We start from the raw sequence: 55,290 nt of genomic DNA, 5'->3' as shown, positions 1-55,290 counted from the left end.
GGCGGGACGGCCGACGGAGGAGTCCAACAATTGGGCCATCAGTTGCCGCGCGGCCTGCGGGGATGGCAGCCGGGCGGCGGCTCGTTCAGGATCGCCCAGAAACTTCCGATGTCGCGGATCGCGTCGAAGAACTCCTTGAACCCGACCGGCTTGACCACGAAGGCATTCACCCCGAGCCGATAGCTGCGGACGAGATCCTGCTCCTCCTTGGAGGAGGTCAGCATGACGACGGGAATCGCCCGGGTGCTGTCATTGGCCTTGATCCGCTGCAGCACCTCGATCCCATCCACCTTCGGCAGCTTGATGTCGAGGATGATGACGGCCGGATATTTCGGATCGGACGGCTTGGAAACCGCCTGCCCGTCCTCGCGAAACAGGTAGGACAGTGCCTCCGCCCCGTCGCGGGCGACGACGATGTCGTTGGCGAGCTGCGCCTCGGCGAAGGCCTCCAGCGTCAGTTCCAGGTCCTTCGGATTGTCCTCGACCAGCAGGATCGGTTTCAGCGCGGCCATGGGGCTACCTCGATTCGGCGGCTGAGGACCGCGGCAGGGAGAAATGGAAGGTGGCGCCTTGATCCAGCCTGCCTTCCGCCCAGACCCGCCCGCCGTGGCGCTCCACGATGCGGCGGACATTGGCGAGGCCGATGCCGATTCCCTCGAACTCTTCCTCGCGGTGCAGGCGATGGAAGACACCGAAGAGCTTGCCGGCATAGGCCATATCGAATCCACGACCATTGTCGCGCACGAAGAACTCATGCGCGTCGGCCGTGGTCCGGCACCCGACCTCGATCTCGGATCGGGCGCGGTCACGCGTGTATTTGATGGCGTTGGACAGCAGATTCTGCACCACCAGCCGCAGCATGGTCGGATCGCCGTTGACGCTGGGCAGCGGATGCAGGGTCCAGCGGATGTCGCGGTCCCGCAGATCCGGCTCCAGCAGGTGGCGCACCTCCTCCACCAGCTGGCCGACATCGACATCGACGCGTGCCAAAGCGGTACGGCCCAGCTGCGAGAAGTGCAGCAATCCATCGACCAGCCGGCCGGCCGAACTCGCGGCCTCGATGATGCTGTCCAGGTAATGGCGCTCCCGGTCGTTCAGCTTGTCGGCGGCGCGGGACCGCAGAAGCTCGGCATAGCTGGTGACGTGGCGGAAGGGGGCCCGCAGGTCGTGCGAGACCGAATAGGAGAAGGCGGCAAGCTCGCCGTTGCTGCGGCGAAGCTCATCGTTGAGGGCGGCCATCTCCTCCGCCTTGCGCAGCACGATCCCGACGATCGCGTTGCGGAAGTCGCCGGCCGCCTCGACCTCGCCGTGGCGCCAGGGCAGGGACTGGCCGATCACCGTCTCCTTCCAGGCCTCGAAGGAACTGCGCGGAGAGAGCTGGCCGCTGGCGTCGCGCGGTTTCTTGGGATCGCCGGCCCAGTCGATCGACTGCACGATCTCGGGCCGGAACCACAACAGATAGCTGGGGTGCAGCTGGGAGATCGAGATCGCCAGCAGGCCGCTGGCAGTCCTTTCCATTCCGGCGGCGGCGGGCATCTCGACCGGAAGACGGTGACTGGCGAACAGGTCCTTGATGCCCTGGCCGGCCAGTTCGGCGGCGATGGCTTCGATGATCTCCTGCGGCGGGGTGCGGCCGATCAGCCGGCAGTCGCCGTCGAACAGGATCGCGGCGCCGTCGGCATTGACCAGCCCCAGCAGATCCTCGCGGTCCTCCAGCAGCCCGTCGATGAAATGCTCCGCTGCGGCCATATGGGCGAGCAGCCGGGCCTGGATGCTCTTGGAACGGATGCGGTGGTCGGCGTCCAGCGCCCGCTCCAGCGCGATCATCTGGCTGGACAGCACCTGTCCCAGCAGGTCGCAGGCGGTGCGCACGGCGAAGGAGACCTGCCGCGGCTCGGCATGGTGGCAGGAGATCAGGCCCCAGAGCCTGTCGCCATCCATCACCGAGATCGACATGGAGGCGGGCGTGCCCATGTTCCGCATATATTCCAGATGGACCGGCGATACGCTGCGCAACACGGAAAAACTGAGATCCAGAGCCTGCGCATCCCGTCCATCGGACAGGAGGGGGACCGGCTGGTAGCGCGCGTCGGCGATCAGCCGCAGACGATTCAACGCATAGAGCCGCCGGGCCTGTTGCGGGACGTCGGAGGCTGGAAAACGCAATCCCCGGTAGGAGGGCAGGCGGCCATTGCCGTCCTCGGCGATGACGGTGCCGTTCCACTGTTCGTCGAAGCGATAGACCAGCACGCGGTCGAACCCGGTCAACGCCCGCACCTCTTCCGCGGTGCAGGCCAGCAGGGCGTCGAAATCATGGGCGGCCTGCATGCGCCGGATGCCCTCGCGCATCTGCGGATACAGTGCTTCCAACGTGCCGGCACCGGTGGCGGGCAGTTCCTCCAGCTCCAGGATCACCAAATCGCCGGTGCGGTGTACGATCGCCTGATAATCGCCGCCGCTGCGCAGATGAAGGATGTCGAGCTGCACCGGTTCGGCCGGAGCGGCGCGCAGGCCGCGCAGCAGCGAGGGCAGGGCACCGGCGTCGATCAACTGGTCGACCGGCAGACCGAAGGCGTCGACCGGAGAGCGGTTCAGCACCACTCCGGCTTCCGCACTGGCACAGACGAGACGCAGGCTGTCCGCTTCCATCGCCAGAAGGTGGCCGTGCGGCTGGATGCTGCCGGGGAAATGGATCGGCTCGCGCGCGCAGGCGTCGAGGTCGAGCGTGCCCGCCATGGTCTGTGGCCACGGTTCCGGTCTGGTTGCAGGCGTCACGGTCGTCCTTTGCTCGTCTCGATCACAAACCCTGCGGGCCGTTCCCGAAACGAGCCCACGTCAATCAGGAGCTGCCAACATATGCCGCTGGGCTTGACGGTGTTCAGCACAGTTTGCAGCATAAAGACTCTGTTTCCGCCGCGCGCACCGCGTTGAGGTGAACGAAGCGACAGAATGTCTTGTTAGACTCTATACTTTCATTATCATAGGTTAAGATCTCTGCCTGTGCTTAAGTTTTCTCAAGGCCTTCTCTTTGGTAATATGGCTAAATTCATATCGCCGATTCAGTCTTGAGAGCATTTATGAAGGTGCTTTTCTTGAACAGTTTATGGTTGCCCCAGACGAACAGCATAGATGGGATGCCGACACCATGAAAGCCGACGTGGCGCGCCCGCCCGGCATCGACCGGCCGGTCGCACAGGGCGGTCGATGCCGGGCGACAGACCGGAAGAGTTGGCCACTGGGAGAAGGGCCGGGAGCAGGGCCGCAATCATACCCTGCGCAACACCGCCCGAGTATTCAAGGCCGGGGTATGGCCCCGCAGCGCGGCTTGGCTACCCCGCAGTCCGATGCTGTCCGGGCGGGCGTGGTTTCCGCCGGCATGGCGAGCGGCCTGATCGACGACATCCGGACCTGCGATGACCTGATCCGCCGGAAGGCTGCCGGTTGCCGCACCCACCTGCGCCTCAAGTCGGTACTGGCGGAGGGATAAGCGGGCGGGCACACCGATCGGAAGGGGTCAGAAAATCAGCTTCAGGATGCCGGTGACGACCAGAAGGCCGATGATGAAGATGATCAGGATGGCCCAGCCGAAAATCTTGAGCATGGTGTCGGTCCTTCTCTCGCCTCGTTCGCGACGTCGCCGCCAGCCGGTGACGCCACGTTCATGCTTGGATCAACCCGTCCGGCGGGCAGCGGTTCCCGTCAAAGGCACATCGGCGGTCGCCTTGCCTCATACCGGTGGTCGGCGCATGGGGAAACGGTCGTAAATGGCACGATACTCCAGCGAAGTTCGGCCGCCGGATCCGTGCCGCATCCGATAGCCGCCGGCACACGGACGGAGAAGCAACGACGTCCTTCGGGGCACGACGCCTGCCTTTGCCGTCCCGCAGGTGAGCGGGCGTAGGATCCGCCCCCGACCACCTCCGCGAGTCATCTTTTCCAAGCAAGAGAGGGAGAACGTCATGACGCAAAAGGATCTGACGTGGCTACGGACCCTCTACGACCGTTATGGCGTCGGCGAGGTCCAGGCGGTGTTCGATCACCTGTCTCCCGACGTCGAATGGGTGTCCAACCGGGAATCGCCGGTTTTCGCCTCATTTTCCGGCACCTTCCACGGGGTGGACGGCGTCCGGCGCTACTTCGACGGACTGACGCAGGATTGGAGCATCGACCGGCACGACCTGCTGGACATGACGGTCGAAGGCGACGATGTCCGGGTGAGGAACCTGGTCGGCGCCACCTACCGGAAGACCGGCAGGCGGGTCGAGACGGTGACCCACCATCGGCTGCGGGTGCGTGACGGCCGCATCGAACGCTTCGAGGAGCAGCTCGACGACGCGGTCGTCGCTATGGCTTGCGAAGCCGGGTGCGATGCGGGAACGGGAGCCGCCGGCAAGCCCGTGGCTTGAGGCGGCATCCCGCCCCGAAGCCGGCGGTTCTTGAGACGACAAGAAGACCCGGTCAGGTGAACCAGTAGCGCGTGAGGTGGAAGAACAGCGGTGCCGAGAACACGACGGAGTCGAGGCGGTCGAGGACACCGCCATGCCCCTCGATCATGGTGCCCCAGTCCTTGACCCCAAGGTCGCGCTTCATCGCCGACAGCACGAAGCCGCCGAAGAAGCCGGCCGTCACGATGACCAGCGACATGCCCGCCGCCTGGAGCGGCGAGAAGGGCGTGATGACGTGCAGGCCGGTGCCGATGGCGATGGCGGACAGCCCACCGCCGACCAGCCCCTCCACCGTCTTGGACGGGCTGATGCCGGGCGACAGCCGGGTCTTGCCCCACAGCTTGCCGAACACGTACTGGAATACGTCGCTCAGCTGCGCCACCGTCATCAGGTAGAGCAGCAGCAGGGCGCCGGGCAGGCTGTAGCCGGGAATGTCGAGCCACAGCAGCGCCGGCGCATGGCTGGTGCAGTAGACCGCCAGCATCACCCCCCACTGCGCCTTGGCGGTGCGGGTGAGGAAATCGGTGGTGTCGGCACCCAGCACCGACAGCGAGGGCAGCGCCATGAAGACGTAGACCGGGATGAAGATCGAGAACAGCCCGTACCAGCCGGTCCCGACCAGCCAGTATTGCAGCGGCACGACCACGAAGAAGGACAGGAACAGCCCGGCATGGTCGCCGCGCCGGGTCGGCGTCAGGGTGATGAACTCGCGCAGCGCCAGATAGGACAGCAGGGCGAACAGCACCAGCGTCACGACGCTGCCCAGCAGCATCGCCGCGGCGAACAGCGCCACCATCACCCACCAGGACCGGATGCGGGCGTTCAAGTTACGCACGGTGTCGCGCCCGGCCGGCGTCCGCACCCGGTAGGCGAGGACGGCCCCGATCAGGGTGGCGACGACCAGCAGGCCCAGGGCACCGCCCGACAGCCAGAGGAACAGCGGGTCGGTGGTGGTGAAGAAATTCGTCACTGTGGTCATCACGCTGCTCATCGGGCGGTCCGTTGGCCAGTGGATTTGGAATCGGATTGGGAATCGGGCTGGGTGCCGGATTGGGTTTGGGGTCGGGACAGCGATACCAGCGCGTCGCGGGCCCGCTCCAGGAACGCCGCCTTGTCCTCGTCCTCGACCACGTCCAGCGGGGCGCCGAAGCGCATGGTGCAGATCAGCGGCACCAGCAGCGGCATGCCCTTCGGCATCACGCGGTGCAGATTCTCGATGGAGACGGGCACCAGTTCGGCGGCCGGGACCCGCTGGGCCAAATGATAGAGGCCGCTCTTGAACGGAGCCACGGTACCGTCGCCGCGCGTGCCCTCGGGGAAGAGGATCAGCGACTGGCCGCTTTCGAGCACTGCCGCCATGGCGTCCATCACCTCCGCCGTCGCCTTTCCGGTCCGGTCGACCAGCAGGGCGTTGAGGCAGCCCACCGCCACCAGGCGCCGCAGGGCCGAGCCGCCCCAGTAGTCGAGCGCCGCGACCGGATGCGTCCGCGCCCGCAGCGCCGGCGGCAGGGCCGCCATGACCGCCAGCGTATCGAGATGGCTGGTGTGGTTGGCGAAGTAGATGCGCGGGACGTCGGCGGGAGCACTGCCTTCCCAGCTCGCGCGGGCGCCGACCAGCAGGCGGGTGAGCCCCAGCAGACCATGGCGCAGCGCCGGTTGAAGAAGAGGGATCATGACCGGGTCTCCGGATGATGGGCTTCCAGGTGTTGGGCGTTCAGGCGACGGGCGATGCCGTGCGTGCGCGTCGCGACGGTGAGCAGGCTGCCGGCCATGATGATCCAGGCCGCCGCCAGCAGGCTGAACCTCGTCCCCCACAGCGCATGCTCCACCGCCTGGACGAGCAGGGCCACGGTGAGGGTGGCCATGCGGCGCTGCTTGGCCATCACGCCGCCGAAATCCTGGGGCAGCCCCAGCGCGCCGCCGGAGACCCGGACATAGGCGGTCATCATGGCCGCCAGCGCCGCCGCCCAGCCGAGCCAGGGCAGGCCGGCGGCATAGCCCAGCGGCACCAGGAAGGCGGTGTCGGCGACGCGGTCGGGGAACTCGTTATAGAGCGCGCCGACGGGTGAGCCCTTGCCGCCCTCCACCGCGACCATGCCGTCGAGCAGGTTGCACACGAGGCGCAGCTGGACGCAGAGCGCGGCGCCGATCCAGGCCAGGACGCCGCCTTGGAGCAGCAGCGCCCCGCCGATCCCCGCCCACACCGCCGACAGCAGCGAGATCTGGTTCGGCGTCACCGGCGTCGTGGTCAGCCACGCCGCCAGCCTCTGGGCCCAGCGGGCCGAACGGGTGGCGATCGGACGCCGGTCCCCGGTGCTGGTGGTGGTCGCGGTCGTCGTCTCCATCATGCGGGCTCCTTGGCGGCGGCCGCGGCGGCGAAGCGCGTGACGGCCGGATAGTCGGTCTTGCCGGTGCCCAGCAGCGGGACGGCGTCGATGTGCAGGATGTCGCGCGGAATGGCGATCTCGGGCGATCCCTTGGCCCGCGCGGCGGCGACCAGCGCGTCACGGGTCAGCGCGCTGCCGGTCGTCACCAGCACGATCCGCTCGCCGCGCTTGGCGTCGGGCAGGGCGACGGCGGCATGCCCGGCGTCCGGATCGGCGAGGCCCGCCAGCTCTTCCACGAGGCCGAGCGGGATCATCTCGCCGGCGACCTTGGCGAAGCGCTTGACCCGGCCGACGATGCGGATGAAGCCCTCGGCGTCGATGTCGACGATGTCGCCGGTGTCGTGCCAGCCCTCGTCCGGCGGCTGGATCACCCCGGGCCGGTCGGCGTGCAGATAGCCCTTCATCACGTTCGGCCCGCGCACGCGCAGCCGCCCGCCGATGTCCACGCCGGGCACCGGCACCAGCTCGGTCTCGATGCCGGGCAGCGCCTGGCCGACGCTGCCGGCGCGGAAGCGGGCGGGGGTGTTGACGGCGATCACCGGCGCGGTCTCGGTGGTGCCGTAGCCCTCCAGCAGATGGACGCGCAGCCGCTCGGTGTAGACGCGCCGCGTCTCGTCCTGGAGCCGTTCGGCACCGGCGAAGACGAGGCGCAGCGACCGGTAGTCGTAGGGGTCGGCCGACCGGGCCCAGGCGTTCAGGAAGAAGTCGGTGCCGAACAGGACGGTGGCGTTGGTCTGGTAGACCAGTTCCGGGATCAGGCGGACGTGGCGCGGGTTGGGATAGAGCACCGTCTTCACCCCGTTCAGGATCGGCAGCAGCATGCCGCCCGTCAGGCCGAAGGAGTGGAAGGTGGGCAGGCAGTTGAACACCACGTCCTGCCGGTTGAAATCCACCACCGACGCCACCTGGGCCATGTTGGCCAGCAGATTGCCGTGGCTGAGGGCCACGCCCTTGGGCGGCCCTTCCGACCCGGAGGTGAAGAGGATGGCGGCGATGTCGTCGCCGCTCCCCTGCGGCGGCAGCAGCCGCTCCGGCATGGCCAGCGCCGCCAGGGCGCGCAGCTTGTCGCCCAGCCGCAACCCGCGCTTGACGTCTTCCAGCCGGACGATGGCGTGGTCGGCGGCCAGCGCCTCGACCAACGTCCCGAGCCGGGCCTTTTCGACGAACTGGGTGGAGGTGACGATCCGGCGCACCCCGGCGGCGCGGCAGGCGGCCTTCACCGCGTCCGGGCCGGCGGTGAAGTTCAGCATGGCGGCCGGCCGGCCATGGGCGGCGAGGCCGAAGAACACCGCCGCGGTCGGCGACGCCGTCGGCAGCAGCACCCCCACCGGCTCGTCCCGCTCCGTGCCGCGCGTCAGGATGCGGCCGAGCACCAGGGCTCGCGCCGCCAAGGCGCGGTAGGACAGGGTGGAGAAGTCGCCGTCCTGCACGGCTTCCTCCCGCGCGCCGGCCTTGCGGCGGGCGTCGAGCAGGGCCAGCATCAGCGTCTCCGGCCGCGGGCGGGCGACGAAGACGCTCTCCGTCATCACCCGCGACAGCCAGGATTTCAGGGCGGCGCGCCGCTTCTTGCCGACCAGACCGCCGACCTCCGGGGTCGTCACCGGCGGCAGCACGGTGATGGTGATGCGCGGGAACAGGCCGAGCCGCAGCCGGCCCTGCATGCGCGACAGGATCGAGCGCTGGGCGCCCTCGATGCAGACCGGCACCACCGGGCAGCGCGCCTTGTCGGCCAGCATGCCGGGACCGCCGTTGATCTTCATCAGCGACCCGGTGACGGTGATCCGCCCCTCCGGGAAGACGCAGACCTTGTCGCCGTCGGCGAGCGCGCGGGCGAGGATTCGGGTGCCGAGCGGGTTGGTCGGGTCGATGGTGACATGGTCGGCGATCGCCAGGAAGGGCCTGACCAGGGGGTGCCTGGCGATGTGGGTGTCGACCGCGAAGCGCATGCCCGGCAGGAAGGCGGCGAGCAGCGCGCCGTCCAGGAAGGACTGGTGGTTCGGGGTCACCACGGCGGCGCCGTCGAGACCGGCCAGATGCTCGGCGCCGCGGACCTCCACCCGGAAGGCCAGCCGGAAGACGGCACGGAAGACCGCCCGCATCAGGGCCTGCGCATCGACGGCGAGCGCCATGACGACGGCGACCAGCATGCTCGCCCCGCCCCAAGCGGCGACCGCCAGCGGCGACAGGCCAAGCGCCAGCATCGCGGCGGCCGCGGCCGAGCCGGCCACCATGTAGAGCGCGTTGACCACGTTGGCGGCGGCGATGACGCGGGCGCGGGTTCCCACCGCCGCCCGGTGCTGGATCAGCGCATAGAGCGGCACGGCGAAGGCGCCGCCGGCCGCCGCGACGACGAAGAGGTCGGCCAGCAGCGGCAATGCCCAGGGCTCGGCCAGCAGCGCCAGCGGCGTCAGCGGTTCGGCGGCGGGAACCGCCGGCGTCAGCAGCGGCAGGGCGGCGCCGGCCAGGGCGGCGACCAGCCCGGCCAGGGCGGCGCGGCCGGCGTCGGCGGTGGACGGCGTGCGGTGGCTGAGGCCGGCGAGAACCGAACCGACAGCCACGCCGACGGCGAACACCGCCAGCAGCAGGGTGGCGCCGCCGCTGTCGGTGCCCAGCGTCTCGCGGGCGATGGAGGGGAACTGCGCCATCACCACGGCGCCGACGCCCCAGAACACCGAGATGCCGTGGATTGCCCGCATCGACGGCTTGTCCCCGGCGACGGAGCGCAGCACCCGCGCCGTCACCGACACCGGGTTCAGCCCGACGCGCACCGCCGGGTCGGCGTTGCCGGCCCGCGGGATGAACAGCGAGGCGGCCAGCCCGAGCACCGCCGAGGCGCCGAGCATCCCCGGCACCGCCCAGGGATGGAGCAGGGCCAGCGAGCCGCCGGCGATGGTCCCCAGCAGGATGGCGACGAAGGTCCCGGCTTCGACCAGGCCGTTGCCGGCGGTCAGCTCGGACGGGGCGAGCAGGTCGGGCAGCAGGCCGTATTTGACCGGCCCGAACATCGTCGAATGGGCACCCATGCCGACCAGCGCGATGATCAGGACGGGCAGGTCGGCGGCGACGACGCCCCAGGAGGCGACGGCCATCAGGCCGATCTCCGCCAGCTTGACGGCGCGGGCGACCAGCGTGCGGTCGAACCGGTCGGCGAGCTGGCCGGCGGTGGCCGAGAGCAGCAGGAAGGGCAGGGTGAAGGCGCCCGCCGCCAGCGTCGAGATCATCGCTCCGTTCAGGGCGCCGGCCCCGGACATGCCGTACACCGCCAGCACCGCGATGGCGCCGCGCAGGACGTTGTCGCCGAAGGCGCCGAGGAACTGGGTCAGGAACAGCGGCAGGAAGCGCCGGGAGGCGAGAAGGGCGGGAGTGCTCATTGTCCGGCTCCGGTCCTGGAGGTGTCGGCGGGTGTCGCGATGCCGGTGAGGATCGCGTCGGCGATGAGGCCGGCGAGGGTGGAGAGCGGTGCCGTCTGCCGTCCGTAGACATGCGACTGCACGGTCATGACGATGGCGCCGATGACGATGTGGGACAGCGCATCCCGATCGGCCGGGACGATGCTGCCCTCGGCGATGCCGTCGGCGACGATGCCGCAGATCACGTCCACCGGCGTCTCCTGGTCCTTGGGCACCAGCGGCAGCGATTCGTGCTGCGACAGCAGCAGGAAGCGGGTGCGGTCGGGGGCGGCCTCCGCCAGATGGAAGGCATGGCCGATGACCCGCCGCAGCCGCTCGGGCGCCGGACCAGCGCCGGCCGCGTCCCGCAGGCTCTGCGACATGGCCGTGTATTCCGCCGCGAACAGATCGGCCGCCAACTCCTCCTTGCTCGGCCAGTGGCGGTAGAGCGCACCCTCCGACACCCCGGCGGACCGGGCGATGTCGCGGACCGTCGTCGCCTTCACCCCCTTCTGCGCGAACAGGGCAATGGCGGCGTCCCGGACCTTGTGGCGGACATCGGTGGACATGACGCGCCCCTCCCTCCGATAGATCAGTTTGTGAATGAATGTTCACTCACAAATTGATCAAGCCATTTCCCGAACGCAATGGCAAAAAAGGATAGGTGGAATTTTCGACACGGCCGGCAAAACCGGCGGCCGCCGTGGTCCGATCGCGAACCATGGCCGCCGAGGCTTGCCGAGTACCCGCAAACGATGCAACGCTGGGGACGGGTAACGCAACGTCGGATGATCGCATGGCGTCGGTTCTACAGTCCCTGACAACCCTTCCGTCCTATCTGCTCTTCGCGGCGGTGATGCTGGGCTTCCTGCTGCTGTTCATCGTGGCCTACACCGCCGTCACGCCGTACCGCGATCTGGCCCTGGTCCGCCAGGGCAACTCGACCGCGGCGCTCACCCTGGGCGGCGCCATGATCGGCTTCGCCCTGCCGTTGATGAGCGTCGCGTCCCACACCACCAGCATCGTCGATCTGGCGGTCTGGGGCGTGATCGCGCTGGTGTCCCAGCTCCTGGCCTACGCCATCGGTTCACGCGTGCTGCTGCCGGATTTCCGCGCCGGCGTCGAAGCCGACCGCACCGCCTACGGCATCCTGCTGGGCAGCCTGTCCATCGCCGTCGGGCTGTTGAACTATGGCTCGCTGACCTACTGACCGCGGGAAGGAATTCCGATGAAACGCTCGCGCACCGTGGCGGCCCTGCTGCTTGGCGGCATCAGCCCGATCCTGTTCGCCTGCGGCGAGGACAACCCTGAAGAAACGACCGTCTACCCCTCCGTCGAGGCCTGCAGCGCCGAGATGCCGGCAAGCGACTGCGCCACGGCCTTCACCGCCGCGCGCGAGGAGCACCGGTCGAGTGCCCCCCGCTTCGCCAGCCGCGAGGCCTGCGAGGCGGAGATGGGCGATGGCGCCTGCACCCCCGCGAACGAGGGGGCGAACGAAGGAAGTGGAAGCAGCGTGGGGAACGTCTTCGTCCCGGCGCTCGTCGGCTTCATGATCGGCCGCAGCCTGAGCGGCGGCAACCATGCCCAGCCGGTCTATTTCGACCGCCAGGGCTACGCCCGCAGTGGCAACACCCAGATCAGCCAGACGCCGCTGCCGCCGCAGCGCCGGGACGAGGTCCGGCAGGGCTCCGGCGGCGTGTCCTCCAGCTCCGGCTCCTATTACCGGCCGGGCTCGGGCAGCGCAGCCAAGTCCTTCACGGTCACCACGAGCGGGCGCAGCGCCGGATTCGGTTCGACCGGCTCGTCCCACGGCTTTTCGGGAAGCTGAAACCATGGAACGCGTCCGGACATCCCCCCGCCCGCACTGGCAGGCCAAGCTCGAAGAGATCGGCTTTCCGTTCCATACCGAGGCCGACGGCACGGCCTATTGGGACGAAAGCGCCCATTGGCGCTTCTCCCACGCCGAGATCGAGACGCTGGAGGCGGCGGCCGAGGAGGTCTACCGCCTGTGCGAGGAGGCGGTCGGCCACGTCGTGACGCGGGGACTGTACGAGGCGGTCGGCATCCCCCGCTGGGCCGCGCCGGCCATCGAGGCGAGCTGGGCGGAACGCGACGGACGGGACATGGCGCTCTACGCCCGCTTCGACTTCGCCTGGGACGGCAAGGGCGGGACGCCGAAAGCCCTGGAGCTGAACGCGGAAACCCCGACCTCGCTCTACGAGACCGCGGTCGCGCAATGGTGCTGGCTGCAGGACACCCATCCACAGGCCGACCAGTTCAACAGCCTGGAGGAGGCGCTGGTCGAACGCTGGCAGGCCCGGAAGCAGGCCTTTCCTGCGCTCGTCTCGCAGGAGGAGGCGGTTCATTTCGCCTGCCTGATGCCGCACCCGGAGGACGAGGCGACCATCGCCTATCTCCAGACCCTGGCGCTGCGCGCGGGCATGACCACCAAGGCGATGCCGATCCAGGCGATCCGTTACGACGATGCCTCCCAGCGCTTCCTGGACGATGCCGGCCTGCCGATCCGGCATCTGATGAAGCTGTATCCGTGGGACTGGATGATCCGGGAGACGACCGGCCGCGAGCTGGTGGCCGCCGCCGCTCAAGGGCGGATCCGGATGATCGAGCCGGCCTGGAAGATGGTGATGGCATCGAAAGGCCTGTTCGCCCTGCTGTGGGAGCTGAATCCCGGCCATCCCAACCTGCTGCACACCGCGCTCGACCGCACCGGTTTCCCGGCCGGCAGCATGGTGGTGGCGAAGCCGCTGCTCGGCCGCGAAGGCAGCAACGTCAGCATCGCCACCCTCGACGCCGCCGGCTTTCCGGTCGGGCAGCCGATCGCCCAGACCGAGGGTCCCTATGTCGATGAGGGCTGGGTCTACCAAGCCTTCACGCCACTGGCGGAAGCCGACGGCAACCATGCCGTCTTCGGGGTCTGGATGGCCGGCGACAAGGCCTGCGGAATGGGGATCCGCGAGGACCGCGCGCTCATCACCGGCAACACCAGCCGTTTCGTCCCGCACATGATCGCGCCTGGCTGACGGCGCTGAAGGTCACGGCGCCTGGAGGATAAGCTCGTCGGCGATGACCGCACCGCTCGCCTGCATCAGATACAACCCCATATGGTGGGCAACCATCTGCGGGTGGGCGGCGGTATCGGGCAGGCCGATGCTGCGGGCCGTGGCGAGCGGCAGATCGTAGGTGGCGCATCCCGGCTCATGCACGACGATCTCGCGCAGCGGTCCGGTCATGCCATGGTTGCGCGCCGACAGCAGGGCCTGGACGGCCTGAAGCACGCAAATGTCGGTGCAGATTCCGTCCACGACCAACGTCTCGATGCCGTTGCCGGCGATCCAGTCGAACAGGCGGTTCCGGCCGGTCGCGAGGTCGGTCGTCCCGACCACGCCGTTGATGCAGTCCTTGCGCATCAGCGTGACGCCGGGGGCGCCATCCAGCCAGGACAGTTCCTCGACCAGATTCTCCTCGCCGGTGCCGGCCTCGCAGTGCGGCGGGTAGGGGTACTCGGGCTTGCCCAGCTCGTGGGTGTCGAGGAACACCGCGATGGGATATCCGGCCGAGAGGAACAGCCGGTTGGTACGGTCGATCTCGGCGATCATACGGGTGACCTGGGCGTTCGCCACCGGCGGCGCCAGATTGCCGCCGCCAATGGCGGCGAACCCGTTCACCGGATCGACGTCGAGCTTTCCAACCCTCTTGCCCGCCAGGCTGTGGCTGGTCCTGCGCACGGGCAGGGCGGCGGCGATGGCCTCCAGCGCGGCGGCCGGGGTGATGGCGGGGGTGACGATGGTCTCGGCCATGATGCTTCTCCTCCGGTTCAGACCAGCACCGGGACGTTCGCGACGCCCTCGGTGCCGAAGATGGCGCGGTAGCGGGCGACCTCGGAGGCCGCCCCGGTCGCCTTCTCGTAATTGTCGCTGAGCTTGACCGCCTCCTTCCAGGCGCCATCCACCTCGACCGCCGTCACCTTGCAGACCAGGCTCAGCGGATCGAGCCCCTGGCCATTGCGCGGATGGCAGCCCCGGAAATCGGAGGTCAGCAGGGTTCCCCAGCCGTAGCCGTCGCGGATGCGGCCGGCGAAGGTCCGGTGAAGCTTCACGATGTCCTCGACATCCAGTCCGTCGCTGAACAGCACGCGCTTTTCGCGGGGATCGCGGCCGTGGCGCTCCAGCCAGGCGATGTACTCCTCGCCCGCAGTCACCGGCTCCTTGCTGTCCACCCGCATGCCGGTCCAGTCCGCCACCCAGTCCGGCGCGTTCTTCAGGAACTGGCTCGATCCGAAGGTGTCGGGCAGGAACACCAGCATCGCGCCGCCATAGGTTTCCTGCCACAGTCGCAGGACGTCGTATTGCGCCCTGCCCAACTCATCGTCGCTCCGCGCCAGCGCCGCGACCGTCGTCGGCAGCTCGTGCGCGTTGGTGCCGATGGCCTCCAGGTCGTGCTTCATGGCGAGGTGGGTGTTGGAGGTGCCGATGAAGCGCGGGCCGAGCTCGGCCGCCATCGTCTCCACGACATATTCCTGCCAGAGGAAGCTGTGCCGCCGCCGCGTGCCGAAATCGGAGAGGCTGAGGTCGGTGAGCGGGCGCAACCGCTCGATCTTGGCCCAGAGCCGGACCTTGGCGCGGGCGTAGAGGATGTCGAGCTCGGTCTCCGTCATGCTCGCCAGGGCCGCACGGGTCTTGAGTTCGTTGATGACGCTGAGGGCGTAGATCTCCCACATCGTCGTCATCGCCCAGGACCCTTCGAAATCCAGGCGCCACTGGCCGTCCTCCTCCGACAGCCGGTAGTCGGGCAGGGCGAAATCCTCGGCGAGCCAGGCGACGAACTCGGGCCGGAAAATCCCGCGCTGTCCATAGAAGGTGTTGCCCTGCAGCCAGACCGCCTCGGACCGCTTCAGGCGCAGCGAGCGCACATTGTCGAGCTGGCGGCGCAGTTCGGCCTCGTCGATGATCCGGGCCAGCTTCACCGACCGGCTGCGGTTGATCAGGCTGAAGCGGACCTTCACGTCGCGGAAATGCCGCCAGATGAACTGCAGCATCGCCAGCTTGTACCAATCGGTGTCCAGCAGCGACCGGACGATGAAATCGGTGGCGAAATTATGGTTGTGGGCGCGGCTGCTGAAATTGACGAGCATGGCTGAAACCTCCTGTTCTCGCTGACCGGGTCACAGCCCGTAGTGGTTGGTGACCGGCAGACGCCAGCCCGGCCCATAGGTCCGTTCGGTGACGACGACGCCCGGCGGGCTCTGGTCGCGCTTGTACTGCGCGCGTGCCGTCAGCCGGCCGATGCGCTCGGCATAGGCGGTGGAAATCGGCTGGCCGACGGCGATGCTCGCCAGTTCGGCGGCGCGGTCCGCGCCGGTCAGTCCCTCGACCATGGTGCCGAGCACCGCGTCCAGATGCTCGTAGGCGCCCAGGGCCTGCTCATCGGTCTGCCCCTCGCGCAGTTCGGCGCTCGGCGGCTTGGCGATGATGCGGTCGGGCATCACCGCGCCTTGCGGACCAAGAAGACCGGATGGCCAGTGCGCGTTGCGCCAGCGTGCCAGACGGAAGACGACCGTCTTGTAGACGTCCTTCAGCACCGAATAGCCGCCGCACATGTCGCCGTAAAGGGTCGCATAGCCGACGCTCATCTCGCTCTTGTTGCCGGTGCTCAGCACCATCAGCCCGAGCCGGTTGGAAAGCGCCATCAAGGTCATGCCGCGCGCCCTCGCCTGGATATTCTCGAAGGTCGTGTCGTCGGCCGGTCCCGGCCGGTCTTCGAGGACGGGGGCGAGCATGGCGTCGAAGGCCTCCATCGCGGGGGCGATCGGCACGGTCAGCAGACGGGTGCCGAGCAGGGCCGAGGCCTGTTCGGCATCCTCCATGCTCTCCGCCGAGGTGTAGGGCGACGGCATGCGCACCAGCAGCACGCGGTCTGCGCCCAGCGCGTCCACCGCGACGGCGGCCGACAGGGCGCTGTCGATGCCGCCCGACATGCCGAGAACCACGCCGGGGAAGCCGTTCTTGTCCACATAGTCGCGCAAGCCCAGCACGAGCGCCCAGTACATCGCCTCCGGCTCGTCGGGATAGCCGTTCGGCGTCACGCCGAACACGTCGCCACGGCACAGATCGACGACCCCATCCTCGCCGCGCTCCAGCGTGATGTCGAAGGCGGCCTCGCGGAAGCCGGCCTGGGCGATCACCAGCCCGGCGCGGTCCATCACGTAGCTGCCGCCGTCGAACACCAGGCTGTCCTGCCCCCCGACCTGGTTGACGTAGAGGACCGGCAGACCGGTGGCCTTGACCGTGCGGCGGCCGATGGCGAGCCGGACCGCCTGCTTTCCGGCCCTGAAATGCGAGCCGTTCGGCACGATCAGCACCTCGGCGCCTTCCGCCGCCAGGGCTTGGGCGATTTTGCCGTGCCAGAAATCCTCGCAGATGGCGATGCCCAGGCGGAAACCGCGGAAATCGACGGGTGACGGCAGCGGTCCGGGGGCGAAGACCCGCTTCTCGTCATAGACCTCGTCGTTGGGCAGGGTGTGCTTGAGCACGACCTTCATCGACCCGTCGGTTTCGATGAGAAAGGCGGCGTTGTAGGGCAGGGCGGCGCCGTCGAGCGGCCCGCCGACCAGCACCGCCGGCCCGCCGTCGCCCCGCATCTCGCTGGCCAGCGTATCGAGCGCGCTGCGGAAGTCGCGCCGGAAGCCCGGGCGCAGCACGAGATCCTGAAGCGGATAACCCGTGCCGAAGCATTCGCTGAACACCAGCAGGTCGGCCTTGCCGCGATACTGCTCGCGGTGGCGACGGACGATGTCGAAATTGTCCTGGAGCGCGCCGACCGTTGGATTGGCCTGGACGCAGACGATGCGCAGAGTGGTCGACATGGCAAAGCTCCTTTGCCGAATGCCGCCGGTCTGTCCGGCGGGCTTGGTCGTCATGGTGAAACGCGACTCTGTCCAGGTAAACGGGAAGGAACCACATCGGACGGGCATCGCGTTCAGGTGCTGGACTGGGCGATCAATGTCTGGATGATGTGGAAATGATCCTCGAACATCTGTTCGGGATCGATTTCCGCGATCGGCATCCAGCGGGCCGACTTTGCATCGTCACCGCCGCGCACCTTGGGAAACCCGTCCTCGGTCGCCTTGAGCTGGATGAGGAACGCCTGTGTCACCGTGCGCCCGCGCGACGAGCGGTAGGGATGATCGAAGATCTGGCTGGCGCGGATGCCGCCTTCCAGGAAGCCTGTGGGCACCTTCAGCCTGGTCTCCTCCCGCAATTCCCGGATCATGGCGTCCTTAATCCGCTCGTGCTGGCCGACGAACCCGCCGGGCAGCGCCAGCAGGCCGCGTCCGGGCAGGCCCCGGCGCTCGACCAGCAGGACATGACCGGACAGGACGACCACGGCATCGGCGGTGAGAAAGGTCGGAGGGTAGGGCGCGTCGGCCCATCCCGCCTTGTACTTGGCGATGTAGGCGCTTTCCTCCGCCAGCCGCCTGTACTCCGGGGTGAGCGCGAACTCCGCCATGAAGGCGGCGACATTCGCGGGCAGCGCTTCCTTCCACGTTTCCAGCGCCGCCGCCGCATCGGCGAAATAGGCATCGCGGATGGGCGTGGCCGAGATCCCCCGGCAATTCGCGCATTCCACGGCGCCCCATTGCGGGAACATGCGGAGATAATAGCTGCTGTGGTCCTTGGAATGGCCGATCAGACCGACCACCGGTGCCGAACCGTCGGCAGGCCGATGGTGCTGGACGACGACGCCATGCACGGCGGCCTGGACGTCGCGGATCCATTCCAGGTCGTTGTAGCGGTCGATCAGGGGAAGCACGGTGATGCGTTCGCGCTCGTCCGCCGAAAAGGCGCCCAATATGCAGGAGCGCACCTCTTCGAAACGGAAGGGATTGCGATGGCTGCGCGCCTGACGCGACGACCCGACCAGCAGGACAAGGTGCCGCCCCAGCGACAGGGCGCGCCGCATCACCGTCAGATGGCCAAGGTGAAAGGGGCGGAAGCGCCCGACGAAGACCATGAAATCATAGGCCGAAGCGCTTGGCGCACTGGAGGCCGCGTTCGTCTTCGACAAGGACAGGGTGCCGGACTCACGCCCGGTGCCAGTGGTAGAACTCATGCTCAGCAAGCTCCTTGCTGAAAGAACGCTGCAGTCTATCTGCGGCTCAGAGAAGATATAGTCATAGCGAGCATTTCTCAAGCCCTTGGCGCATGAACTTTCGGAGCAATACGTTCGGTGGCGCAGTGGGAGGCTTGCCCCAACGGAGCCAGAAAAACACATAATCTATCTTATGGAAAATTAATCTCCAATTTGTCTTTAAAAACGGTGCTTGCCGATTTGGTGGAATCTCCGCTCCGCCTTCGCTGAATTTTGCCGGACAGCGCGCAGGACATCGGCTCCCGACTGCGTATAAATTTCCAACAGCAACCGGGAGCGGACGGAAGACGGCGTGGAGCCTACCGACGAGGTGACCGACGAGGCGTTGATGGCGGACGCTGCCGCCGGTGACCGGAAAGCGTTTGGAACGCTCACGCGCCGGCATCTGCGCCGCAGCATCGCCTTGGCCCAACGGGTGGTCGGGAACGCTGCCGATGCCGAGGAGATCGCGCAGGACGCCTTCCTGCAGATCTGGGCCAACGCCGGCCGCTGGCGCGGCGACGGAACCCGGTTCACCACCTGGCTGTACAGGATCGTGGTGAACCGCGCCATCGACTACAAGAGACGGCGCAGCTTCTCCCCCCTGGATGCCGCCGACGAGATCGCCGATCCGGGCTGGAGCGCCGAGACGGTGATCGACGGCATCCGGATCGGCGCGGCGGTGGACGCCGCGATCGCCGCCCTGCCAGACCGGCAACGGGCGGCGCTCAGCCTCTGCTACCACGAGGAGATGAGCTGCGCTGAAGCTTCGGAAATCATGCAAGTCTCTGTTTCGGCTATGGAAAGCCTGCTGGTTCGGGCACGCCGCGTCGTGCGCGCCCGGCTTCACCCCCTGATCCGTCAGAAGGACGGTGCACGGTCATGACACTCAAAGAGTTCCAACGCTATGCCGCAGCCTATGGTGCCGACCTGGACCGCTGGCCGCGTTCCGCCAGGCTGGACGCGCTGACCCTTCTGGACGGCAGTGCCGAAGCCCGCGACCTGCTGGCCGATGCCGCCGTCACCGACGCGTTTCTGGACGCCGCCACGACCCCGCTGGTTTCCGCCCGGCGAGAGGCGCAGGTCTACGACCGCATCGCCCATTGCCTGGCTCAGCGGGCCGTGCCCGATTTCGTTCCGTGGTTCCTGTCCCGTCCGCCCTTCCGCCCTGCCCCGCTTGCCGGATTCATGGCCTGCATGGCGCTGATCGGGTTCCTCTGCTACAGCGAGGGCCTGATTTCCTTCGAAACGGCGAGCAGTCCCAGCCTGACCGGCGTGATGATCGTCAGCTATCTGGGAGACACGCGATGACGCCGTCGGTCCGGCGCCGCTGGCCCTGGTTCCTTCTCGTCGCGTCCCTGGCGCTGAACATGCTGGCCGGCGGTTTCGTGGTTGCCCGCGCCTTCCTGCCGCCGCCTCCCCCGCCGCCCGGACCGGAGCATATGCTGGAACGTGTCGTCGACGAGGTTTCCCGCCGGCTGTCGCCGGCCGACGCGGCCATCCTGCGCAAGGCGCTCGACGATGCACGCCCGCTGTTCGTGCGGATGCGTGCGAGCCGCGAAGAGTTCGCGCCGCGCCTGCGCATGGAATTGATGGCAAATCCTTTCGACGCCGTCCGCATGAAGGCCATGTTCGACAGCGTCCACACCAGGGACGCGACGCTGCGCGACGAACTCGAAACGCGCCTGGTCGACACACTCTCCCGCTTGTCCCCGGAAGGCCGCCTGCGTCTCGCCGAAAGCCGCCTTCCCTGATCCTTTCGGTTTCGACCGGTGGCAGTTACTTCCGGGGTAAGGCCGGGGCGGCATGTCCGTCCCGGCCCTTTTTTCATCGTGAAGCGGCCCCTCTACGACGGCAGGACGCGGAAAAAGAAAAGGCGGCCCTGGCACTATCGCCGGGCCGCCCTGAGTTGGTTCGGGAGGAAACGCAACCAAGTTGCACGTAGAGGTATATGGCCTCTATGGTTAACGGCCGGTGAACGGCAGGGAGAAAACATCCCCTACCACCTTTTTGCGAAATCGGGCCGCCTGCCCTTCCGCTTCAGGTTGGCCTTTTCCACCCCTCTGCCGAAAGGCCGGGGTGGCGTCCCCCCGCCCCGACGCGCTATGACAGACGCCCTTTCTTGTCGTCACCAGTCCGCAGGGTCCCTGCCTCATGCTGTCCATCAGCCAGCGTATCGCCGACGAACTGTCGGTCCGCGAGTCCCAGGTCGCTTCCGCCGTCGCCATGCTCGACGAGGGCTCGACCGTTCCCTTCATCGCGCGCTATCGCAAGGAGGCGACAGGCGGCCTGGACGACACCCAGCTCCGCACCCTGGAGGAGCGGCTGGGCTACCTGCGCGAGCTGGAAGACCGCCGCGCCAGCATCCTGTCGACCATCCGGGACCAAGGCAAGCTGACGCCCGAACTGGAACGCCAGATCAGCCAGGCCGATACCAAGACCCGGCTGGAGGATCTCTATCTCCCCTACAAGCAGAAGCGCCGTACCAAGGCCCAGATCGCCCGCGAGGCCGGGCTGGAGCCGCTGGCCGACGCGCTGCTGACGAATCCCGGCAAGCAGCCCGACGCCGAGGCCATCGCCTTCGTCGACGCCGGCAAGGGGGTCGCCGACGTCAAGGCGGCGCTGGACGGCGCGCGGCACATCCTGGTGGAGCGCTTCGGCGAGGATGCCGAACTGGTCGGCCGCCTGCGCACCGCCATGGCGGACAAGGGCGTCGTCACCTCCCGGGTGATCGAAGAGAAGAAGGCGGAGGGCGCCAAGTTCTCCGATTATTTCGATTTTTCGGAGAACTGGTCGAAGCTGCCGTCGCACCGGGCGCTGGCCCTGTTCCGTGGCCGGGCGCAGGGCGTGCTGGACATCCGCCTGGATCTGCCGGTCGAGGAGGGCCAACCTCATCCGGCCGAAGGCACCATCGCCGTCCACACCGGCATCCGCGACCAGGGCCGTCCGGCCGACAAGTGGCTGTCCGATGTGGTGCGCTGGACCTGGAAGCTGAAGATCGGCCCGCATATCGAGACCGACCTGATGGGGGCCTTGCGCGACCGGGCGGAGGACGAGGCGATCCGCGTCTTCGCCCGCAACCTGCACGACCTGCTGCTGGCCGCTCCGGCCGGTCCGCGCACGACCATCGGGCTCGACCCCGGCATCCGTACCGGGGTGAAGGTGGCGGTGGTCGATGCCACCGGCAAGCTGGTGGAAACGACGACCGTCTATCCGCATCCGCCGCGCAACGACTGGGACGGCTCCATCGCCGTGCTGGCGGCGCTGGCGGCGCGGCACAAGGCGGAGCTGATCTCCATCGGCAACGGCACCGCGTCCCGCGAGACGGACAAGCTGGCCGCCGAGCTGATGAAGCGCCATCCGGAGCTGCCCCTGACCAAGCTGGTGGTCAGCGAGGCTGGCGCCTCGGTCTATTCCGCGTCCGAAACCGCGGCGCACGAATTCCCCAACCTGGACGTCAGCCTGCGCGGCGCCGTCTCCATCGCCCGGCGCCTGCAGGACCCGCTGGCGGAGCTGGTGAAGATCGAGCCGAAGTCGATCGGCGTCGGCCAGTACCAGCATGACGTCGCCGGCGGCAAGCTGGCGCGGTCTCTGGACGCCGTGGTCGAGGACTGCGTGAACGCGGTCGGCGTCGACCTCAATACCGCCTCGATCCCGCTGCTGACCCGCGTTTCGGGCCTGAACGAGACCATCGCCCGCAACATCGTCGAACATCGCGACCGCAATGGTGCCTTCCGCTCACGCAAGCAGCTGCTCGACGTGGCGCGGCTGGGCCCTAAGACCTTCGAGCAGGCCGCCGGCTTCCTGCGCATCCGCGACGGCGAGAATCCGCTCGACGGCTCCGCCGTCCATCCGGAAGCCTACCCGGTGGTTCAGCGCATCGTGAAGACCACCGGCCGCGACCTCGGCAGCGTCATCGGCGATGCCCGCTTCCTGCGCGGCCTGAATGCCGAGGAATTCACCGACGAGCGGTTCGGCGTGCCCACCATCGAGGACATCATCAAGGAACTGGAGAAGCCCGGCCGCGACCCGCGTCCGGAATTCAAGACGGCCACCTTCAAGGAGGGCGTCGAGGAGCTGAAGCATCTCCAGCCGGGCATGATGCTGGAGGGCGTGGTGACCAACGTCACCGCCTTCGGCGCCTTCGTCGACATTGGCGTCCATCAGGACGGACTGGTTCATATCTCCCAGCTCGCCAACAGCTTCGTGAAGGACCCTCACACGGTGGTGAAGGCCGGCGATGTGGTGAAGGTGAAGGTGCTGGAGGTCGACATCCCCCGCAAGCGCATCGCGCTCACCATGCGCATGGGCGAGGAAGCGCCGCGTCCGGCCCGGCGCGAAGAGCGCCGCGACGACAGGGGGCCGGCGCGTCAGCCGCAGCAGCAGGATCGCCGCCCGGCGACGCCCGCGGCCAAGGCCGCGCCGAAGCCGGCCAAGGCGCCGGAGCCGCTCAACAGCGCCTTTGCCGAGGCGTTCGCCAGGGCACAGTCGGGCAAGAAGAAGTAAGGGTCAGGGAGGGGGCAGAGCGTCCGACATCAGGCGGACGCCGAGGCCGCCGATGGCCGCGGCGGCAACCCGGTCGACCCGACGCTTGGACCGCAGGTAGGCGGCGCGCGGCCGACCGGCCGAAAAAGCCACGGCGACGATCGCGTACCAGCCGGCTTCGATCAGGAAGATCGCCGGCGGCAGGAAGACGAACAGCCAGAGTGGCGGTTCGACCGGCATCAGCGCAGCGAAGATGCTGCCGTAGACGAGCGCCGTCTTCGGGTTGCTCAACTGTGTCAGCAGCCCGAACAGCAACGGCCGCATCAGCCCGGCGGGTGCGGTCCGCCCCTCGTCCGCCACCACCAGCGCCTCGGCGGCTCCGCGCCAGATTCTGACCGCGAGGTAAAGCAGATAGGCCCCGCCCACCAGCTTCAGCCCCGCATAGAGCCAGCCGACCTGCGACAGCAGGGCATGCAGCCCCAGCAGGGCCAGGGACGCGAAGCACACGCCGCCGGTCCCCATGCCGATGGCGGTGGCCAAGCCGGCGCGGCGGGATACGGCGATGGAGGTGCGGGCGACCAGCACGAAGCTCGGTCCCGGACTGGCGGCGCCGACCGCAATGGCCCCGGCAATGCTGACGAAGGCAAGTACCGGGTCCATGACCACGCCCCTTCCGCTTTCAAGCGGAGATGATAGCACAACCGCGGCAACCTGCCGCCCGCACAAAAAAGTCCCCTCGTCCGCGGGGGGAACGAGGGGACGAAGGCCGATGGCTTGGCCGTTACGGGGATGTCATTCGGCGGCCATCAGCACCGGAGCCTCGTCGCGCAGCCGGTTCACCGCCACATAGCGGTCGAGCGCGTCGAGGCATTCGCTGAGGGTTCCGGAACCGACCGCGCGGCAATCCTCGAAGGCGTGCGGCTCGGGGCGGAACCAATGGGTGATGTAGCATTCCTCGCGCCCGTCCAGGCTGAGGGTGAGGGCGAAGCGGCCCTCACGCCCGATGCGGGCTTGAGCGGCGCGCAGACGCGCCTGGACCTCTTCTATCGTCATGGGATGATTTCCTTCCCTTGATGCCACCTGCGGTCAGGCGGCGTGGGCGAATCTGCCGTCTTCCGATTCCGAATCTTCCAACCGGCGAGCCCAGTCGATGTCACGCGCCAGCGAGTCGACGAGGACGCGGGCCGCCCCTGCAGTTTCCGCCGGGGTGTCGGACCGCAGCAGTCCCGACAGCCGCATCGCCAGGGTCTCGGCTTCCGCCTCCACCCAGCGGGCATAGTGGCGGCGGCGCTGGTCGCGGTTCCAGTACCAGCGCGGCATCTGGGCATTGGCACGCTCGAACTCGCCTTCCCAGGCGCTCATGCGGAAAAGACCGCTGGGCGACCGGTCGACGGTGCTGTGGGTCGTCTGGGTGGTCGTCTGAATCATGGGGCGTTGTCAGGCGGCTTCCCGCCCGTCCTCTTCCTCGCGCTTCAGGATCTCGGCCTTCTTCTGGGCGAACAGGCCGGTGATGCGGTGCTGGGCGGCCCGGTCGACGGCGCCGATCTCGCGCAGGCGGGTACCGACGCCGGACCGCCAGACCTCTTCGAGGTCATCGAGGTCCAGGCAGATCCCCAACCGGCGCTTCACCTCCGCCTCGAAGGCCTCGACGGCGGCGGGCTGCAGGTCCGGGTTGGATTTGGCGGCATAGAAGGCCTCCGACTCCTCCCGGTACTTGCTGTCGTCGAACTGTCCCATGTAGACGTCGGCGGCCAGACCGATCTGCAGCAGGCATTTGCCGACCGCATCGGTCATCGACATCTTGAAGCACTCGTCGTCCGGCATCTCCATCCCGTTGCGGCGGCGGACCATCTCGGTCCCGCCCCACTGCGGGCCGGTGAAGCACTTCTCCCTGGTCTCCGGATCGAGGTACCAGACGCGGGCGCAGATGAAGATCATCCGTTCCGCGATGGTCCAGTCCACCTGCTCATAGCCCCAGCCCTTGCCGATCGGACCGAACACCTCGGTCATCATCTGGAAGCGCCAGGTCGGGTCGATCTGCGTGCCGCGGAAGCCGCCGGAGCGGGTGAAGGGCTTGGTCGCCTTCGGATCGGTGCGCTTCAGCCGGTTCCACAGGAACATGGTGTCGATTCGCTGCGGATCCTCCGCCCTGTTGCCGGCGGCGGCCCCCTTGGACCCCTGGGAGCCGCGGCCGGCACCGGACTTCGGTTCGACCGGGGCGGCCTCCGTCACGCTGGACTCGGTTACACCTGACTCCATCACGCTCGACTCGGCCATGCTCGACTCGGCGGTCTCGATATCGGCAACGACACCCTGATCGGTCTTGCTCATGCGTCCCATGATTTGGGTCCTTCTTGTCCAAACGTTTCGGCTCTCCCCTCACCCCAGCCGGCGGTCAGCACTGCATCCAGGCTGAGCTCCACCGCGTTCGGGTCAGCGGAGGGCATCCAATTCTGCGCATCGGCCAAGGCACGGCGCGGCGGTGCGCCGTAGCGCAGGCTGAGCCGGCCTTCGCGGTCGCGCGCGAGATAGAGGCCGCCGGACCGGCCTTCCGGCCGGCCGTCAGCTTGATCGATGGCAACGAAGGCGACGCGGGCATCCTCGGGCATCAGCGCCTTCAGGGCGGCCTCCGCCTCCTTCACCTCCAGCGCCGCCGCCCGGTTGGCGATCAGCCGGTCGGCCAGCGCCCGGAAGCGGTTGTGCCGCCCCATGTCGAAGACGCGGCCGTTCTCATAGGACGGGCCGTCCATCGGCAGCGGGTCCGACGGCTCGACGTCGTTGATCACATGCCACCAGAAGGCCTCCAGCGTCTCCACCAGCCGCTCGACATCGTCCGGCCGCCGGTCCACGTCCACCAGGCTGTGGCCGGTGGGCCGCAGGATCGACAGCAACGCATGGTCCATACCGACCACCTCCAGTTGGTGCTGGATCTGCCAGTGATAGCGGCGGGCAAGCTCGGCGTCGCTTTGGAAGCCGCTGTTGAACTTCGCCTCCACGATGGTGTCGAGCGCGCCGCCGGCGACGCTGCTGGTCAGGAAATCGGGGTGGGCGATCATCCAATCATGTGCGGCGTGCCGGTAGGTGTCGGGCGCCGCCACACAGGCGCGGCCGACGGCATGGGCGACGAAGCGCGGGTGCAGATGTTCGGTCGCGATGCCGATCTGCACGGCGGCGACGAGATCGAGAGCCTCGGGCTCGGCCCTCCCGGTCTTCTCGCGCCACAGCGACAGCCAGTCGCCCGCCATCACCCGCGTCGCATCCGACGACCCGATCCGCCCCGCCCGAAAATCCCGCTGCGCCTGAGTGATCGCCATGCTGCCCCGACATCTCCGGTTCCTGGCCCTTCCGAGCCATCGTTCCGGCTTCGAAGCGCGACCGTTGCTGCGACTTCGCAGCATGATTTTCGGACCGCCTCACCGGACCCTGAATATGGGATGCGAACATGCAGCTTTCAAGAACAAAACGTGAACCTTTGGCTTGGCCATAGACCAGCCCAAAGTCCTAAAAAGACGCTATATTTGGTGTCTTCTAAGCAGACTCATCACAAGACAAAACGGAGGGAGTAGGAACGTCCGTTTTTGTGAGTCATGGGGAACGCGCACACCCATGACGACTCACGCCGCCAAGGTGATTTACATGCGAAGCGCTCGCACCACGTGGACCGCGACTCCGGCCACATGGGCGCGGTCGAAGGCGGTCGGCCGGCATTCCGGATCGGTCGAAACCGGCATCAGGTGTGGTGGGAAGAAGCGGTATCCGCAGATCGTCCCTTCCCCGACCGTCACGACCACGTCGCCTGCCTGCGGCGTCAGCACATCCAGCGGTTCCAGCACCACGCAATCGCGCGGCAGCACGCCTGCGGCGTCCAGGCTCTTGGACAGGATGCGCAGCGCGAAGGCCCGGCGGGAGGTGCGGCCGTCCATGGCGACGGAGGCGGAACCATCCTTCAGCGCCCCGGCCAGGAACGCTTCCCCCGCCCTGCGGCCGAGATCGAGGAAGATATGCGCCTGCTCCAGTGACAGGACGGGAACGCGGGAGACCGGAGCATAGGCGTGGTCGTCGAGGAAGCGCGGCTCCGATCCGGCGACACGGGCCAGGCGGGCCAGCGTGTCGGCGCTGGGGACGCTGCCCATGACGGGATCGCGCAGGAAGCGGGTGAGGTTCGTTGCGGTGACGCCGGCCAGACGGGCCCAGCCGCCGGCACTCCAGCTCTTCGCCTCCATGACGCCGGTCATCCAGCGCAGGATGGCTCGCCGCGTATCGTCCATCGGTTTCCCCTCGCCTGCCCCTTCGCCCCCCGGCGACCCTCACCTGTCCTACACGGTCCGGACGGGGTGGGGGAAGGCGCGATGGACTCACGGCCGCTGCGATTTCGCAGTGCCGCCTTGGACTCGGCCATGGCGCCCCCATCTGTGCGGCATCGAAGTCACCACACGGGAGATGCCACCATGATCGTCACCAGCACCGATTCCATCGAAGGCCGCCAGATCACACAGTATCTCGGCATCGTCGCCGGCGAGGCGATCATGGGCGTCAACGTGTTCCGGGATCTGTTCTCCTCCGTTCGCGACATCGTCGGCGGCCGGGCCGGCGGCTATCAGGCGGCACTGCGCGACGCCCGCGAGGCGGCCTTCGCCGACCTGGAGGAATCCGCCCGCGCGCTGGGCGCCGATGCGGTGGTGGGCGTGGACGTCGATTACGAAGTGCTGGGAAAGGAGAACGGCATGCTGATGGTATCGGTCAACGGCACTGCCGTTCGTCTGCGCTGATTTCCCGTTCCCCTTCAACGCAACCCTAACCGTAAGCGTCGGCGAAGGCGTCTGGACAGGCCGGACCGTATGGGTAGACTGCCCGTCCAGCAAACAATCGGAGGGGGATTCATATGCGTGGGGTTGTCCGCGGTTCCATCCGGTCAGGCTGCATCGGCGGCCTCGCCATGGCGGCGTGCCTGTTCGGCGCCCTGCCCGCTCTGGCGCTCGACGCCATCGTCGAGAAGAAGGTCTTCGAGATGCCGTCCTACACCACCACCGGTGGCGGGACGATCAAGAATGTCCGCATCGGCTGGGAAAGCTACGGCAAGCTGAACGACGCCAAGGACAACGTCATCCTCATCACCCATTTCTTCAGCGGCAACAGCCATGCCGCCGGGAAATACAAGGCCGATGATGCCGCTCCCGGCTATTGGGACAGCATCATCGGTCCCGGCAAGCCGCTGGACACCGACAAATACTTCATCATCGCCTCCGACACGCTGGTGAACCTGTCACCCAAGGATCCCAACGTCGTCACCACCGGCCCGGCCAGCATCAATCCGGACACCGGCAAACCCTATGGCATGAGCTTCCCCATCGTCACCATCCAGGACTTCGTCAATGTCCAGAAGGCGCTGGTCGACAGCCTGGGCATCAAGACGCTGCAGGCGGTGATGGGCGGATCGATGGGGTCGCTCCAGGCCTTCGAATGGGGGGCCGACCATCCAGAGATGGTCAAGCGCGTCATCGCCGCCATCGGCGGGCCGGAGGCCGACCCCTTCCTGATCGGCTGGCTGAACCTGTGGGCGGCACCGATCAGGCTCGACCCCAACTGGAACAACGGCGACTATTACGGCAAGGCGGAGCCGAAGGCCGGCCTGACCGAAGCGCTGAAACTGGTCACCCTTCAGGCCCGCCACTGGAAATGGGCCGATGCCGCTTTCGGCCGCAAATGGGCGGAGGAGGGCAAGGACCCGAAGGCCGCGATGGGCAACCAATACGCCATCGAAGCCTGGCTGGACAAGGCGGCATCGGGCCGTGCCGCGGTCAGCGACGCCAACCATTTCCTTTATCTGGTGAAGGCCAACCAGACCTTCGTCACCGGCAACGGTCCGTCACTGGAAGATGGTCTGGCGAAGATCAAGGCTCCGGTCCTGCTGATCCCGTCGGCCGACGATCTCGTCTTCCCGCCCGACCGCAACATGCGCCCGCTGAAGGACCGGCTTGAGAAGCAGGGCAACAGCGTCGAATACACCGAGTCGATCACCTCGACCCTCGGCCATCTCGACGGCGTGGTGAACATCGGCAAGGCGGGCGATATGATCGCGCAGTTCCTGGCGAAGTGACGGACCAGGGGTGAGGGCGCCGAAGCCGGCGCCCTACTCGCCCGAAACCGGCGCCCCGCGGAAGTTCAGCAGGCTCGGCGCCTTGTCGATGATCTCTTCCAGGATCAGCGATGCGGTCTCCAGGTCACGATCCAGCTCCGGTCCGAGCTTGCCGGCGTAACTCGGGCGCTTCAGCTTTTCCGCGGCATCGTGCAGGCTGCGCAGCTCCGCGACGAAGATCTCGCGGGCTCCCATCGGCAGGATCGGGTTGGCCGACAGCACGAAGAAGAAGCGCATGCTGGCCCGCACCAGCAGCGCCAGCATCACGGTGTCGAGTTTCTCGAACTGGTCGCGCAGGTCGTCGGACCGGGCGTCGACCAGATTGCGCAGGCGCTGCTCGATCAGGATGACCAGTGCCTGGAACTCGCCCACCTTGTCGCGGAAATCGCGATAGGCGCCGAAGCTGTGCTTGCTGGCCTCATGCTCGGCCAGTTGGGCCAGCTTCGACGCTTCGCGGCACTGGCGCTCCAGCGCCCCCAGAAGTTCCTTGACCTCGGCTCGGGTGTATTGGCGCTTGCTCATGGGACTCGGCAGGGTTCAGACGGGCGTTCGGACGGTCCGTCAAGCTATAGCACAACCCGCGGGCGGCGACCTATCCCGCTCGCAACCCATTTCGCCCGCAATGCACCTGTTCAATGATCCGCCTTCACCGGCCCGCCTGGACGGCGCACCAGCGGCATGAACAGCAACGCCCCGAAGAACACCGCCGACATCAGCAGCATGGCGTCGTTGAAGGTCAGGATCAGCGCCTCGCGCTGGACCAGCCCGACCAGCCGGGACATTGCGGCGGCGGTCGGATCCGCCACCAGCCCGTCGAAACGCTGGCTCAGATTGTCGACCATCTGCTGCACCTCAGGCCGGGCGAGGTTGACGTTGTCGCCAAGCCGGTTCAGGTGCAGCGCGTTGCGGTCGGTCAGCACCGTGTTGATCGCGGCCAGACCGATGGCGCCGCCCAAGTTGCGCATCAGGTTGTAGAGGCCGGACGCGTTCTTCAGCTTGTCCGGCGGCAGGGTGCCGAGAGCCACGCTGTTGATGGGAATGAAGCACAGCATCAGCGACATGCCGCGCACCGCCTGCGGCAGGAACAACTCCCAGAAGCCGGTCTCGGCGGTGAAGTGGCTGTTCATCCAGACGCCGCTCCCGAACAGGATCAGCCCCAGCGCCAGCATGGCGCGCAAATCCATCCGCTTCGACAGGGCGCCGGCGATCGGAGCCGACATGAACTGGAAGGCGCCGGTCACGAACATGATGGTGCCGATCTGCAGGCTGTTGAAGCCACGCACCCGGGCCAGGAACAGCGGCTGCAGATAGACCGACCCGTAGAGGCCGATGCCGAGGATGAAGCTGTAGAGCGACCCGATGGCGAAGTTGCGGTCGGCGAAGGCGCGCAGCTCCACGATCGGGTTGCGGTAGGACAGGACCCGCCAGAAGAAGCCGATGCCGGAGACGGCCGCCACCACGGCCAGCGTGAAGATCGCCTCGTCGTCGAACCAGTCGTTCCGCGGCCCCTCCTCCACCACATATTCCAGGCTGCCCAGGAAGGACGCCATCAGCGCCAGGCCGACGAAATCGAAGCCCTTGCGCAGTTCCGGATTCGGCCGGTCGACATCGACCAGGAACCAGACCAGCGAAGTCACCAGGATGCCGGGGATGACGTTGGCCAGGAACAGCCAGTGCCACGACATGTGCTGCGTCAGGTAACCGCCCAGCGTCGGGCCGATGGTCGGCGCCATGGTGGCGACCAGCCCCATCATCACGGATACGCCCGCCCGCTTTTCCGGCGGAAAGATCATGAAGCTGGTGGCGAACACCGTCGGGATCATGGCACCGCCGATGAAGCCCTGCAGCGCGCGCCAGACGATCATCGATTCGATGCCGCCGGAGAAGGCGCAGGCGACGCTGGTCAGGGTGAAGCCGGCAGCCGCCATGGTGAACAGCACGCGGGTCGACAGGATGCGCGACAGGATGCCCGACAGCGGGATCATCACGACCTCCGCGATCAGGTAGGAGGTCTGCACCCACGAGATCTCGTCGGCGCTGGCCGCGAGGCCCGCCTGGATTTCCGATAGCGAACTGGAGACGATCTGGATGTCCAGGATCGCCATGAACATGCCGACGACCATCGCGAAGAAGCCGGCGATGTCGCGGGGGGTGAGCGGGCGCATGCCCTGGGCCGGTGTCGCCATGGAACCGCTGCCTTCCGTCGCGGCCGAACGCAATCCGCCCCGGGGCGGCTCCGGCCGAAATCTCGCTGGAACAGAAGACGGGGACGCCGCTCCCGAAGGGGGAGAAGGGGCGACGTCCCCGCCGGACCGTGACCGCCGTCTACTTGGCGGCCACCGCCTGCTTGTCGGTCAGCACGCCGAACACGCCGCCACCCGCCACATGGGGCTGGGTGTCGGCACCGCGGGTGTCGACCTCCGCCTCCACCGACAGGCCCGGACGCAGCAGGCCGGCCAGCGCGTTGTCGTGCGGCAAGGCGATGCGGACGGGCACGCGCTGCACGATCTTGGTAAAGTTGCCGGTCGCATTCTCCGGCGGCAGCAGCGAGAACTTGGAACCCGACGCCGGCGCGAAGCTCTCCACCGTACCCACCAGGTGGCGGTCCGGGAAGGCGTCGACGGAGATGCTGACGCGCTGGCCCGGGCGCATGCGGGAAAGCTGGGTTTCCTTGAAGTTGGCGACCACATACACGTCGGGCAGCGGCACCAGCGACAGGAGCTGCACGCCGGGCCGGGCATATTGTCCCACCTGGACGCCGCGATTGCCGACCACGCCGTCGACCGGCGCGCGAACCACGGTGTTGTCCAAATCGTTGCGCGCGGTCTGCAACGTCGCCTGGGACTGGGCCAGATGGGCTTCCGTCTCGGTCCGGGTGGCGCGCAGGACGTTGATCTGCTCGTTCTCCGACGCCAGCGCCGCCCGCGACTTCGCCACCTGGGCCACCGCCTTGCGCAGGTCGGCATCGGCGGTTTCCAGCTTCTGCCGGCTGGTCCAGCTGTCGTTGGCCAGCGACCGGTTGCGTTCGTAATCCTGCTGCGCCCGGCGCTGTTCCGCCTCGGCGCTCGCCAGGCTGGCGGCGGCCTGGTCGATCACCGTCCGCTGCAGTTCCAGCTTGCTGTCCAGCGTGCCGAGCGCCGCCCTCTGCGCGGTCACCGCGGCCTCCGCCTCAGCCACCTTGGCACGGAAGTCCTGCTCGTCCAGGATCGCCAGCACGTCGCCCGTGCGCACCAGCTGGTTTTCCGCCACCTTCACGTCACGGACATAGGCGGAAATCTTCGGGCTGACGACGGTGATGTCGCTCTGCACATAGGCATTGTCGGTCGATTCCAGGAACCGGCCTTCCGTCCACCAACGTTCGCCGGCGACGGCGCCGCCCGCCAAAACGGCCAGCGCGACACCCGACAGCACGATCTTCCGCACGCCATTCGCCATGGTCTCTATCCCCAATCCACTGCGGTCCGTTCCGCATTTCCGCCGGCCGCTCTTGTCGGCGCCGGCACGGAAAAGAAACTGAACCGTTCAGTTTAGTCTTGCCGGAAGATGGCGGACGGCCTATCTCTTGTCAAGACCGAACTGAACGGTTTAGTTTTTGGCAATTGGTGTCAGGGGGCTTGTCGGGCGATGCGGAACGCGGTAGGGGCCAGGAACATGGACCAAGGCGAGGCGCGCATGACCACATTGGTTGCCCCCACTCCCGAAGCGGGATCGAAGCCGGCCCAGATCATGGAAGCGGCCGGCACCCTGTTCCTGGAGCATGGCTACAGCGCCGTCAGCATGGATGCGGTCGCCAAGAAGGCGAATGTGTCCAAGGCGACGCTGTACGCCCATTTCGGCAGCAAGGAGGAACTGTTCCGGGCGATGGTCGCCTGCGAATGCGCGTACTCCGTCCTGGCCGGCGTCTGGGACGAGGCGATGCACCTGCCGGCGGCGGACGGGCTGCGCCTGATCGGCCGGACTTTCGTCCGCTTCATCGCGTCGCCCAAGGCGCTGGGTCTCTACCGCATGGTTCTGGGCGAGGTGCTGCGCCAGCCCCAGCTCGCCCAGGCCTTCTATGAAAGCGGCCCGGCCGAAACCTTCGAGCGCGGCCGCCAGTTCATGGCCCACATGACGGATAGGGGCGAACTGGCGATCGCCGACTGCGACCTCGCCACCCACCAGTATTTCGGGCTGCTGAAGGCCAACATGCACATGAAGCTGCTGCTGTGCCTGAGCGAGCGGCCGGGCGACGAGGAGCTGGAGCGCTTCGTCGATGCCGCCGTCGACCTGTTCGTCAAAGGTTATGCGCCGGAAAAGGATTGACGCTATAAAATTGGTGTCAGCGGCAATTGAAACAGAGTAGCCGGAAATCCCTCTGCAGAGTTCGCCGCTTCGGCTTGTCACCGCCAAAGGCTTCGTATAGCGTGCCGATGACATACCGGCGTAATGGCGCGTGGCGGGTTTGCGGATGGATTTCGAGACGACCTTCATTGCGCAGGTCATCACCGTCATAGGCTTTGCGGTCGGTCTGTCCATCGTCGTAGCCTCGGGCCGTTATCCCCGCCATATCCGCGAATCCCTGCGCGCCTACTCCTACGGGAAATTCCTGGTGGGTTCAGCCTTCCTCATCGCGGGGCTGCGTGCCGGTCAGATGCCTGAACTGCTGATCCCGCTCGCCAACGGGATGGGTCTGGCCGGCTTGACGATGAACTACACCAGCGTCCGTCATCTTCAACGCCGGCCGGCTTGGCCTTTCGGACCTGCGGTGGTCGGGGTGACGGTGGGCCTATCCTGCCTCCTGCTGCTGCTCGCCGATGGCGGGATCGCCTGGGTCCGCATCCTGGTCAGCTTCGCAACGTCCGCGGTGCTGCTGTTCATCGCCTTCGCAGTGCTTGTACGCTACGAGGGCCGCGGCATTCCCCACTATGTCACCGGGCTGCTGTGCACCGCACTTGCCCTGGTCTATCTCGTCCGCATGGCGGCCGGCCTCGCCCAGGAAGCGCCCCCGGCCACCTATATGCTGGACGACCGTGTGGAGCGGGTCACCTTCCTGCTGACGTTGCTGGGGACGGTGGTGGGGGCGATCAACTATGTCCTGATGGCCAGCGACGAATTCAACCGCGAACTGGCCAAGCTTGCCCATACCGATGGGCTGACGGGAGCCCTGAACCGCCGTCGCCTGTTCGAACTCGGGGAAGTCGAGTTCCGTCGGGCTCGCCGCCATGACCGGGATCTGACCTTTCTGGTGCTGGATATCGACCGCTTCAAATCGATCAACGACTGCGCCGGCCATCCCTTCGGCGACCGGGTGATCCAGGCGGTGGTCGACTGCTGCGCCGGCCAGCTCCGGCGCGAGGATGCCCTGGGCCGGATCGGCGGGGAGGAGTTCGCCATCCTGCTGCCTGAAACCGGGGTGGAGGCCGGCCGCCTGCTGGCCGAGCGGTTGCGCGGCACCATCGAACGGCAGTTGGTCCAGCTCGGCGCCGAAGGCGGGGTGACGGTAACCTGCAGCATCGGCGGCGTCAGCCTGACGAAGGAGCATAGCGAATTCTCGGATCTGGTCGCCCAATCCGACAGCGCGCTTTACGACGCGAAGCACGCCGGGCGCAATCAAGTGCGTTTCTTCTCCGAAACCTTGCAGGTGGAAGCGCTACCTGCCTGATCGGCAGGATTCGGGAACCGGGTTCGGCAACTGGATTCGGCAAGCGGAGCCGGTTAGAAAATGCGGCCGCCGCACGGCCGCCTTTACCGGACGGAAGGCTTGCCGCATTATCCGCGCCGGCTCCCCTCCGGCCGGTTCACCCCGGTCGGTTCGCCCGGGTCCACTCTGCCAAATCCAATCCGCCAGATCCGATCCGCCCGGTCCGATCCGGCTCCATCCCTTCCGGCAACATCGGCGCAAGGTCGTGGTTCTTTCCAATATCGGCTCCGGCGGCCTGGAGCCGCAGCGGTCGCAGCTGACGCTCGGCGCTAAATTCAGGCTCATCAACTGGGGACTGGTCCTGCTGGTCTGCACGATCACCGGGGTCGGCGTCGGGCTGCTCTACTCCGCGGCCGGCGGCCATTGGAAACCCTGGGCCCAACCGCAGCTGGTCCGCGCCATCCCCGGCCTGGTCCTGATGCTGGGCATCGCGCTGGTCGACATCCGCCACCTGATGAAGTCGGCCTACGCCATCTTCTTCGTCGTGCTCTGCCTGCTGATCGCGGTGGAGCTGATGGGCCGCATCGGCATGGGCGCCCAGCGCTGGATCGACCTCGGTTTCTTCCAGCTTCAGCCCTCCGAGCTGATGAAGCCGGCGCTGACGCTGGCGCTCGCCCGCTATTTCCATGGGGTGACCCTGGACCAGATCGGGCGGCCGCTGCTGCTGATCCCTCCCCTGCTGCTGGTCTTCACGCCCGTCGCCTTCGTGCTGATGCAGCCGAACCTCGGCACCTCGCTGCTGCTGATCATGGGAAGCGGCGCCATCTTCTTCGCCGCCGGCGTCCGGGTGTGGAAGTTCCTGCTGGTGATCGGCGGCGGCCTCAGCGCCATTCCCGTCGCCTGGGAGTTCCTGCACGACTACCAGAAGCAGCGCGTCTACACCTTCCTCGACCCGGAAACCGATCCGCTCGGTGCCGGCTACAACATATTGCAATCGAAGATCGCGCTCGGCTCCGGCGGGCTGTTCGGCAAAGGCTTCATGTCGGGCTCGCAGAGCCAATTGATGTTCCTGCCGGAAAAGCATACCGATTTCATCTTCGTCGTCCTGGCGGAAGAGTTCGGCATGGTCGGTGCCGCCATTCTGCTGGCACTCTACGTCCTGCTGTTCATCTATGGCTGGGTGATCGCGCTGAACAGCCGCAGCCAGTTCGGTCGGCTGGTCGCGGTCGGCATGACCGCGCAGTTCTTCCTCTACGTCTTCGTCAATGTCGCGATGGTGATGGGGCTGATCCCCGTCGTCGGCATCCCGCTGCCGCTGGTATCCTATGGCGGATCGGCGATGATGACGCTGATGATCGGCGTCGGCCTTCTGCTGAGCATGTCGGTCCACCGCGACGTCCGCATCCCGAAAAGCGGCGTCACCGACGTCTGATCTCCTCGCAGCGTCTTCGGTTATCGAGCGAGGTACACCGGCAGGTTGCGGGCACACCCCGCCCGCGCCGTTGCAGCACCGGGCCATTGCCGCGATATCGGGGTGGTGGCCGACCGAAATCGCGGATCGGCCCGAATGCAGCGGGAGGAACGGCGATGCGCGGAAACGTCACGGAACATGGCAGGCGGACGACGGCCGCCCTGCTCGGTGCGGGCCTCGCGGCCCTTCTGGCCGGCCCGCTTCTCACCGGCAGCGGACCGGCGTCGGCAGAATCGCTGTTCAGCCATGTCGGCGGCAGCTTCAGCGAAACCTCCGGAGCCTTCGAAGCCTCGCGCTGGCAGCGGTCGGACGGCTGGAAAGCCGGCGGGCACATGAACTGCAGTTGGAGCCGTGCCAACGTCACCAGCGAGAAGGGCCATCTCGCCTTGTCGGTGAGCGACCGCGTCACCGGCAGCGACCGCTATTCCTGCGGCGAGTATTCGACCCACCGCTTCTACGGCTACGGCGCCTATACGGTCTCGCTGAAGGCCGTGAAGGCCGACGGGGTGATGACCTCGGTTTCCCACTACACCGGCCCCCCCTTCGGCGATCCCTGGGACGAGATCACGCTGGGCATCGCCGGCAAGGATACCACCAAGCTGGAGATCAGCTACGTCGTCAACGGCACCGGGCACCGCGACGTCGTGGTCGATCTGGGCTTCGACGCGGCCAAGGGGGTCCACAGCTACGGCTTCGACTGGAAGCCCAACGGCATCGTCTGGACCGTCGACGGCAAACCGGTGCATCGGATATCCGGCAAGCCGGAGGAACTGCCGCGCATGCCCGGCCGGCTGATGCTGCGCTTCTGGAGCGCATCCGGCGACACCGAGTGGCTGCGCCGCTTCAGCTACCCGGGCCATCCCCTGACGGCCGAGATCGCCTCCGTCACTTTCCGCGAGGACCCGGCGAACCTCAGCAACTGACCGGCCCTCGTCAGTCCAGCGCTTCGGCGCCCAGGTAGGATTCGACGACGCGGGGGTCGGCGACGACCTCCGCCGGGGCGCCGTCGGCGATCTTCTCGCCGTGATCGAGCACCACCACGCGGTCCGACAGCGCCATCACCGCGCGCATGACATGCTCGATCATCAGGATGGTCAACCCTTCGCGCCGGTTCAGGTCGCGCAAGACCTCGACCATGCGGTCGACCTCCGTCGGCCGAAGCCCTGCCAGCACCTCGTCCAGCAGCAGCAGGGTCGGACGGGTGGCCAGCGCCCGGGCGACCTCCAGCCGCTTGCGGTCCGGCAGGGTCAGGCTGCGCGCCGGACGGTTGGCCTGATCGGCCAGTTCCAGGCGCTCCAGAACAGCGCGGGCCTGGACCCGCGCGGCCTCCACCGAGCGCTCGCGGGCCAGCGCGCCGACCAAGACATTCTCCTCCACCGTCAGCTGGCCGAAGGGCTTGACGATCTGGAAGGTGCGGCCGATCCCGGCGGCGCAGACCTGATTGGGCTTCAACCCCGTCAGGTTGCGGCCCTTCAGAGTCACGCGCCCCTCGTCGGGCGGGAAGACCCCGGCGATCAGGTTGAAGGTGGTGGTCTTGCCGGCACCGTTCGGTCCGATCAGGGCGAGGATGCGCCCCTCCGGCACGGTGAAGCCGACCTGGGACACCGCCTTCAGCCCGCGGAAGCGCTTGGACAGACCCTCGACCTCGAGCAATGCGGTCATCTCAGGCGCCCTCCCCCGGCTGGCGGAAATCCCCCGGCTGGCGGACAAGGCGCAGGCGGCGGGCCAGCCAGGGCCAAACGCCCTCCGGCCGGAACACCACGATTGCCACCAGCGCCGCGCCGTAGAACAGTTGCTTCAGGCCGGGCAGGTCCAGCCCGCCGGCCTCGATCAGGAAGGTCAGCACCTCGCCCAGCGGCGTCAGGATGAACGCGCCCAGGATCGGACCGATCAGCGTGCCGATGCCGCCGACGATGGCCGGCAGGATGATCTCGATGGAGCGGCCCATCGAGAAGACCTGCTCCGGAAACAGGTTGTTGAAGTAGAAGGCCTGGAACACCCCGCCCAGCGCCGTCAGCGCGGACGAGACAGCCACCGCCGTCATGCGGGCGCGGAACAGGTCGACACCCGACGCCTCCGCCGCGTCCGGTTCCTCCCGCACGGCCAGCCATTGGTAACCCAGGCGGCTGTGCAGCAGCGCACGCGACAGCAGCAGCGCGGCGACGACCAGCGCCAGCGCCACATAATAGAACAGCATGGGCGAGCCGCGCAGGTTCAGCGGATCGCTCGCCCCCGCCTCCACCGGCAGGAAGAAGCCGCCGGAGCCGCCGACCCAGGTGATGTGGTCGAATCCGATGCGCGCCACCTCGGCGAAGGCGATGGTCAGCAGGGCGAAATGCACCCCCTTCACCCCGAAGCGGAAGCCCAGGAAGCCGATGATGCAGCCGGCGGCCACCGCGACCAGCATCGCCAGCACCATCCCGGCCCAGGGCCCGATGCCGAAATGGACGAACAGCGCGGCGCTGACATAGGCACCCAGGCCCACATACAGCGCATGGCCCAGCGACAGCAGGCCTGAAAAGCCCATCATCACGTTCCAGGCCTGCCCGACATAGGCGAACCACAGCACGGTGGTCAGCACCGACACCAGATAGCGGTCGGCGACGAAGGGCGCCACCGCCAGCCCGAGCGCCGCCAGAACCAGCAGGACCATCCCGCGTCCGGTCAACCCGAAAAAGGGCATCCCCGAAAACCCGCTCATGACCGTTTCCCCAACAGCCCTTGCGGGCGCAGCAGCAGCACCACGATCAGCACCCCGTAGCTGAACAGGGACTTCAGGGACGGCGTCAGCAGGAAGCCGGCCAGCGCCTCGGACATGCCGATCAGCACGCCGCCGAGCAGCGCGCCGGGCAGGCTGCCCAGTCCGCCGACGATGACGATGATGAAGCTGAGCAGCGTGTATTCCGGGGCCAGCTGCGGCCGGGCGTCGACCAGCAGCGTCATCAGGGCACCGGCCACCCCGACCACCGCGGCGCCGATGCCGAAGGTCAGGGCATAGAGCCCGTCGATGTTCAGTCCGACGACGCGGGCGCCCAGCGGGTTGTCGGCGCAGGCGCGGATCGCCTTGCCGGTCCGGCTGAAGCGGAAGAAGGCGAACAGTGCCGCCGCCACGACGATGGCCGCGGCCCCGGCGCGCAGGCGCACGGCATCCAGCAGCATCGATCCGATCTCCACCGTATCGAAGCTGTAGGGCACCTGGACGTTGCGGGCGTCCGGACCGAACAGCATCAGCATGGCGTTGACCAGGATGGTGGCGATGCCCAGCAGCAGGATGAACTGCATGTGCTCCGGCCGCTCGACGAACTTGTTCACCAGGCCGCGCTGCAGAAGCCAGCCGCAGGCGAACAGCAGCACAGCCATGATCGGCGCCGACAGCAGCGGATCCAGGCCGATCCAGCCGCCCAGCAGCACGGCGCCGTACATGCCCGCCACCATCATTTCGCCATGGGCGAAGTTGACGACGCGCACGACGCCGAAGATGACCGATAGCCCCAGCGCCGCCAGCCCGTAGACCAAGCCGGTCAGCAGGCCGGAGGCCGCGATGTTCAGATAATAGTCGATCGGCATGGGCGGCGGATTGTCCGAACGTTTGGGTTCTGCGGGTTAGCAGTCCGAGGGGGATCCAGGCAAGACAGAATGACCGCCCCCGTCGCGATTCGTCCGGTCCTCCCATGGTCTTCCCACTATGGCCGTCCCGCCAACCGGGCTCCGCCGCGCAAGTCGGCGATCCGTTCCGCCACGTCTTTCAGCCTGCGGTCGAGGGCCGTCGTCAGGCAGGATTGCGCCGCCGCGGCCACCGCCGGCTCGCCCTCGGTGCCGCTGCGGATCCAGCACAGCGCGGCGATCCGCTCGTGGAAACGGCGCTCGTCCTGGATCAACTCGTAGGATGCCGCGGCGCGGGCGGCAGGGTCGTCGACGGCGGCCAGGAACCGCTCCTGCACCCCGCGGGCGCGGCCGTCCAGCAGGGCCAGCGCCGGAACATCGCAGATCATCCGCCGCAGCGGTGCCGTCACCGTGGCGCAGCGCGGATCGGCGACCGGAGTCGGCGGTGGTTGCAACACCGGTTCCGGGGGCGCAACGACGGAGGTCGGCACGCGAGCCACCGGCGCAGGGGGGACTGGCTGCAACGATGCGAAGGCCGGCGCAGGCGACCTGACCGCCACCGGTACCGGCCTCTCCGGAACGGCTTCAGCGAGCCTTTCCCGCACCACCCGCACCGGAGTGCCGATCTCCGTCGCAGCGAAGACGGCTTCTATGTCGGCAGGCAGCATGCGGAAACAGCCGCCGCTGGCCTGCTTGCCGATCGACTCCGGCTCGTTGGTTCCATGGATGGCGATGGCCGTCCAGCCGAGATCGAGCGCGAATTTGCCCAAGGGATTGTTCGGTCCCGGCGGCACCGCCCGCGGCAGGGACGGCTTCTCGCGCCGCTGGTGCGCGGTGGGCCGCCATGTGGGATCACGGCGCTTGCGCAGGATGCTGCTCACGCCGACGGGAATCGGCACGCCCGGTCGGCCGACGGCGATGGGAAAGCCGCGGGTACTGCCATTCGGGTCGGTCAGGTAGAGCCGGCGGTCGGCGAGACTGATGGTGATCGACGGGCCGCCTGGCGCCCCCTCCACCGATCCGGCCATCGGCTGGGCCGCACCGGCACCGGCGGCTCCCGCGATGACGAGAAGACCCCAAAAAAGACACCGCGCCACGACGGCGGCGACGGCTGTTTTCGGTAGGGGGATGACGCGGCGTCCGCCTTCTCCCCGGATGGTCGTAGATCCGTGCATGATGAAAGTTGATCGCGTGTTCCCTAAAACAGAGTAAACAGCATGGGACGACGGTTTCCGGGAAATGGGGGCCGCCCCGGACAGCAAGGACGTGCATCATGGACCAGATCGAGCAGACGTTGGCCGTGGCGACGGAACACCACCGCGCCGGCCGCACGGCGGAGGCCGAGCGGCTGTACCGCGACGTGCTGGACGCGTCGCCCGGCCATCCTGACGCCCTGCATCTGTTGGGGGTGATCGCCCTGCAATCCGGCCGGCCCGACGAGGCGGCGGACCGGATCGCCCAGGCGGTCGCCGGCGACGACAGCTCCCCCCTGTTCCAGGCCAATCTGGGCCATGCCCTGCACGCATCCGGTCGCCCCCGCGAGGCGGCCCTGAGCTTCGCCCGCGCCCTGACGCTGCTGACCAACGAGGGCGAGGGCTGGGGCAATGTCGGCGCCCTGGCGAACCTCATCCGCCGCTATGACGACGATATCCGCGCGGCGGCCGCCACGGAAGTCGATGCCCATTACGCCATGGGCGACGTGATGCGGCGGCAATCCCTGCTGTTCCTGCTGACCGGGGACATCGGCTATTACCGCAACCTGGTGAACACCGCGCTGGAGGATCCGCTGCGTTTCTCCGTGCCGTCCATGCATTACGCCTATTGGGGCATCGCCATGCGACTGTTCCACGGCGATGCGCGGGTGGGAGACGTCGGCGCGTTCACTCAGGGCGAATTCCGCCGCTTCTACCGCCTGCTGGTGGAGGAAACGACCCGGCGCTATGGCCTGGATGCCCGCATGCGCCGGGCTTCCCCGCGCAGCGTGGTCAAGCGGGTGGCGCTGATCACCAACCAGATGCTGGGCGAAGGGCACCAGCCGACGGCGGACGCCTTCGACTATGCCCGCCGGCTGCAGGACGACCATGGCTGCGACGTGCTGATCGTCAATCCCAACGCCATGGCGGTGGAAGGCGAGAACGGCTTCGTTCCCGAATACAGCTACAACGTCACCGAGGAATATGACGGGGAGCAGACCATTGCCGCCCGGGGGACGCAGGTCCGCATGCTGTCCTTCCCGCAGCCACGCTTCGACGAGGAAAAGCTGACCGCCATCGTCGATGCGGTTGAGCGGTTCGATCCCGACGTGATCGTAGCCTTCGGCGGGTCCAACACCGTGGCCGACCTGTTCGCCCGCACCCGCCCCGTCGTGTTCCTGCCGACCTCCAGCGGCCTGCCCCCCTCGCTCGCCACGCTTCTGCTGGGCTATGCCCCGGAGGACGATGCCGCCGGCTGGCCCGAGGAGGCGCGGGCACGCTTCCGGCCCTTCTCCTTCGGCTGGACCCTGCCCGCCGCCGGTCCTGCGCGCAGCCGTGCCGATTTCCGCCTGCCGCAGGATGGGCCGCTCTATGTCGTCGTCGGCAACCGTCTGGACCAGGAAGTCCAACCGGACTTCGTCGAGACGCTCGACCGGCTTCTCGACCGCGTTCCGGACGGGCGGATCGCCTTTGCCGGCGCGGCATCCGACCTGCCGGACCGGATCGCCGTCGCCCGCAACGCCGCGCGGATGCAGGCGTTGGGCAATGTCGACGGGATTCGCGAATTGTATGGCGTGGCGACCGTCTACCTGAACCCGCCGCGCCAGGGCGGTGGCGGCAGCGCCGCCTTCGCTCTGGCGGAGGGCCTGCCTGTGGTGACCTACGCCCAGGGCGATGTCGCCGGTATCGCCGGTCCGGCCATGACCGTCGCCGATGAGGCGAGTTTTCTGGAACGTGCCGCGGTGCTTGGACAGGATGCCGCCGCCCAATCGCAGGCGGCCGAGGCGTCACGCACCCGGTTCGCCGAGACGGCGGACCGCGCCCGGTCGGTGGAAAAGCTGCTGGACTATGCGCGCGAGGCGCAGGGGCTGTTCTGAGCCGAAGCGGCTCGGCCTCTTCCAAACAGGCTTCCGCCCGGCACCTGCATGAAGGGAACCTTCTTGCGGGTGCCGGGCGGGAAAATGCGGGAAAGCTAACGGGGTGTGACGTATCACACCGTCATTGATCGTAGGTTCCTGCCCCGACGATGTACCGGCCGTCGCGGGTGACATAGGAATGCTTGTGCTCGACCTTGTTGCTCTGGCGGTTCAGCCAGACGTAGTCGATGACGGCGTTCGGCTTCTCCTTGGTCTCGGAAATCATCGCCTGGACGATGGGCTTGCCTTCCGCGTCCTTCAAATCGGCGGCATTGGAACCGGCCAGCTTCGGATTGGCGCCGGAAGCGACGTAGCGGCCATCGGTGTCGAAGACGAAGACATAAAGTTCACCACGGCGGAAGCTGCCCTTGGGATCCTGGAAGGCCTTGGTCGCCTCGTCCGGCCCCTTGGCCTTCAGGTAGGCGACGGCATCGGCGACCAGCGACTTGGCCTGCTCGGGCGTGGCATGGTCGGCGGCGAGTACGGGAGCGGCCAACAGGGATGCCGCGACGGCGACCAGGGATGCGGTTCTGCGAATCATGGATGACCACCTTGGAAGAGAAGAGTGGAAGGGAAGAGCCGATGATCCGGCCGCGGTCATTCCTCGTGGACGGTTTCCAGCCAGGAGCGGATCGACCACAGCGCCTCCTGCCCCAGCGCATCGCCGAACTTGGGCATATAGGTCACGCCGTTGCGGATCGAGCCGTTGGTGACGCGCTCCTTGAACCACTCGTCGCCGGCGTCGCCCTTCTCCAGATAGCGCAGGTCGGGGGCGATGCCGCCGGACACCGCGCCCAGCCCATGGCACCGCGCGCAGTTCTGGTTGAAGGCCGACGCACCGATCTCGATCGCCCGTGCGTTGCCACGGTAGGGGTTGCTGTCCCGCCATGCGTCGCCCAGCTTGTCCAGCCCGGTGGTGTCGACCGGCTGCGGAACGACATCGCCATGGGCGAAAACCAAACCGGGGAGAGCGACGGCACCGATCAGGCCAACGGCGGCTGCGAGACGAATGATCCGTTGATTCATGAGATGAACGTTCCCTCTGTTTCTAGCCGTCCTGCGGCTTTTGCTTCGCATGAGCAGACGTTATCAGCAGTGGGCCGTACAAATAATTGGACTATGGTAGGACAGAACCCGAATATCAGTGAGAATGACTGCGCAAGACGCAGGCGCGAGAAAGGGCGGGCCGGATTCCTCCGGCCCGCCCGCTTCCACTTGGCCGCTCTTGCGGTCAGGCCTTCGGCAGCTTGAACACCCAGAGCGAGCCGCCCTGGTTGATGTCCTTCACCAGCTTGGCGACGTCGCCACCCCACAGCGGCACCGCACCGCCCCAGCCGGAGACGACGGCGACATACTGCTCGCCATCCATCTTCCAGGTGACCGGGCTGCCGACGACGCCGGAGCCGGTCTGGAACTTCCAGACCTCCTGGCCGGACTTGGCGTCGAACGCCTTCAGATAGCCTTCCGGCGTTCCGGTGAAGACCAGGTTGCCGGCGGTGGTCAGGACGCCGCCCCACAGCGGGGCCGGGTTCTTGTATTCCCAGACGATCTTGCCGGTCTTTGGATCGACGGCGCGGAGCGCGCCGATGTAATCGTCATACAGCGGCTTGATGGTGAAGCCGGCGCCGAGATAGGCCGCGCCCTTCTTGTAGGTGATCGGCTCGTTCCAGATGTCCATGCCCCACTCGTTGGCCGGGACATAGAACAGCTCGGTCTGCGGGTTGTAGGCCATCGGCATCCAGTTCTTCGCGCCCAGGAAGGCGGGGGCGGAGAAGACCGATTTGCCCTTGGCGTCATGCGCATCGGCGGTCGCCGGGGCGCCGGGCCGGTTGTCGTCGTTGTAGATCGGGCGGCCGGTCTCGATGTCGATGCCCTTGGCCCAGGTGATCTTGGTGACGAACGGCGAGGCGTTGATCAGCTTACCGTTGGTGCGGTCGATGACGTAGAAGAAGCCGTTGCGGTCGGCCTTGCCGCCGGCCTTGATGACCTTGCCGTCCTTCTTAAGGTCGAAGGACACGAACTCGTTCACGCCGTCGAAGTCCCAGCCGTCATGCGGCGTGGTCTGGTAATGCCACTTGATCTCGCCATTGTCCGGATCGATGGCCAGCGTGGAGGAGGTATAGAGGTTGTCGCCCGGACGCAGGTGCGAGTTCCAGGGCGCCGGGTTGCCGGTGCCGAAGAACAGCGTCTTGGTTTCCGGATCGTAGGTACCGCCCAGCCAGGTGGCGCCGCCGCCGGTCTTGTACATGTCGCCCGGCCAGCTGGCGTTGATCTTGCCGGTGACGGTCGACTCCTTGCCATTCAGCGTGCCGACGTTGCCTTCGATGGTCGGGCGCTGCCAGACCAGCTCGCCGGTTTCGGCATCGCGGGCCTCGACCATGCCAATCACGCCGAACTCGCCGCCGGAATTGCCGGTGATGATCTTGCCGTCGATGATCAGCGGGGCGGCGGTGTTGGAATAGCCGTCCTTGTATTCCTGGAGCTTCTTGTTCCACACCACCTTGCCGGTCTCGCGGTTCAGCGCGACGAGGCGGGCGTCCAGCGTGGCGAAATAGATCTTGTCCTTATAGATCGCGGCGCCACGGTTGACCACATCGCAGCAGGGCATGATGCCGTCGGGCAGGCGGTGGTTGTATTCCCACTTCTTGTGGCCGGTGCGGGCATCGACCGCATAGAGGCGGGAGTAGGACCCGGTGACGTAGATGGTGCCGTCATAGATGATGGGCTGGGCTTCCTGCCCGCGCTGCTTCTCGCCGCCGAAGGAGAAGGACCAGACCGGGACCAGCTTCTTGACGGTGTCGGCGTTCAGGTCGGTCAGCGGGCTGAAACGCTGGGCCTGCGGCCCCATGCCGTAGGTCAGGACCGCTTCGGTGTTGGTGGCGCTCTTCAGCAGATCGTCGCTGGACGGGCCGGCGGAGGGGGCGTCGGCGGCCAGGACGCCGGTGGCGCTGAACGCGATCAGCGAGGCTGCCAGGGCAAGACTTGTAACCAGGCGCTTCATATGCGGTTGCCTCCCAAAACTGATGATGACGGCACCGCCCGGGCAAGAGCTGTCCGTTGCCACCGGACGGGCGGGTCCGGCGGGCGAACGGAATCAGGGCGGCTTTTCAAGCTTTTGGCGGCCGAAGGGACCGCGTCGCTTTACGGTATCGGCAGTGTAGACGGATGATCGGCGGGGTAAATTGTCGGATAGTAGCAGGCGTAAGCGTCAGTTTCCCTTCGCCTCAATTGACTCGCGGCAGGCTGGACTGCTCGATCTTCGGCCAGAGATGGGCGACCGAGCGGCGATACTCTTCCCGCAGCACGTCCAGCATTTGGAACCGCTCGGGAATCGGCAGGTCCAGCGCTTCCGCCATGTCGAGGCCGGAGTCCGCGGCGTGACGCAGCGTGCCGTCCAGCCAGGTCAGCCAATCGCGGGTCTGGGCGACGCAAGCCTTGTCGGGACGGATATGCCCATGGTTTGGCACCAGCAGCCGGATATCCAGCGCATCGACCGCGTCCAGTTCCTTCAGCCAGTCGGCGACGCTGGCATGGGGCGTCGTCGGGGTGCGGTCGCAGAACACGACCCCGCCGGCGAACAGCACCCCGGTCGATTCGTCCAGGATCATCAGGTCGGCGGCGGTGTGGCCGCTCAGCGGGATCAGCCGCAGGCGATGCTCGCCGAACTTCACGGTCGATCCATAGACCGGCTCCGTCGGCACCGTCACCTCGGTCCCGCGCATCCAGTCGCCGACCAGCCGGTACATGTTCTCGGCGATGCCGCTGCCTTCCTCCTGGATGCCGGCGATGGTGCCGGGCAACGCCGCGAGAGGCACGTCGGCGAAGGCCTGGGATCCCAGCCAGTAATCGGGGTGCAGATTGCTGATGAACACCTTGCGGACCGGCTTGTCGGTGACCTTGCGGATGGCCGCGCGCATCTCCTCGCCATAGCGGCGGGACGGGCCGGTCTGGATGACGATCACCCCGTCGGCGGTGACGATGAAGCCGGAATTCAGGATGTTGCCGCCGTTGGTCCGGGTGAAATGCTTGGTCGAGCCTTCGAAGACATAGGTGTCGGGGGCGATCGGCGTCGGCTTCAGATCGTAGGCCAGCGACCCGGCGGCCCGTGCCGCACCGGCCGTCACACCAGTGGCAAGGATGGCGGCGGTCAGCGCCAGCCAGCGCAGGAACGGCCTGCTCATTGCCCGACACTCCACGGCTGCTCGGCGGGCTTCGGCGACATCGCCGGCCTCATCGCCGGTTTGCTACCGGGCGGCGGCATCGGGATGGTCGCGCGGATCTCGCCGCCCTGGTTGTCCCGGCCGCGCAGCACCAGCGCGGTGGCGTCCGGCGGCGGACGGAGGTCCAGCGAATAGACCGGATTCTCCGACACCGGCTCCAGGCTGTCGATCCGCGCCAGCGCGGGCGAACCGCCGGGAGTCTGCGCCTCGACCTGCAAGGTCTCGACGAAATAGGCGGGGATTCCATCGACGAGGCCGGTGTCGTTGGGATGGCGGATGCGCAGCCGCAGCCGCGCCACCCCCTCCGGGTCCGCCGGCCACAACCGGGCCTGCACCTCACCGACATGGTCGGCCCAATCCTTCTGGGCGTAGGAGGTCGGCGGCGCACTGCATCCTCCGCCCGCCGCATCGACCAGCACGCCGGAGACATGCCAGACCCCGTCGGCGGTCCGCGCCGCCCCGCGCAGGGCGGTCGCCTGCTGGATCTTGATGCGGGTGGCGATATAGGGCGCCGCGGTGCCGGGATGATAGCGCAGCACCAGCGGAAAGGGATTGAGGTCGGCAATCGCCACCATCTCCACCACCCGCCCCAGCGCCGTGGCATCGACGGAGATCGGCACCGCGCGCGTATCCTCCGCCGCCGCGGGGGCGGTGACCTTGACCGCGGTATCGAAAACGACCGGCGCCCCGGCGAAATACTGGTCGCGCAACGCCTCCCACATCACGGAGTTCAGCGGATCGGACGGAGAGCCTGCGGCGAGTGCGGGGGAAGCGACGGCGAACATCGCACCGGCGAGTCCCATATGGCGCAGCGCGTATCTCATCCACCCCTCCCGACCGGAAGAAGCGAGCTGACGGCTTCCAACTTGGCCACATTCGTTATTCGGCCGTCATCCCCGCGAAGGCGGGGACCCAGGCGTTCTCTGCCGGAAATCAGCGGGTCAGCTGGATTCCCGCCTTCGCGGGAATGACGGCCGAGAGAAGCTGTCGTTTCATTCCAGTGGCATCGCTCGCGAGCCATGAAACACCTTCGCAGTGCGTACGCAGGGTCGGACGCTCTCACTCCACCAGCGGCGGCGGCGTGTGGGTGACGCCGTAGGCGGTGAAGATCCTCGCCATCGTTCCATCCTCGGTCAGGGCCGCCACCGCGTCGCCGATGCTGTAGGCGAGATCGCGGGAATTCTCCTTGGTCGCCATGCCGATGTTCCAGCTGGAGGTCATCATGCCCGGCAGGGTCACGGTGGTGACCGGAAACTGTTCCACCCGCGCGCCGAGCGCCGCCTGCACCTGGCTCAGCGGTGCCAGCACCGCCGCGGCCTCGCCGGAGGTCAGCTTGTCGATGGCGGCCTCGGGCGTCGGGCAGTGGATGATGCGGCTGCGCAGCCGCCCGCCCTGCAAACCCAGCAGGAAGAAGTCGGGAACGCTGTCGATCTCCACCGCGATCGGCTCGTCCGGCAGGGTCGCCAGCACGGCGGAGCGCACCCGCTGCGGGTCGCGGGCCAGGGCGAAGACCTCCTGATGATAGGGGCCGAACAGCACCGCTTCCGGGTTCATCAGGCCGAAGCGCTTGTCGTAGGGGATGTGCATCATGATGTCGGCCAGCTCACCGCCGAACAGGCTGCCGCGCCACACCGCGACCCGCAGGTCGTCCGACACCGTCTCTCCGGGGATCTGCTCGTAGATGTCGGCCCTGACGCCGAGCTTCTCCGCAATCGCCCGGGCGAGATCGACGTCGATGCCGACCAGTTTGCCGTCGCGCTGGAAGGAGAAGGGCGGGAAATCGCGATAGACCGCCACCCGCAAACGGCCGCGCTCCACCACCTCGTCCAGCGGCCGGGCGGCGGCGGCCCGCGGATAGCCAAGGGCGGATGCAATCCCGACGGTTGCACAGCTGGCGGCCAATCCGGACAGGAATCGGCGGCGGGTCACGGTCGCCATGGCAGGTCCCGGCAGTGATGGGTTCCTCATGGAACGGGCAGCCAGGATAGTCACCACTCCGCCATGCCAATAATTGGACTTTCGTACAAGACGGACGGCCCGCCACCAGGCCGCCCGCCGCTTTGCCGGCACCGCTCCTGCCTCGGCCTGTCCATCCTTCCATAGTCGCATTCCGAAGTCGGGATTCGCCCGATAGGCTGCACTCCAAACTGTTGGCCTTCCGACGGATATGATGACAACGACCCGCCTGCCCCACCTTCTCCACAGCGTGTCGCTGGCGGCACTCGGTGCCGTCCTGCTGGCCGGCACGCCGGGCGTTGGCGCCGCTGCACAGCCCCTTCCGCAGACCGTGGGCGAAATCCGCATCGGTTTCCTGTCGCAGACGCCCGAACCGCCACCCTCCGTCGCCGATCCCGCCGAGCCGGCCGCCGACGACGGGCTGGCCGGCGCGGCATTGGCCATCGCCGACAACAACACGACCGGCAAGTTCCTGAAGCAATCCTTCGTGCTCGACAGCGTGGAGGTGGCGCCGGATGGCGACGCCGCCACGGCCCTACGCGAATTGGCCGGCCGCGGCGACCGCTTCGTCATCGTCGATGCGCCCGGCGCTACGGTGGAGGCGCTGTCGAAGCTGCCGGAGGCGCGCAACCTGCTGCTGCTGAACGCCACTGCGCCCGACGACGCTTTGCGCGGCGGCGGCTGCGCGCCCAACCTCGTGCATGTGGCGCCCAGCCGGGCGATGCTGGCCGATGCGCTGGGGCAATATCTGGTGAAGAAGCGCTGGCCGCGCTGGTTCCTGGTCACCGGCCGCCGGCCGGAGGACAAGCTGTATGCCGATGCGATCCGCCGCGCCGCCAAGCGCTTCGGTGGCCAGATCGTGGCGGAGAAGGACTGGACGGCCGAAAGCGACGTCAACCGCACGGCGGAATCGGAAATCCCGGTCTTCACCCAGACCAAGGCCTATGACGTGCTGGTCGTCGCCGACGAGGTCGGGGAATTCGGCGATTACCTGTCCTACCGCACCGCCGATCCGCGCCCGGTCGCCGGCACCCAGGGGCTGGTTCCCACCGTCTGGCACCGCACCCACGAGCAATGGGGCGCGGCACAGCTGCAATCCCGCTTCAAGGCGTCGGCCAAGCGCCCGATGACGGCACGCGACCACAATGACTGGACTGCCGTCCGCGTGGTGGGCGAAGCGGCCGCCCGTGCCCGCACCGCCGATCCCGATCGTCTGATCGCCTTCATCCAGTCGCCCGATTTCACCATGTCCGCCTTCCGCGGCGCACCGCTCAGCCTGCGGCCCTGGGACGGCCAGCTGCGCCAGCCCGTGCTGCTGGCCGCCGACCGCTCGCTGGTGTCGGTGTCGCCGCAGGAAGGGTTCCTACATCCGCGGACCGAACTGGACAGCCTGGGCTACGACCAACCGGAAACGCTCTGCAAGACGCGAGGAAAGACCACGCCATGACCGCCTCCCGCTCCACCGGCATATCCTTAGCCGCCCTGGTCGCCACCCTTCTGGCATCGGCCGCCTCGGCCCAGACCATCTATGTGTCGAACGAGAAGGACAACACGCTGTCGGTGATCGACGGCAAGTCCATGGCGGTCACCGATACGATCAAGGTCGGCAAGCGTCCGCGCGGCATCACCCTGTCGAAGGACGGGACCCAGCTGTTCATCTGCGCCAGCGACGACCATGCGGTGCAGGTCCTCGATCTCGCCAGCAAGAAGATCGTCCACAACCTGCCGTCGGGCGAAGATCCCGAACAGTTCGCCCTCAGCCCCGACGGCAAGAGCCTGTTCATCGCCAACGAGGACAGCAACATCGTCACCGTGGTCGACGTGCCGACGCGCAAGGTCGCCTTCCAGGTCGATGTCGGGGTGGAGCCGGAGGGGATGGATGTCAGCCCCGACGGCCGATGGGGCGTCAACACCTCCGAGACCACCAGCATGGTCCATTGGATCGACATGGAAAAGCGCGCAGTGGTCGACAACACGCTGGTCGGCCCCCGTCCCCGCTATGCCCAATTCACCAAGGACGGATCGCAGCTGTGGGTCTCGTCCGAGATCGGCGGCACCGTCAGCGTCATCGACACCGCCACCCGCCAGGTCAAGAAGGTCGTCGACTTCCACATCAAGGGCGTCGCCAAGGACCGCATCCAGCCGGTGGGGGTCAAGCTGACCGACGACGGCCGCTATGCCTTCGTGGCACTCGGTCCGGCCAACCATGTCGCGGTGGTGGATGCCAAGACCTTCGAGGTGAAGGACTACCTGCTCGTCGGTCGTCGCGTCTGGCAGTTGGCCCTGACGCCGGACCAGAAGACGCTCTACACCACCAACGGGGTCAGCGGCGACGTTTCGGTAATCGACGTCGACGGCCTGAAGGTGACCAAGTCGGTCAAGGTCGGCCGCTATCCCTGGGGCGTGGCGGTCAAGGGCTGAAACGATGACGGGCGGAGGCAGCGGAGGTGGCGGAATGACGGTGCCGGCATTGGAGGTCGACGGACTTCGCCACGGCTATGGCGGGAACCGTCTTGCGCTGGAGGGTGTCGGCTTCCGCGTGATGCCCGGTGCCTTCACCTGCCTGCTCGGCCCCAACGGGGCCGGGAAGAGCACGCTGTTCGCGCTCGCCACCGGCCTGCTGCGGCCGACCGCCGGGCAGGTGCGCATCCACGGCCACGACATCGTGCAGGCGTCGGGCGACGCGCTGGCCGGGCTGGGCGTGGTGTTCCAGCAACCGACTCTCGACCTCGACCTGACGGTGCTTCAGAACCTGCGCTACTTCGCGGCGCTGCACGGCATCGGCCGGCGCGACGCCGACCGGCGAATCGAGTCGGAGCTCACCCGGCTGTCGCTGTTCGAACGACGGGGGGAAAAAATCCGCGCGCTGAACGGCGGCCATCGCCGACGGGTGGAGATCGCCCGCGCCCTGCTGCACCGCCCGACCCTGCTGCTGCTGGACGAACCGACCGTCGGGCTGGACATCCCCGCCCGGCGCACGCTGATCCGCCATGTCCACGCGCTGTGCGCGGAGGACGGCATCGCCGTGCTGTGGGCCACCCATTTGATCGACGAGATCGATCCCGCCACCGACCATGTGGTGGTTCTGCATCGCGGCCGGGTGCGCGCAAGCGGACCGGTCGCCGTGGTGAATGCCGAGGCCGGCTGCGCCAACGTGGCCGAGAGCTTCGACCGGCTGACCGCAGCCAATCCAGCGGCCGACATGGAGGTCGCGGCATGACCAATCGGCAACTCGGGACCTGGGGGATCGCCTTCCGCGGCATCGTCCTGCGCGAGGTGCTGCGCTTCGTCCATCAGCGCGAACGCTTTCTCGGCGCGCTGGTCCGTCCGCTGGTCTGGCTGTTCGTCTTCGCGGCGGGGTTCCGGGCGGCGCTCGGCATCGCCATCATCCCGCCCTACGAGACTTACATCCCCTACGAAGTCTACATCGTGCCGGGACTGATCGGCATGATCCAGCTGTTCAACGGCATGCAGGGTTCGCTGTCGATGGTCTACGACCGTGAGATGGGCAGCATGCGCATCCTGCTGACCAGCCCGCTGCCCCGCGCCTTCCTGCTGGTGGCGCGGCTGCTGGGCGGAGTGGTGGTGTCGGTTCTGCAGGTGGCGGCCTTCCTGCTGATCGTCAGGCTCTACGGCATCAATCTTCCGGTCTGGGCGCCGCTGACGGTGCTGCCGGCCCTGCTGCTGAACGGGCTGATGCTTGGGGCTCTCGGCATGGTCCTGGCCTCCACCATCCGTCAGCTGGAGAATTTCGCCGGGGTGATGAACTTCGTCGTCTTCCCTCTCTTCTTCCTCTCCTCCGCCCTCTACCCGCTTTACCGCATGGAGGAGGCCGGGCCGCTGCTGTGGTGGCTGTGCAGTATCAACCCCTTCACCCATGGGGTGGAGCTGATCCGCTTCGCGCTCCATGGCCGGATCGACGGGCTGGCGCTGGCGGTCGTCACCGGCGCCACCCTGCTGTTCGCGGCTCTGGCGGTGCGCGGCTATTCACCTGCGCGTGGCATGGGATCGCGGGCCCCGTCGGCTGCGGGATGACGCCTCACGCCCCGTCGTGGAAGATGATGCCCAGCGTATGACGCGCACCCGACCGTACCGGGCTGACACCATGGCGATGCCGGACGCGATAGGTGCCCCGGGTGCCTTGGACCGGGCGCTGGTCCACCGCGAAGATCACCGCCTCTCCCAGAGCCAGCGGCACCACGGTGGCACGAGATTGCATGCGCGGACGCTGCTCGGTCAGGACGAATTCTCCACCGCTGAATTTCGATCCCGGCGCCGACAGCAGGATGGCGACCTGCAACGGAAACACCGTTTCGCCATACAGGTCCTGATGCAGGCAGTTGTAATCGCCGGGACCATATTTCAGCAGCAGCGGCGTGGGACGCGTCTGTCCCGCGGCATGGCAGCGCTCCAGAAAATCCGCATGGTCCGCCGGATAACGGGTATCGAGTTCCATCGCTTCGGCCCATCGGTTGGCAACCGGCGCCAACCGCCGGTAAAGCGGTCCGCGCAAGGCCGCGATCGGTTCAGGCAGCGGGTGGGCGAAGTATTTGTATTCGCCCTTGCCGAACCCATGCCTCTCCATCACCACCCGACTGCGGAAAGGGGTGTCCTGCTCATAGAGCCCGGCCAGTGCCCCGCAGGTCTCGCCATCCAGCAGCGGCCCCGCGACGGCATGGCCCACCGAATCCAGTTCCGCTTCGATCCGCAGCCAGTCCAGCTGTTCCAGCACCATCACTGCACCGCCTCCTTGCGCTCACGGTCCAGCAGATCCCGCTTGCGCTCCACACCCCAGCGATACCCCGATAGACCGCCATCCGAGCGCACCACCCGATGGCAGGGGATCGCCACCGCCAGCGGATTGGCGCCACAGGCCCGCGCCACTGCCCGCACCGCCGCCGGCTCGCCGATGGCGCCAGCGACCTCGGCATAGCTGGCGGTCCGTCCGGCCGGGATGGCGCGCAACGCCTGCCACACCCGCTGCTGAAAGGCGGTGCCGCCGATGTCCAACGGCAAGGCAAGTCCGGTACTCGGCGCCTCGACGAAGCCCACCACCTGCGCCACGGTCGCCTCGAAGTCCGCATCGCCGCCGATCAGTTCGGCTTTGGGAAAACGGTCCTCTAGATCACGGAGCAGCATGTCGGGATCGTCGCCCAGCAGGATGGCGCACACCCCGCGCTCGGTGGCTGCGACCAGAACCGAGCCGAGCGAACAAACCCCGAGCGCGAAACGGATGGTCTCACCCATTCCGCCCTTACGATAGCTGGTCGGCGTCATCCCCAGCCGCGCGCCCGCGGTCTCGTAGAAGCGCCCGGAGGAACCATAGCCGGCCTCATAGATCGCCTCGGTCACGCTGCCTGCCTGCTGCAAGGCGCCGGCGACACGGGCTGCCCGGCTGGCCTGGACATAGGCACGCGGGGTGACTCCGGTCGCCTGTTTGAAGATACGGTGGAAATGATGCGGGCTCATTTCCACCGCCGCGGCAAGGTCCTCCAGCAGCGGCGCCTCCTCCGCTTCCTCGATCAGCCGGCAGGCACGGGCGACCGCCTCGGCCCGGCGGTCGCTTTGACTTGGCCCATCGGGCCGGCAGCGTTTGCAGGGCCGGAACCCGGCCTGCTCCGCCTCGGCATTCGTGGCATAGAAGACGACATTCTCCGGCCGGGCCGGCCGGGCGGCACAGCTCGGACGGCAATAGACCCCGGTGCTGCGGACGGCATAAACGAACCGCCCGTCAGAGGCAGGGTCGCGGCGGCGCAGTGCGTCCCAGTTTTCCGTTTCGGCACTGGTTGCTTCAGGGGCGGAAGTGTCGAGTGCGACCGTCATGTGTCCCTCTCCCGGCAAGAACCCTACAGGGTTCGTGGTGCGATGAGGAAGCAATGTGGACCACAAGACAGGATCACACACTCCGGCGCTTGCTTTCGAATTTCCGGCATAGAAACGAACACACGAACGCCCCGGCTCATGTGAGCCGGGGCGTTCGCGATGTCAGTGAAGATGCAAGCATGAGCTTCGTTATGGAGCGTCTCTTGAGCCTGAGTGACCTGGCGGCGACCTACTCTCCCACGTCTTAAGACGCAGTACCATTGGCGCGGAGGCTTTTCACGGCCGAGTTCGGGATGGGATCGGGTGTTTGACACCTCGCCATGACCACCAGGTCACCAAGGCTCAAGACCGACGCTCCGTTCCGAAGCCTATGCTTGTTCAGTGCAAGTGAGGTGAGGAGATATCGAACGGCTGTGCGCTGGTCAAGCCCTGCTTTGGAGCAGGCTTGCTGCTGCGCATGGCGCGGTTATGTGTGGTGTCGAGATCAAGCCGATCGAG

At 67.3% G+C, this 55,290-nt stretch carries 54 protein-coding genes and 1 rRNA gene (1 of these 55 only partly in view); 20 read left to right on the top strand and 35 right to left on the bottom strand.

Features of this window, described 5'->3' with window-relative positions:
• The 3 genes in view from JHL17_RS06490 to JHL17_RS06480 are tightly spaced (at most 4 nt apart) and all read right to left on the bottom strand, a layout consistent with a single transcriptional unit that may run on beyond the window.
• Positions 1–39 carry the 5' end (the start) of a sensor histidine kinase gene (locus JHL17_RS06490; protein ID WP_200191249.1) on the bottom strand. Its footprint begins 1,488 nt before the window's first position, so 39 of the gene's 1,527 nt are visible here — the first part of the coding sequence; the start codon lies at positions 37–39; the stop codon falls past the left edge of the window.
• Complete coding sequence (locus JHL17_RS06485) at positions 39–512, bottom strand: response regulator (RefSeq protein WP_200191247.1); 474 nt, start codon at positions 510–512, stop codon at positions 39–41. Before JHL17_RS06485 ends, JHL17_RS06490 begins: the two co-directional genes overlap by 1 nt.
• Before the next feature lie 4 nt (positions 513–516).
• A complete protein-coding gene (locus JHL17_RS06480) occupies positions 517–2,736 on the bottom strand; it encodes an ATP-binding protein (RefSeq protein ID WP_200191245.1) in 2,220 nt (739 codons plus the stop codon).
• A 589-nt stretch (positions 2,737–3,325) separates the two neighbouring features.
• Between JHL17_RS06480 and JHL17_RS06475 the strand changes: the two genes are divergently transcribed.
• Complete coding sequence (locus JHL17_RS06475) at positions 3,326–3,487, top strand: hypothetical protein (protein ID WP_200191243.1); 162 nt, start codon at positions 3,326–3,328, stop codon at positions 3,485–3,487.
• Between the two features lie 27 nt (positions 3,488–3,514).
• Here the strand turns inward: JHL17_RS06475 and JHL17_RS38090 are convergent, their stop codons facing one another.
• Positions 3,515–3,601: a small membrane protein YohP gene (locus JHL17_RS38090; RefSeq protein WP_486598858.1), complete on the bottom strand. Its 87-nt coding sequence runs from the start codon at positions 3,599–3,601 to the stop codon at positions 3,515–3,517.
• Between the two features lie 358 nt (positions 3,602–3,959).
• Between JHL17_RS38090 and JHL17_RS06470 the strand changes: the two genes are divergently transcribed.
• The gene (locus JHL17_RS06470; protein ID WP_200191241.1) at positions 3,960–4,406 is read left to right on the top strand and encodes a nuclear transport factor 2 family protein; all 447 of its coding nucleotides are present in this window, start codon (positions 3,960–3,962) and stop codon (positions 4,404–4,406) included.
• Between the two features lie 52 nt (positions 4,407–4,458).
• Here the strand turns inward: JHL17_RS06470 and JHL17_RS06465 are convergent, their stop codons facing one another.
• Genes JHL17_RS06465 through JHL17_RS06445 form a run of 5 tightly spaced genes read right to left on the bottom strand, consistent with a single transcriptional unit; the run spans position 4,459 to position 10,790 of the window.
• Positions 4,459–5,436 (bottom strand): phosphatidate cytidylyltransferase, encoded by a 978-nt coding sequence (locus tag JHL17_RS06465; RefSeq protein WP_247893356.1) that lies wholly within the window; start codon positions 5,434–5,436, stop codon positions 4,459–4,461.
• Complete coding sequence (locus tag JHL17_RS06460) at positions 5,433–6,119, bottom strand: lysophospholipid acyltransferase family protein (RefSeq protein WP_200191239.1); 687 nt, start codon at positions 6,117–6,119, stop codon at positions 5,433–5,435. The genes JHL17_RS06465 and JHL17_RS06460 overlap by 4 nt, the downstream gene beginning before the upstream one ends.
• Entirely contained in the window at positions 6,116–6,793 is a 678-nt protein-coding gene (locus JHL17_RS06455) for a CDP-alcohol phosphatidyltransferase family protein (RefSeq protein ID WP_200191237.1), read from the bottom strand. Before JHL17_RS06455 ends, JHL17_RS06460 begins: the two co-directional genes overlap by 4 nt.
• Positions 6,790–10,203, bottom strand: coding sequence for an acyl-[ACP]--phospholipid O-acyltransferase (locus JHL17_RS06450; protein WP_200191235.1), 3,414 nt, complete (start codon positions 10,201–10,203; stop codon positions 6,790–6,792). The genes JHL17_RS06455 and JHL17_RS06450 overlap by 4 nt, the downstream gene beginning before the upstream one ends.
• On the bottom strand, positions 10,200–10,790 hold the full coding sequence (locus tag JHL17_RS06445) for a TetR/AcrR family transcriptional regulator (RefSeq protein ID WP_200191233.1): 591 nt from the start codon (positions 10,788–10,790) through the stop codon (positions 10,200–10,202). Before JHL17_RS06445 ends, JHL17_RS06450 begins: the two co-directional genes overlap by 4 nt.
• A 227-nt stretch (positions 10,791–11,017) precedes the next feature.
• Between JHL17_RS06445 and JHL17_RS06440 the strand changes: the two genes are divergently transcribed.
• Genes JHL17_RS06440 through JHL17_RS06430 form a run of 3 tightly spaced genes read left to right on the top strand, consistent with a single transcriptional unit; the run spans position 11,018 to position 13,262 of the window.
• Positions 11,018–11,431 (top strand): DUF350 domain-containing protein, encoded by a 414-nt coding sequence (locus JHL17_RS06440; RefSeq protein ID WP_200191231.1) that lies wholly within the window; start codon positions 11,018–11,020, stop codon positions 11,429–11,431.
• Between the two features lie 18 nt (positions 11,432–11,449).
• Positions 11,450–12,049 carry a DUF1190 domain-containing protein gene (locus JHL17_RS06435; RefSeq protein WP_200191230.1) on the top strand — a complete coding sequence of 200 codons (600 nt, stop codon included), beginning with the start codon at positions 11,450–11,452 and terminating at the stop codon, positions 12,047–12,049.
• 4 nt (positions 12,050–12,053) lie between these two features.
• Entirely contained in the window at positions 12,054–13,262 is a 1,209-nt protein-coding gene (locus tag JHL17_RS06430; protein WP_200191229.1) for a glutathionylspermidine synthase family protein, read from the top strand.
• A gap of 12 nt (positions 13,263–13,274) precedes the next feature.
• Here JHL17_RS06430 and JHL17_RS06425 read toward each other — a convergent pair whose 3' ends face one another.
• From JHL17_RS06425 to JHL17_RS06410, 4 genes are all read right to left on the bottom strand, one after another.
• Complete coding sequence (locus JHL17_RS06425; protein ID WP_200191228.1) at positions 13,275–14,039, bottom strand: isochorismatase family protein; 765 nt, start codon at positions 14,037–14,039, stop codon at positions 13,275–13,277.
• Between the two features lie 17 nt (positions 14,040–14,056).
• On the bottom strand, positions 14,057–15,373 hold the full coding sequence (locus JHL17_RS06420) for a nicotinate phosphoribosyltransferase (RefSeq protein ID WP_200191227.1): 1,317 nt from the start codon (positions 15,371–15,373) through the stop codon (positions 14,057–14,059).
• A gap of 30 nt (positions 15,374–15,403) precedes the next feature.
• The gene (locus tag JHL17_RS06415) at positions 15,404–17,104 is read right to left on the bottom strand and encodes an NAD+ synthase (protein WP_200191226.1); all 1,701 of its coding nucleotides are present in this window, start codon (positions 17,102–17,104) and stop codon (positions 15,404–15,406) included.
• A 113-nt stretch (positions 17,105–17,217) separates the two neighbouring features.
• The gene (locus JHL17_RS06410; protein ID WP_200191225.1) at positions 17,218–18,351 is read right to left on the bottom strand and encodes a bifunctional nicotinamide-nucleotide adenylyltransferase/Nudix hydroxylase; all 1,134 of its coding nucleotides are present in this window, start codon (positions 18,349–18,351) and stop codon (positions 17,218–17,220) included.
• 331 nt (positions 18,352–18,682) lie between these two features.
• On the opposite strand from JHL17_RS06410, the gene JHL17_RS06405 reads away from it, so the two are divergent.
• The 4 genes from JHL17_RS06405 to JHL17_RS06390 all read left to right on the top strand — a co-directional run bounded on the left by JHL17_RS06405 (position 18,683) and on the right by JHL17_RS06390 (position 22,875).
• Positions 18,683–19,255 (top strand): sigma-70 family RNA polymerase sigma factor, encoded by a 573-nt coding sequence (locus JHL17_RS06405; RefSeq protein ID WP_200191224.1) that lies wholly within the window; start codon positions 18,683–18,685, stop codon positions 19,253–19,255.
• Entirely contained in the window at positions 19,252–19,680 is a 429-nt protein-coding gene (locus JHL17_RS06400; protein ID WP_200191223.1) for a hypothetical protein, read from the top strand. Before JHL17_RS06405 ends, JHL17_RS06400 begins: the two co-directional genes overlap by 4 nt.
• The gene (locus tag JHL17_RS06395) at positions 19,677–20,123 is read left to right on the top strand and encodes a periplasmic heavy metal sensor (RefSeq protein ID WP_200191222.1); all 447 of its coding nucleotides are present in this window, start codon (positions 19,677–19,679) and stop codon (positions 20,121–20,123) included. Before JHL17_RS06400 ends, JHL17_RS06395 begins: the two co-directional genes overlap by 4 nt.
• A gap of 400 nt (positions 20,124–20,523) precedes the next feature.
• Positions 20,524–22,875 (top strand): Tex family protein, encoded by a 2,352-nt coding sequence (locus JHL17_RS06390; protein ID WP_200191221.1) that lies wholly within the window; start codon positions 20,524–20,526, stop codon positions 22,873–22,875.
• Between the two features lie 3 nt (positions 22,876–22,878).
• Here the strand turns inward: JHL17_RS06390 and JHL17_RS06385 are convergent, their stop codons facing one another.
• From JHL17_RS06385 to JHL17_RS06360, 6 genes are all read right to left on the bottom strand, one after another.
• On the bottom strand, positions 22,879–23,514 hold the full coding sequence (locus tag JHL17_RS06385; RefSeq protein ID WP_200191220.1) for a LysE family translocator: 636 nt from the start codon (positions 23,512–23,514) through the stop codon (positions 22,879–22,881).
• 132 nt (positions 23,515–23,646) lie between these two features.
• On the bottom strand, positions 23,647–23,907 hold the full coding sequence (locus tag JHL17_RS06380) for a hypothetical protein (RefSeq protein ID WP_200191219.1): 261 nt from the start codon (positions 23,905–23,907) through the stop codon (positions 23,647–23,649).
• Positions 23,908–23,940: 33 nt separating this feature from the next.
• A complete protein-coding gene (locus tag JHL17_RS06375; protein WP_247893355.1) occupies positions 23,941–24,282 on the bottom strand; it encodes a hypothetical protein in 342 nt (113 codons plus the stop codon).
• A gap of 9 nt (positions 24,283–24,291) precedes the next feature.
• Positions 24,292–25,194 carry a hypothetical protein gene (locus JHL17_RS06370; protein ID WP_247893354.1) on the bottom strand — a complete coding sequence of 301 codons (903 nt, stop codon included), beginning with the start codon at positions 25,192–25,194 and terminating at the stop codon, positions 24,292–24,294.
• Entirely contained in the window at positions 25,182–26,168 is a 987-nt protein-coding gene (locus JHL17_RS06365) for a YqaJ viral recombinase family protein (protein WP_200191218.1), read from the bottom strand. Before JHL17_RS06365 ends, JHL17_RS06370 begins: the two co-directional genes overlap by 13 nt.
• A gap of 318 nt (positions 26,169–26,486) precedes the next feature.
• Entirely contained in the window at positions 26,487–27,122 is a 636-nt protein-coding gene (locus tag JHL17_RS06360; protein WP_200191217.1) for an XRE family transcriptional regulator, read from the bottom strand.
• Positions 27,123–27,302: 180 nt separating this feature from the next.
• On the opposite strand from JHL17_RS06360, the gene JHL17_RS06355 reads away from it, so the two are divergent.
• Together JHL17_RS06355 and JHL17_RS06350 are read left to right on the top strand one after the other, a co-directional pair.
• On the top strand, positions 27,303–27,623 hold the full coding sequence (locus JHL17_RS06355; RefSeq protein WP_200191216.1) for a heavy metal-binding domain-containing protein: 321 nt from the start codon (positions 27,303–27,305) through the stop codon (positions 27,621–27,623).
• 113 nt (positions 27,624–27,736) lie between these two features.
• Positions 27,737–28,951 (top strand): E22 family MetX-like putative esterase, encoded by a 1,215-nt coding sequence (locus JHL17_RS06350; protein ID WP_200191215.1) that lies wholly within the window; start codon positions 27,737–27,739, stop codon positions 28,949–28,951.
• A gap of 33 nt (positions 28,952–28,984) precedes the next feature.
• On the opposite strand, the gene JHL17_RS06345 is transcribed toward JHL17_RS06350, so the two are convergent.
• The 3 genes from JHL17_RS06345 to JHL17_RS06335 form a co-directional block, all read right to left on the bottom strand.
• Positions 28,985–29,512 (bottom strand): hypothetical protein, encoded by a 528-nt coding sequence (locus tag JHL17_RS06345; protein ID WP_200191214.1) that lies wholly within the window; start codon positions 29,510–29,512, stop codon positions 28,985–28,987.
• Between the two features lie 110 nt (positions 29,513–29,622).
• Positions 29,623–31,176 carry a DHA2 family efflux MFS transporter permease subunit gene (locus JHL17_RS06340; RefSeq protein ID WP_200191213.1) on the bottom strand — a complete coding sequence of 518 codons (1,554 nt, stop codon included), beginning with the start codon at positions 31,174–31,176 and terminating at the stop codon, positions 29,623–29,625.
• Between the two features lie 139 nt (positions 31,177–31,315).
• Complete coding sequence (locus JHL17_RS06335; RefSeq protein ID WP_200191212.1) at positions 31,316–32,425, bottom strand: HlyD family secretion protein; 1,110 nt, start codon at positions 32,423–32,425, stop codon at positions 31,316–31,318.
• Between the two features lie 237 nt (positions 32,426–32,662).
• Here JHL17_RS06335 and JHL17_RS06330 point away from each other — a divergent pair, with 237 nt between their 5' ends.
• The 4 genes from JHL17_RS06330 (at position 32,663) to JHL17_RS06315 (ending at position 37,004) form a co-directional block, all read left to right on the top strand.
• On the top strand, positions 32,663–33,292 hold the full coding sequence (locus JHL17_RS06330; RefSeq protein ID WP_247893353.1) for a TetR/AcrR family transcriptional regulator: 630 nt from the start codon (positions 32,663–32,665) through the stop codon (positions 33,290–33,292).
• A 145-nt stretch (positions 33,293–33,437) separates the two neighbouring features.
• On the top strand, positions 33,438–34,631 hold the full coding sequence (locus tag JHL17_RS06325) for a GGDEF domain-containing protein (protein WP_200191210.1): 1,194 nt from the start codon (positions 33,438–33,440) through the stop codon (positions 34,629–34,631).
• A 244-nt stretch (positions 34,632–34,875) separates the two neighbouring features.
• Positions 34,876–36,042 carry a rod shape-determining protein RodA gene (gene rodA, locus JHL17_RS06320; RefSeq protein ID WP_200191209.1) on the top strand — a complete coding sequence of 389 codons (1,167 nt, stop codon included), beginning with the start codon at positions 34,876–34,878 and terminating at the stop codon, positions 36,040–36,042.
• A gap of 155 nt (positions 36,043–36,197) precedes the next feature.
• The gene (locus tag JHL17_RS06315; protein ID WP_200191208.1) at positions 36,198–37,004 is read left to right on the top strand and encodes a family 16 glycosylhydrolase; all 807 of its coding nucleotides are present in this window, start codon (positions 36,198–36,200) and stop codon (positions 37,002–37,004) included.
• A 10-nt stretch (positions 37,005–37,014) separates the two neighbouring features.
• Here the strand turns inward: JHL17_RS06315 and JHL17_RS06310 are convergent, their stop codons facing one another.
• The 4 genes from JHL17_RS06310 to JHL17_RS06295 form a co-directional block, all read right to left on the bottom strand.
• Positions 37,015–37,743, bottom strand: coding sequence for an ABC transporter ATP-binding protein (locus JHL17_RS06310; protein ID WP_200191207.1), 729 nt, complete (start codon positions 37,741–37,743; stop codon positions 37,015–37,017).
• 1 nt (position 37,744) lies between these two features.
• Positions 37,745–38,782, bottom strand: a complete 1,038-nt coding sequence (locus JHL17_RS06305; RefSeq protein ID WP_200191206.1) for a branched-chain amino acid ABC transporter permease — start codon at positions 38,780–38,782, stop codon at positions 37,745–37,747.
• Positions 38,779–39,648 (bottom strand): branched-chain amino acid ABC transporter permease, encoded by an 870-nt coding sequence (locus tag JHL17_RS06300; protein ID WP_200191205.1) that lies wholly within the window; start codon positions 39,646–39,648, stop codon positions 38,779–38,781. The genes JHL17_RS06305 and JHL17_RS06300 overlap by 4 nt, the downstream gene beginning before the upstream one ends.
• Positions 39,649–39,764: 116 nt before the next feature.
• Entirely contained in the window at positions 39,765–40,859 is a 1,095-nt protein-coding gene (locus tag JHL17_RS06295) for a L,D-transpeptidase family protein (protein WP_200191204.1), read from the bottom strand.
• A gap of 98 nt (positions 40,860–40,957) precedes the next feature.
• Here JHL17_RS06295 and JHL17_RS06290 point away from each other — a divergent pair, with 98 nt between their 5' ends.
• Positions 40,958–42,754 carry a tetratricopeptide repeat protein gene (locus JHL17_RS06290; protein ID WP_200191203.1) on the top strand — a complete coding sequence of 599 codons (1,797 nt, stop codon included), beginning with the start codon at positions 40,958–40,960 and terminating at the stop codon, positions 42,752–42,754.
• A 121-nt stretch (positions 42,755–42,875) separates the two neighbouring features.
• On the opposite strand, the gene JHL17_RS06285 is transcribed toward JHL17_RS06290, so the two are convergent.
• From JHL17_RS06285 to JHL17_RS06260, 6 genes are all read right to left on the bottom strand, one after another.
• A complete protein-coding gene (locus JHL17_RS06285) occupies positions 42,876–43,334 on the bottom strand; it encodes a cache domain-containing protein (RefSeq protein WP_200191202.1) in 459 nt (152 codons plus the stop codon).
• 56 nt (positions 43,335–43,390) lie between these two features.
• Positions 43,391–43,819 carry a cytochrome c-550 PedF gene (gene pedF / locus JHL17_RS06280; RefSeq protein WP_200191201.1) on the bottom strand — a complete coding sequence of 143 codons (429 nt, stop codon included), beginning with the start codon at positions 43,817–43,819 and terminating at the stop codon, positions 43,391–43,393.
• Between the two features lie 205 nt (positions 43,820–44,024).
• The gene (locus JHL17_RS06275; protein WP_200191200.1) at positions 44,025–45,794 is read right to left on the bottom strand and encodes a methanol/ethanol family PQQ-dependent dehydrogenase; all 1,770 of its coding nucleotides are present in this window, start codon (positions 45,792–45,794) and stop codon (positions 44,025–44,027) included.
• 223 nt (positions 45,795–46,017) lie between these two features.
• Positions 46,018–46,974: a quinoprotein relay system zinc metallohydrolase 1 gene (locus JHL17_RS06270; protein ID WP_200191199.1), complete on the bottom strand. Its 957-nt coding sequence runs from the start codon at positions 46,972–46,974 to the stop codon at positions 46,018–46,020.
• The gene (locus JHL17_RS06265; RefSeq protein ID WP_200191198.1) at positions 46,971–47,837 is read right to left on the bottom strand and encodes a quinoprotein dehydrogenase-associated SoxYZ-like carrier; all 867 of its coding nucleotides are present in this window, start codon (positions 47,835–47,837) and stop codon (positions 46,971–46,973) included. The genes JHL17_RS06270 and JHL17_RS06265 overlap by 4 nt, the downstream gene beginning before the upstream one ends.
• Before the next feature lie 235 nt (positions 47,838–48,072).
• Entirely contained in the window at positions 48,073–48,951 is an 879-nt protein-coding gene (locus JHL17_RS06260; RefSeq protein ID WP_247893352.1) for a transporter substrate-binding domain-containing protein, read from the bottom strand.
• Between the two features lie 232 nt (positions 48,952–49,183).
• On the opposite strand from JHL17_RS06260, the gene JHL17_RS06255 reads away from it, so the two are divergent.
• The 4 genes from JHL17_RS06255 to JHL17_RS06240 are packed head-to-tail and all read left to right on the top strand — an operon-like array spanning position 49,184 to position 53,004.
• Positions 49,184–50,416, top strand: a complete 1,233-nt coding sequence (locus JHL17_RS06255; RefSeq protein ID WP_200191196.1) for an ABC transporter substrate-binding protein — start codon at positions 49,184–49,186, stop codon at positions 50,414–50,416.
• Positions 50,413–51,390: a YVTN family beta-propeller repeat protein gene (locus tag JHL17_RS06250; protein ID WP_200191195.1), complete on the top strand. Its 978-nt coding sequence runs from the start codon at positions 50,413–50,415 to the stop codon at positions 51,388–51,390. Before JHL17_RS06255 ends, JHL17_RS06250 begins: the two co-directional genes overlap by 4 nt.
• A gap of 34 nt (positions 51,391–51,424) precedes the next feature.
• Positions 51,425–52,189, top strand: a complete 765-nt coding sequence (locus tag JHL17_RS06245) for an ABC transporter ATP-binding protein (protein WP_200191194.1) — start codon at positions 51,425–51,427, stop codon at positions 52,187–52,189.
• Complete coding sequence (locus tag JHL17_RS06240; RefSeq protein WP_200191193.1) at positions 52,186–53,004, top strand: ABC transporter permease; 819 nt, start codon at positions 52,186–52,188, stop codon at positions 53,002–53,004. The genes JHL17_RS06245 and JHL17_RS06240 overlap by 4 nt, the downstream gene beginning before the upstream one ends.
• 4 nt (positions 53,005–53,008) lie before the next feature.
• Here JHL17_RS06240 and JHL17_RS06235 read toward each other — a convergent pair whose 3' ends face one another.
• From JHL17_RS06235 to rrf, 3 genes are all read right to left on the bottom strand, one after another.
• Positions 53,009–53,704, bottom strand: coding sequence for a 2OG-Fe(II) oxygenase (locus tag JHL17_RS06235; RefSeq protein ID WP_200191192.1), 696 nt, complete (start codon positions 53,702–53,704; stop codon positions 53,009–53,011).
• Complete coding sequence (gene ada, locus JHL17_RS06230; RefSeq protein WP_200191191.1) at positions 53,704–54,792, bottom strand: bifunctional DNA-binding transcriptional regulator/O6-methylguanine-DNA methyltransferase Ada; 1,089 nt, start codon at positions 54,790–54,792, stop codon at positions 53,704–53,706. The genes JHL17_RS06235 and ada overlap by 1 nt, the downstream gene beginning before the upstream one ends.
• Before the next feature lie 216 nt (positions 54,793–55,008).
• A 5S ribosomal RNA gene (rrf, locus tag JHL17_RS06225) occupies positions 55,009–55,124 on the bottom strand.
• Positions 55,125–55,290 lie beyond the last annotated feature (166 nt).

Origin of the sequence: Azospirillum endophyticum (assembly GCF_016595245.1) — a bacterium.
Lineage (GTDB): Bacteria > Pseudomonadota > Alphaproteobacteria > Azospirillales > Azospirillaceae > Azospirillum > Azospirillum endophyticum.
Note: the sequence above shows the minus strand (reverse complement) of the source record. Positions and strands in the feature narration are given on the sequence as shown.

Bases quoted from the DNA above. Each gene is read 5' to 3' on its own strand.
- ada (WP_200191191.1), bottom strand. From the start codon at position 54,792: ATGACGGTCGCACTCGACACTTCCGCCCCTGAAGCAACCAGTGCCGAA.
- JHL17_RS06350 (WP_200191215.1), top strand. From the start codon at position 27,737: ATGCGTGGGGTTGTCCGCGGTTCCATCCGGTCAGGCTGCATCGGCGGC.
- JHL17_RS06290 (WP_200191203.1), top strand. From the start codon at position 40,958: ATGGACCAGATCGAGCAGACGTTGGCCGTGGCGACGGAACACCACCGC.
- JHL17_RS06305 (WP_200191206.1), bottom strand. From the start codon at position 38,782: ATGAGCGGGTTTTCGGGGATGCCCTTTTTCGGGTTGACCGGACGCGGG.
- JHL17_RS06380 (WP_200191219.1), bottom strand. From the start codon at position 23,907: ATGACGATAGAAGAGGTCCAGGCGCGTCTGCGCGCCGCTCAAGCCCGC.
- JHL17_RS06335 (WP_200191212.1), bottom strand. From the start codon at position 32,425: ATGGCGAATGGCGTGCGGAAGATCGTGCTGTCGGGTGTCGCGCTGGCC.
- JHL17_RS06310 (WP_200191207.1), bottom strand. From the start codon at position 37,743: ATGACCGCATTGCTCGAGGTCGAGGGTCTGTCCAAGCGCTTCCGCGGG.
- JHL17_RS06255 (WP_200191196.1), top strand. From the start codon at position 49,184: ATGACAACGACCCGCCTGCCCCACCTTCTCCACAGCGTGTCGCTGGCG.
- JHL17_RS06375 (WP_247893355.1), bottom strand. From the start codon at position 24,282: ATGATTCAGACGACCACCCAGACGACCCACAGCACCGTCGACCGGTCG.
- JHL17_RS06355 (WP_200191216.1), top strand. From the start codon at position 27,303: ATGATCGTCACCAGCACCGATTCCATCGAAGGCCGCCAGATCACACAG.
- JHL17_RS06360 (WP_200191217.1), bottom strand. From the start codon at position 27,122: ATGGACGATACGCGGCGAGCCATCCTGCGCTGGATGACCGGCGTCATG.
- JHL17_RS06480 (WP_200191245.1), bottom strand. From the start codon at position 2,736: ATGGCGGGCACGCTCGACCTCGACGCCTGCGCGCGCGAGCCGATCCAT.
- JHL17_RS06435 (WP_200191230.1), top strand. From the start codon at position 11,450: ATGAAACGCTCGCGCACCGTGGCGGCCCTGCTGCTTGGCGGCATCAGC.
- JHL17_RS06470 (WP_200191241.1), top strand. From the start codon at position 3,960: ATGACGCAAAAGGATCTGACGTGGCTACGGACCCTCTACGACCGTTAT.
- JHL17_RS06250 (WP_200191195.1), top strand. From the start codon at position 50,413: ATGACCGCCTCCCGCTCCACCGGCATATCCTTAGCCGCCCTGGTCGCC.
- JHL17_RS06460 (WP_200191239.1), bottom strand. From the start codon at position 6,119: ATGATCCCTCTTCTTCAACCGGCGCTGCGCCATGGTCTGCTGGGGCTC.
- JHL17_RS06430 (WP_200191229.1), top strand. From the start codon at position 12,054: ATGGAACGCGTCCGGACATCCCCCCGCCCGCACTGGCAGGCCAAGCTC.
- JHL17_RS06270 (WP_200191199.1), bottom strand. From the start codon at position 46,974: ATGAGCAGGCCGTTCCTGCGCTGGCTGGCGCTGACCGCCGCCATCCTT.
- JHL17_RS06295 (WP_200191204.1), bottom strand. From the start codon at position 40,859: ATGCACGGATCTACGACCATCCGGGGAGAAGGCGGACGCCGCGTCATC.
- JHL17_RS06370 (WP_247893354.1), bottom strand. From the start codon at position 25,194: ATGGGACGCATGAGCAAGACCGATCAGGGTGTCGTTGCCGATATCGAG.
- JHL17_RS06285 (WP_200191202.1), bottom strand. From the start codon at position 43,334: ATGATTCGCAGAACCGCATCCCTGGTCGCCGTCGCGGCATCCCTGTTG.
- JHL17_RS06415 (WP_200191226.1), bottom strand. From the start codon at position 17,104: ATGTCGACCACTCTGCGCATCGTCTGCGTCCAGGCCAATCCAACGGTC.
- JHL17_RS06440 (WP_200191231.1), top strand. From the start codon at position 11,018: ATGGCGTCGGTTCTACAGTCCCTGACAACCCTTCCGTCCTATCTGCTC.
- JHL17_RS06425 (WP_200191228.1), bottom strand. From the start codon at position 14,039: ATGGCCGAGACCATCGTCACCCCCGCCATCACCCCGGCCGCCGCGCTG.
- JHL17_RS06240 (WP_200191193.1), top strand. From the start codon at position 52,186: ATGACCAATCGGCAACTCGGGACCTGGGGGATCGCCTTCCGCGGCATC.
- JHL17_RS06485 (WP_200191247.1), bottom strand. From the start codon at position 512: ATGGCCGCGCTGAAACCGATCCTGCTGGTCGAGGACAATCCGAAGGAC.
- JHL17_RS06390 (WP_200191221.1), top strand. From the start codon at position 20,524: ATGCTGTCCATCAGCCAGCGTATCGCCGACGAACTGTCGGTCCGCGAG.
- pedF (WP_200191201.1), bottom strand. From the start codon at position 43,819: ATGAATCAACGGATCATTCGTCTCGCAGCCGCCGTTGGCCTGATCGGT.
- JHL17_RS06420 (WP_200191227.1), bottom strand. From the start codon at position 15,373: ATGCTCGTCAATTTCAGCAGCCGCGCCCACAACCATAATTTCGCCACC.
- JHL17_RS06275 (WP_200191200.1), bottom strand. From the start codon at position 45,794: ATGAAGCGCCTGGTTACAAGTCTTGCCCTGGCAGCCTCGCTGATCGCG.
- JHL17_RS06340 (WP_200191213.1), bottom strand. From the start codon at position 31,176: ATGGCGACACCGGCCCAGGGCATGCGCCCGCTCACCCCCCGCGACATC.
- JHL17_RS06235 (WP_200191192.1), bottom strand. From the start codon at position 53,704: ATGGTGCTGGAACAGCTGGACTGGCTGCGGATCGAAGCGGAACTGGAT.
- JHL17_RS06245 (WP_200191194.1), top strand. From the start codon at position 51,425: ATGACGGTGCCGGCATTGGAGGTCGACGGACTTCGCCACGGCTATGGC.
- JHL17_RS06385 (WP_200191220.1), bottom strand. From the start codon at position 23,514: ATGGACCCGGTACTTGCCTTCGTCAGCATTGCCGGGGCCATTGCGGTC.
- JHL17_RS06395 (WP_200191222.1), top strand. From the start codon at position 19,677: ATGACGCCGTCGGTCCGGCGCCGCTGGCCCTGGTTCCTTCTCGTCGCG.
- JHL17_RS06265 (WP_200191198.1), bottom strand. From the start codon at position 47,837: ATGAGATACGCGCTGCGCCATATGGGACTCGCCGGTGCGATGTTCGCC.
- JHL17_RS06465 (WP_247893356.1), bottom strand. From the start codon at position 5,436: ATGAGCAGCGTGATGACCACAGTGACGAATTTCTTCACCACCACCGAC.
- JHL17_RS06410 (WP_200191225.1), bottom strand. From the start codon at position 18,351: ATGAGTTCTACCACTGGCACCGGGCGTGAGTCCGGCACCCTGTCCTTG.
- JHL17_RS38090 (WP_486598858.1), bottom strand. From the start codon at position 3,601: ATGCTCAAGATTTTCGGCTGGGCCATCCTGATCATCTTCATCATCGGC.
- JHL17_RS06315 (WP_200191208.1), top strand. From the start codon at position 36,198: ATGCGCGGAAACGTCACGGAACATGGCAGGCGGACGACGGCCGCCCTG.
- JHL17_RS06345 (WP_200191214.1), bottom strand. From the start codon at position 29,512: ATGAGCAAGCGCCAATACACCCGAGCCGAGGTCAAGGAACTTCTGGGG.
- JHL17_RS06400 (WP_200191223.1), top strand. From the start codon at position 19,252: ATGACACTCAAAGAGTTCCAACGCTATGCCGCAGCCTATGGTGCCGAC.
- JHL17_RS06330 (WP_247893353.1), top strand. From the start codon at position 32,663: ATGACCACATTGGTTGCCCCCACTCCCGAAGCGGGATCGAAGCCGGCC.
- JHL17_RS06300 (WP_200191205.1), bottom strand. From the start codon at position 39,648: ATGCCGATCGACTATTATCTGAACATCGCGGCCTCCGGCCTGCTGACC.
- JHL17_RS06365 (WP_200191218.1), bottom strand. From the start codon at position 26,168: ATGGCGATCACTCAGGCGCAGCGGGATTTTCGGGCGGGGCGGATCGGG.
- JHL17_RS06450 (WP_200191235.1), bottom strand. From the start codon at position 10,203: ATGAGCACTCCCGCCCTTCTCGCCTCCCGGCGCTTCCTGCCGCTGTTC.
- JHL17_RS06260 (WP_247893352.1), bottom strand. From the start codon at position 48,951: ATGGCGACCGTGACCCGCCGCCGATTCCTGTCCGGATTGGCCGCCAGC.
- JHL17_RS06445 (WP_200191233.1), bottom strand. From the start codon at position 10,790: ATGTCCACCGATGTCCGCCACAAGGTCCGGGACGCCGCCATTGCCCTG.
- JHL17_RS06455 (WP_200191237.1), bottom strand. From the start codon at position 6,793: ATGATGGAGACGACGACCGCGACCACCACCAGCACCGGGGACCGGCGT.
- JHL17_RS06325 (WP_200191210.1), top strand. From the start codon at position 33,438: ATGGATTTCGAGACGACCTTCATTGCGCAGGTCATCACCGTCATAGGC.